56 protein-coding genes and 1 tRNA gene (1 of these 57 cut by a window edge) are annotated in these 55,543 nt (G+C 66.5%); 21 read left to right on the forward strand and 36 right to left on the reverse strand.

Annotated elements, in window-relative coordinates; all coding sequences use genetic code 11:
* Positions 1-296: YMGG-like glycine zipper-containing protein (locus tag F9K34_RS00005; protein WP_366557737.1), on the forward strand; the 296-nt coding region annotated here is incomplete at its 5' end.
* A gap of 50 nt (positions 297-346) precedes the next feature.
* Here F9K34_RS00005 and F9K34_RS00010 read toward each other — a convergent pair.
* Positions 347-1,216, reverse strand: coding sequence for a branched-chain amino acid aminotransferase (locus F9K34_RS00010; protein WP_291334408.1), 870 nt, complete (start codon positions 1,214-1,216; stop codon positions 347-349).
* A gap of 163 nt (positions 1,217-1,379) precedes the next feature.
* On the opposite strand from F9K34_RS00010, the gene F9K34_RS00015 reads away from it, so the two are divergent.
* From F9K34_RS00015 to dxs, 6 genes are all read left to right on the forward strand, one after another.
* Positions 1,380-1,889, forward strand: a complete 510-nt coding sequence (locus tag F9K34_RS00015; RefSeq protein ID WP_291334409.1) for a MarR family winged helix-turn-helix transcriptional regulator — start codon at positions 1,380-1,382, stop codon at positions 1,887-1,889.
* Positions 1,886-2,602, forward strand: coding sequence for a response regulator (locus tag F9K34_RS00020; protein WP_291334410.1), 717 nt, complete (start codon positions 1,886-1,888; stop codon positions 2,600-2,602). Before F9K34_RS00015 ends, F9K34_RS00020 begins: the two co-directional genes overlap by 4 nt.
* Before the next feature lie 131 nt (positions 2,603-2,733).
* Complete coding sequence (locus tag F9K34_RS00025) at positions 2,734-3,669, forward strand: histone deacetylase family protein (RefSeq protein ID WP_291334411.1); 936 nt, start codon at positions 2,734-2,736, stop codon at positions 3,667-3,669.
* Positions 3,666-3,902, forward strand: a complete 237-nt coding sequence (locus tag F9K34_RS00030) for an exodeoxyribonuclease VII small subunit (protein WP_291334412.1) — start codon at positions 3,666-3,668, stop codon at positions 3,900-3,902. Before F9K34_RS00025 ends, F9K34_RS00030 begins: the two co-directional genes overlap by 4 nt.
* The gene (locus F9K34_RS00035; RefSeq protein WP_291334413.1) at positions 3,903-4,769 is read left to right on the forward strand and encodes a polyprenyl synthetase family protein; all 867 of its coding nucleotides are present in this window, start codon (positions 3,903-3,905) and stop codon (positions 4,767-4,769) included.
* 21 nt (positions 4,770-4,790) lie between these two features.
* Positions 4,791-6,707, forward strand: a complete 1,917-nt coding sequence (gene dxs, locus F9K34_RS00040) for a 1-deoxy-D-xylulose-5-phosphate synthase (RefSeq protein ID WP_291334414.1) — start codon at positions 4,791-4,793, stop codon at positions 6,705-6,707.
* A gap of 7 nt (positions 6,708-6,714) precedes the next feature.
* On the opposite strand, the gene F9K34_RS00045 is transcribed toward dxs, so the two are convergent.
* The gene (locus tag F9K34_RS00045) at positions 6,715-7,488 is read right to left on the reverse strand and encodes an ion transporter (RefSeq protein ID WP_291334415.1); all 774 of its coding nucleotides are present in this window, start codon (positions 7,486-7,488) and stop codon (positions 6,715-6,717) included.
* Positions 7,489-7,579: 91 nt separating this feature from the next.
* Between F9K34_RS00045 and F9K34_RS00050 the strand changes: the two genes are divergently transcribed.
* A complete protein-coding gene (locus tag F9K34_RS00050; RefSeq protein WP_291334416.1) occupies positions 7,580-8,251 on the forward strand; it encodes an ankyrin repeat domain-containing protein in 672 nt (223 codons plus the stop codon).
* A 16-nt stretch (positions 8,252-8,267) separates the two neighbouring features.
* On the opposite strand, the gene F9K34_RS00055 is transcribed toward F9K34_RS00050, so the two are convergent.
* From F9K34_RS00055 to F9K34_RS00105, 11 genes are all read right to left on the reverse strand, one after another.
* On the reverse strand, positions 8,268-8,462 hold the full coding sequence (locus F9K34_RS00055) for a hypothetical protein (RefSeq protein ID WP_291334417.1): 195 nt from the start codon (positions 8,460-8,462) through the stop codon (positions 8,268-8,270).
* 104 nt (positions 8,463-8,566) lie between these two features.
* Positions 8,567-9,613, reverse strand: a complete 1,047-nt coding sequence (gene queG, locus F9K34_RS00060) for a tRNA epoxyqueuosine(34) reductase QueG (RefSeq protein WP_291334418.1) — start codon at positions 9,611-9,613, stop codon at positions 8,567-8,569.
* Positions 9,614-9,664: 51 nt separating this feature from the next.
* Positions 9,665-10,330, reverse strand: coding sequence for an FtsZ-binding protein FzlA (gene fzlA, locus F9K34_RS00065; RefSeq protein ID WP_291334419.1), 666 nt, complete (start codon positions 10,328-10,330; stop codon positions 9,665-9,667).
* Positions 10,331-10,385: 55 nt separating this feature from the next.
* A complete protein-coding gene (gene mtgA, locus F9K34_RS00070; RefSeq protein ID WP_291334420.1) occupies positions 10,386-11,120 on the reverse strand; it encodes a monofunctional biosynthetic peptidoglycan transglycosylase in 735 nt (244 codons plus the stop codon).
* A gap of 62 nt (positions 11,121-11,182) precedes the next feature.
* The gene (locus F9K34_RS00075) at positions 11,183-12,100 is read right to left on the reverse strand and encodes a Hint domain-containing protein (protein ID WP_291334421.1); all 918 of its coding nucleotides are present in this window, start codon (positions 12,098-12,100) and stop codon (positions 11,183-11,185) included.
* Positions 12,101-12,287: 187 nt separating this feature from the next.
* Positions 12,288-16,826 (reverse strand): glutamate synthase large subunit, encoded by a 4,539-nt coding sequence (gltB, locus tag F9K34_RS00080; RefSeq protein WP_291334422.1) that lies wholly within the window; start codon positions 16,824-16,826, stop codon positions 12,288-12,290.
* 5 nt (positions 16,827-16,831) lie between these two features.
* The gene (locus F9K34_RS00085; protein WP_291334423.1) at positions 16,832-17,551 is read right to left on the reverse strand and encodes a hypothetical protein; all 720 of its coding nucleotides are present in this window, start codon (positions 17,549-17,551) and stop codon (positions 16,832-16,834) included.
* Positions 17,552-17,704: 153 nt separating this feature from the next.
* Positions 17,705-19,141 (reverse strand): NAD(P)-dependent oxidoreductase, encoded by a 1,437-nt coding sequence (locus F9K34_RS00090; RefSeq protein ID WP_291334424.1) that lies wholly within the window; start codon positions 19,139-19,141, stop codon positions 17,705-17,707.
* Positions 19,142-19,300: 159 nt separating this feature from the next.
* Positions 19,301-20,101 carry an undecaprenyl-diphosphate phosphatase gene (locus tag F9K34_RS00095; protein WP_291334425.1) on the reverse strand — a complete coding sequence of 267 codons (801 nt, stop codon included), beginning with the start codon at positions 20,099-20,101 and terminating at the stop codon, positions 19,301-19,303.
* Between the two features lie 75 nt (positions 20,102-20,176).
* Positions 20,177-21,160, reverse strand: a complete 984-nt coding sequence (locus F9K34_RS00100; protein WP_291334426.1) for a hypothetical protein — start codon at positions 21,158-21,160, stop codon at positions 20,177-20,179.
* A 142-nt stretch (positions 21,161-21,302) separates the two neighbouring features.
* A complete protein-coding gene (locus F9K34_RS00105; RefSeq protein WP_291334427.1) occupies positions 21,303-22,292 on the reverse strand; it encodes a complex I NDUFA9 subunit family protein in 990 nt (329 codons plus the stop codon).
* A 141-nt stretch (positions 22,293-22,433) separates the two neighbouring features.
* On the opposite strand from F9K34_RS00105, the gene F9K34_RS00110 reads away from it, so the two are divergent.
* A tRNA-Leu gene (locus F9K34_RS00110) sits at positions 22,434-22,518 on the forward strand.
* A 402-nt stretch (positions 22,519-22,920) separates the two neighbouring features.
* Positions 22,921-24,066 (forward strand): hypothetical protein, encoded by a 1,146-nt coding sequence (locus F9K34_RS00115; RefSeq protein WP_291334428.1) that lies wholly within the window; start codon positions 22,921-22,923, stop codon positions 24,064-24,066.
* A 73-nt stretch (positions 24,067-24,139) separates the two neighbouring features.
* Here F9K34_RS00115 and F9K34_RS00120 read toward each other — a convergent pair whose 3' ends face one another.
* The 5 genes from F9K34_RS00120 to F9K34_RS00140 all read right to left on the reverse strand — a co-directional run bounded on the left by F9K34_RS00120 (position 24,140) and on the right by F9K34_RS00140 (position 28,041).
* On the reverse strand, positions 24,140-25,459 hold the full coding sequence (locus F9K34_RS00120) for a reverse transcriptase domain-containing protein (protein WP_291334429.1): 1,320 nt from the start codon (positions 25,457-25,459) through the stop codon (positions 24,140-24,142).
* Positions 25,459-25,758, reverse strand: coding sequence for a winged helix domain-containing protein (locus tag F9K34_RS00125; RefSeq protein ID WP_291334430.1), 300 nt, complete (start codon positions 25,756-25,758; stop codon positions 25,459-25,461). Before F9K34_RS00125 ends, F9K34_RS00120 begins: the two co-directional genes overlap by 1 nt.
* Positions 25,751-25,972 carry a helix-turn-helix transcriptional regulator gene (locus F9K34_RS00130; protein WP_291334431.1) on the reverse strand — a complete coding sequence of 74 codons (222 nt, stop codon included), beginning with the start codon at positions 25,970-25,972 and terminating at the stop codon, positions 25,751-25,753. Before F9K34_RS00130 ends, F9K34_RS00125 begins: the two co-directional genes overlap by 8 nt.
* Positions 25,973-26,080: 108 nt before the next feature.
* Entirely contained in the window at positions 26,081-26,839 is a 759-nt protein-coding gene (locus F9K34_RS00135) for a hypothetical protein (protein ID WP_291334432.1), read from the reverse strand.
* Positions 26,839-28,041, reverse strand: coding sequence for a tyrosine-type recombinase/integrase (locus F9K34_RS00140; RefSeq protein ID WP_291334433.1), 1,203 nt, complete (start codon positions 28,039-28,041; stop codon positions 26,839-26,841). The genes F9K34_RS00135 and F9K34_RS00140 overlap by 1 nt, the downstream gene beginning before the upstream one ends.
* 676 nt (positions 28,042-28,717) lie before the next feature.
* Between F9K34_RS00140 and F9K34_RS00145 the strand changes: the two genes are divergently transcribed.
* The 8 genes from F9K34_RS00145 to F9K34_RS00180 all read left to right on the forward strand — a co-directional run bounded on the left by F9K34_RS00145 (position 28,718) and on the right by F9K34_RS00180 (position 34,647).
* The gene (locus F9K34_RS00145) at positions 28,718-29,332 is read left to right on the forward strand and encodes a ribonuclease D (protein ID WP_291334434.1); all 615 of its coding nucleotides are present in this window, start codon (positions 28,718-28,720) and stop codon (positions 29,330-29,332) included.
* A gap of 2 nt (positions 29,333-29,334) precedes the next feature.
* Positions 29,335-30,303, forward strand: coding sequence for a KpsF/GutQ family sugar-phosphate isomerase (locus F9K34_RS00150; RefSeq protein WP_291334435.1), 969 nt, complete (start codon positions 29,335-29,337; stop codon positions 30,301-30,303).
* 10 nt (positions 30,304-30,313) lie between these two features.
* Complete coding sequence (locus tag F9K34_RS00155) at positions 30,314-30,922, forward strand: hypothetical protein (protein ID WP_291334436.1); 609 nt, start codon at positions 30,314-30,316, stop codon at positions 30,920-30,922.
* Positions 30,922-31,422, forward strand: coding sequence for a lipopolysaccharide transport periplasmic protein LptA (lptA, locus tag F9K34_RS00160; protein WP_436405697.1), 501 nt, complete (start codon positions 30,922-30,924; stop codon positions 31,420-31,422). Before F9K34_RS00155 ends, lptA begins: the two co-directional genes overlap by 1 nt.
* Entirely contained in the window at positions 31,422-32,183 is a 762-nt protein-coding gene (gene lptB / locus F9K34_RS00165) for an LPS export ABC transporter ATP-binding protein (protein WP_291334437.1), read from the forward strand. The genes lptA and lptB overlap by 1 nt, the downstream gene beginning before the upstream one ends.
* Positions 32,184-32,194: 11 nt before the next feature.
* The gene (locus tag F9K34_RS00170) at positions 32,195-33,454 is read left to right on the forward strand and encodes an RNA polymerase factor sigma-54 (RefSeq protein WP_291334438.1); all 1,260 of its coding nucleotides are present in this window, start codon (positions 32,195-32,197) and stop codon (positions 33,452-33,454) included.
* A 116-nt stretch (positions 33,455-33,570) separates the two neighbouring features.
* A complete protein-coding gene (gene hpf / locus F9K34_RS00175; protein WP_291334439.1) occupies positions 33,571-34,146 on the forward strand; it encodes a ribosome hibernation-promoting factor, HPF/YfiA family in 576 nt (191 codons plus the stop codon).
* Between the two features lie 36 nt (positions 34,147-34,182).
* Positions 34,183-34,647: a PTS sugar transporter subunit IIA gene (locus F9K34_RS00180; protein WP_291334440.1), complete on the forward strand. Its 465-nt coding sequence runs from the start codon at positions 34,183-34,185 to the stop codon at positions 34,645-34,647.
* Here F9K34_RS00180 and F9K34_RS00185 read toward each other — a convergent pair.
* The 7 genes from F9K34_RS00185 to cysQ all read right to left on the reverse strand — a co-directional run bounded on the left by F9K34_RS00185 (position 34,616) and on the right by cysQ (position 42,734).
* A complete protein-coding gene (locus F9K34_RS00185; RefSeq protein ID WP_291334441.1) occupies positions 34,616-36,064 on the reverse strand; it encodes a nodulation protein NodH in 1,449 nt (482 codons plus the stop codon). The two genes, F9K34_RS00180 and F9K34_RS00185, sit on opposite strands and share 32 nt — an antisense overlap.
* A gap of 11 nt (positions 36,065-36,075) precedes the next feature.
* Entirely contained in the window at positions 36,076-37,779 is a 1,704-nt protein-coding gene (locus F9K34_RS00190) for a DUF5927 domain-containing protein (RefSeq protein WP_291334442.1), read from the reverse strand.
* Positions 37,776-38,786, reverse strand: coding sequence for a glycosyltransferase family 2 protein (locus F9K34_RS00195; RefSeq protein WP_291334443.1), 1,011 nt, complete (start codon positions 38,784-38,786; stop codon positions 37,776-37,778). Before F9K34_RS00195 ends, F9K34_RS00190 begins: the two co-directional genes overlap by 4 nt.
* 192 nt (positions 38,787-38,978) lie before the next feature.
* A complete protein-coding gene (galE, locus tag F9K34_RS00200; protein ID WP_291334444.1) occupies positions 38,979-39,968 on the reverse strand; it encodes a UDP-glucose 4-epimerase GalE in 990 nt (329 codons plus the stop codon).
* 6 nt (positions 39,969-39,974) lie between these two features.
* Positions 39,975-40,868 carry a UTP--glucose-1-phosphate uridylyltransferase GalU gene (galU, locus tag F9K34_RS00205; RefSeq protein ID WP_291334486.1) on the reverse strand — a complete coding sequence of 298 codons (894 nt, stop codon included), beginning with the start codon at positions 40,866-40,868 and terminating at the stop codon, positions 39,975-39,977.
* A 271-nt stretch (positions 40,869-41,139) separates the two neighbouring features.
* Positions 41,140-41,940 (reverse strand): 3-deoxy-manno-octulosonate cytidylyltransferase, encoded by an 801-nt coding sequence (locus F9K34_RS00210; RefSeq protein ID WP_291334445.1) that lies wholly within the window; start codon positions 41,938-41,940, stop codon positions 41,140-41,142.
* A complete protein-coding gene (gene cysQ / locus F9K34_RS00215) occupies positions 41,940-42,734 on the reverse strand; it encodes a 3'(2'),5'-bisphosphate nucleotidase CysQ (RefSeq protein WP_291334446.1) in 795 nt (264 codons plus the stop codon). The genes F9K34_RS00210 and cysQ overlap by 1 nt, the downstream gene beginning before the upstream one ends.
* 141 nt (positions 42,735-42,875) lie before the next feature.
* Between cysQ and F9K34_RS00220 the strand changes: the two genes are divergently transcribed.
* Positions 42,876-43,697, forward strand: coding sequence for an ABC transporter permease (locus F9K34_RS00220; RefSeq protein WP_291334447.1), 822 nt, complete (start codon positions 42,876-42,878; stop codon positions 43,695-43,697).
* Here F9K34_RS00220 and F9K34_RS00225 read toward each other — a convergent pair.
* Positions 43,694-44,344, reverse strand: a complete 651-nt coding sequence (locus F9K34_RS00225) for an alpha-ketoglutarate-dependent dioxygenase AlkB family protein (protein WP_291334448.1) — start codon at positions 44,342-44,344, stop codon at positions 43,694-43,696. The genes F9K34_RS00220 and F9K34_RS00225 overlap by 4 nt on opposite strands.
* A 164-nt stretch (positions 44,345-44,508) precedes the next feature.
* Here F9K34_RS00225 and dnaK point away from each other — a divergent pair, with 164 nt between their 5' ends.
* Both dnaK and dnaJ read left to right on the forward strand, forming a co-directional pair.
* On the forward strand, positions 44,509-46,422 hold the full coding sequence (dnaK, locus tag F9K34_RS00230) for a molecular chaperone DnaK (protein WP_291334449.1): 1,914 nt from the start codon (positions 44,509-44,511) through the stop codon (positions 46,420-46,422).
* Between the two features lie 72 nt (positions 46,423-46,494).
* Positions 46,495-47,652, forward strand: coding sequence for a molecular chaperone DnaJ (dnaJ, locus tag F9K34_RS00235; protein WP_291334450.1), 1,158 nt, complete (start codon positions 46,495-46,497; stop codon positions 47,650-47,652).
* 192 nt (positions 47,653-47,844) lie between these two features.
* Here dnaJ and F9K34_RS00240 read toward each other — a convergent pair whose 3' ends face one another.
* From F9K34_RS00240 to F9K34_RS00285, 10 genes are all read right to left on the reverse strand, one after another.
* Positions 47,845-48,633 (reverse strand): cytochrome c1, encoded by a 789-nt coding sequence (locus F9K34_RS00240; protein ID WP_291334451.1) that lies wholly within the window; start codon positions 48,631-48,633, stop codon positions 47,845-47,847.
* An 18-nt stretch (positions 48,634-48,651) separates the two neighbouring features.
* Positions 48,652-49,974, reverse strand: a complete 1,323-nt coding sequence (petB, locus tag F9K34_RS00245) for a cytochrome b (RefSeq protein ID WP_291334452.1) — start codon at positions 49,972-49,974, stop codon at positions 48,652-48,654.
* A gap of 11 nt (positions 49,975-49,985) precedes the next feature.
* On the reverse strand, positions 49,986-50,549 hold the full coding sequence (petA, locus tag F9K34_RS00250; protein WP_291334453.1) for a ubiquinol-cytochrome c reductase iron-sulfur subunit: 564 nt from the start codon (positions 50,547-50,549) through the stop codon (positions 49,986-49,988).
* A gap of 157 nt (positions 50,550-50,706) precedes the next feature.
* A complete protein-coding gene (locus F9K34_RS00255) occupies positions 50,707-51,345 on the reverse strand; it encodes a LysE family translocator (RefSeq protein ID WP_291334454.1) in 639 nt (212 codons plus the stop codon).
* A 1-nt stretch (position 51,346) separates the two neighbouring features.
* On the reverse strand, positions 51,347-51,955 hold the full coding sequence (locus F9K34_RS00260) for a glutathione S-transferase (protein WP_291334455.1): 609 nt from the start codon (positions 51,953-51,955) through the stop codon (positions 51,347-51,349).
* A 6-nt stretch (positions 51,956-51,961) separates the two neighbouring features.
* Positions 51,962-52,240, reverse strand: coding sequence for a hypothetical protein (locus F9K34_RS00265; RefSeq protein WP_291334456.1), 279 nt, complete (start codon positions 52,238-52,240; stop codon positions 51,962-51,964).
* Positions 52,241-52,336: 96 nt separating this feature from the next.
* Positions 52,337-53,122, reverse strand: coding sequence for a methyltransferase domain-containing protein (locus F9K34_RS00270; protein WP_291334457.1), 786 nt, complete (start codon positions 53,120-53,122; stop codon positions 52,337-52,339).
* Positions 53,123-53,125: 3 nt separating this feature from the next.
* Entirely contained in the window at positions 53,126-53,992 is an 867-nt protein-coding gene (locus tag F9K34_RS00275; RefSeq protein ID WP_291334458.1) for a dimethylsulfonioproprionate lyase family protein, read from the reverse strand.
* A 5-nt stretch (positions 53,993-53,997) separates the two neighbouring features.
* Positions 53,998-54,837, reverse strand: coding sequence for an ABC transporter permease subunit (locus tag F9K34_RS00280; protein ID WP_291334459.1), 840 nt, complete (start codon positions 54,835-54,837; stop codon positions 53,998-54,000).
* Positions 54,837-55,543, reverse strand: partial view of an ABC transporter permease gene (locus tag F9K34_RS00285; RefSeq protein WP_291334460.1) — the 3' portion only. The gene runs 232 nt beyond the window's last position; only the last 707 of its 939 coding nucleotides appear in the window; its start codon lies off the right edge, out of view; the stop codon is at positions 54,837-54,839. Before F9K34_RS00285 ends, F9K34_RS00280 begins: the two co-directional genes overlap by 1 nt.

Here is a 55,543-nt window from a genome sequence, read left to right on the forward strand (position 1 = left end):
GCCGTGGTACGCGACCAACCTGGGAGATCCCTGATGAAGAAGTTCCTGCTCCTCGTGCCGCTCGCGGCGGCCTCGCCGCCTGCCAGAACACCACCGACCAGAACGTCGCCACCGGGGCGCTGACCGGCGCCGCCGTCGGGGCGATCGCCTCCGACGATGGCGACAAGCTCGAAGGCGCGGTGCTCGGCGGCGCGGCCGGCGCGGCGGTGGGCGGCCTCGTCAGCGCCGCCAACCAGCCGCGCCAGTGCACCTATCGCTATCCCAGCGGCTATACCTACGTGGCCGCCTGCCCGTGACCCCCGTTTCGTAACGAGTGACGCCGGCAAGGGTAAAGCTCGTGCGCGCGTCAGGCGCGCACGAGCTTCTCGTACTCGCTCGCCACCCGCTTCGTCAGGTCGCCGACCTCGAAGTTGTAGCTGCCGATCTGGCCCACGGGCGTGACCTCGGCGGCGGTGCCGGTCAGCCAGCACTGTTCGAAGCCCTCCAGCTCCTCGGGCAGGATGTGGCGCTCGTGCACCTTGACCTGCATGTCCTTCAGCATCCCGATCACCGTCTGCCGGGTGATGCCGTTCAGGAAGCAGTCGGCCTTGGGCGTGTGCACCTCGCCCCCCTTGACGAAGAAGATGTTCGCCCCGGTCGCCTCGGCGACATAGCCGCGGTAGTCGAACATCATCGCGTCCGAACAGCCCTTCGCCTCGGCCGCGTGCTTGGACATGGTGCAGATCATGTAAAGCCCCGCGGCCTTGGCTTCCGACGGGATCGTCTCGGGCGAGGGGCGCTTCCATTTCGAGATGTCGAGCTTCGCGCCCTTCAGCTTCGCGTCGCCGTAGTAGTTGCCCCATTCCCAGCCCGCCACGGCGACCCGGATCGGGTTGCGGCGGGCCGAGACGCCCATGTCCTCGCCCGCCCCGCGCCAGGCGATGGCGCGGACATAGGCGTTGGTCCAGCCGTTCGCCTTCAGCATCGCCTCCTTGGCGGCGTCAAGCTCCTCGGCCGAGTAGGGAAGTTCCATGTCCAGGAGGTCCGCCGACCGGCGCAGCCGCAGCGAGTGCTCGTGGCCCTTGAATATCTTGCCGTCATAACAGCGCTCGCCCTCGAAGACCGAGGAGGCGTAGTGCAGCGCATGGGTCAGGATGTGGACCTTGGCATCGCGCCAGTCCACCAGCTTGCCGTCCATCCAGATCTTGCCGTCGCGGTCGTCATAGGCCCCTGCCATCGCATCCTCCTCGGGCGCACCCGTTTTGCATAAGTTGCGCGAACTAGGTCCGCTTCGGACATAATGTTGCGCGAAATCGGAGACTCGCTAGCAGTTGAGTCTTGGAAAGTCAACATCGCTGACATAAAATCGCGCTCAAGGCAGGTGCGGAGGGTTCCGGTTCATGGGTGCGGACAGCAAGGCGGGCCAGGGGGGCGAAAGCCTCCTCTTCCTGACCGATGAACAGCTCCGCAAGGGGATCGAGGCGATGTTCTTCGCCTACCGCGCCTTCACCGCCGACCCCGACCGGATTCTCGAGAACTACGATTACGGCCGCGCCCATCACCGGGCGATCCATTTCATCCACCGCCAGCCGGGCCTGACGGTGAACGCGCTTCTCGGCACGCTCGGGGTGACGAAGCAGTCGCTCAACCGGGTACTCCGGACACTGGTGGACGACGGGCTGGTGGAGGCCCGGGTCGGCCGGCGCGACAAGCGCGAGCGCAACCTCTTCCTGACCGAGAAGGGCGCCCTTCTGGAGCGCGAACTCAGCGACGCCCAGCGGGCACGGATGCGCGCCGCCTACCGCGCGGCGGGGCCGGCGGCGGTGGCCGGGTTCCGCCAGGTGCTGGAGGCGATGATGGACCCGGACATCCGGCGGCAGTACCAGGCCATCAAGGACGGTGCGGCATGACGGCCCAGCCCGACACCCATCTCCTCATCGTCGATGACGACGAGCGCATCCGCTCGCTCCTCCAGAAGTTCCTGATCCGCAACGGTTTCTGGGTCACGACGGCGCGCGACGCCGGCCATGCGCGGCGGCTCCTCGCCGGGCTCGACTTCGACCTGATCGTGATGGACGTGATGATGCCGGGCGAGGACGGGATCAGCCTGACGCGCGAACTCCGCGCCATGATGGCGACGCCGATCCTCCTGCTGACGGCGCGGGGCGAAACCGACGACCGGATCGCGGGACTGGAGGCCGGTGCCGACGACTACCTCTCCAAGCCCTTCGAGCCGAGGGAGCTTCTCCTGCGGATCAACGCCATCCTCAGGCGCACCCCGGCGAAGGTGGAACCCAAGCTCCCCAAGGTCCTGACCATGGGCGAGGTGCGCTATGACGTCGACCGCGGCGAGATGTGGCGCGGTGCCGACCTCATCCGGCTGACCGCCACCGAGGCGGCGCTGATGCGCATCTTCGCCGCGCGTCCCGGCGAACCGGTGAGCCGCACCGCGCTGGTGGAGGACCTGAACCGCGGCGGCGGCCGGGGCGACACCGGGCAGGCGCAGGAACGCGCGGTGGACGTGCAGATCACCCGGCTGCGCCGCAAGTTCGAGACCGATCCGAAGCAGCCCCGCTACCTCCAGACCGTGCGCGGCGCAGGCTACATGCTCGCGCCGGACTAGGGACCTTGGGTGATGCGCGCCGGCGCCCGGCAAGAAGGCGCCCGTGCACGGTTCATGGAATTCGGCCCGGCGTCCGGCAGCCGCGAATCCCGTGGTCTTGCCATTGCCCGCGCCCGCGCTAGGGTCGCGGGATGACCACGCTTTTCCTCACCCACTCCGCCGCCCTGAACCACGTCACGCCCGCCGGCCATCCCGAGCGGGTGGAGAGGCTCCACGCCATCCTCGCGGCCCTTGCGGCTGACCGCTTCGCCGCGCTCGACCGGCGGGAGGCGCCGCTCGCCGATGAGGCGGAGCTCCTGCGCTGTCATGCGGCGTCCTATGTCGCGGAGATCAAGGCGGCGCGCCCCGTAGCGGGCGAGGGCGCGCAGATCGACGCCGATACCTTCATGTCCGAAGGCTCGTGGGAAGCGGCGCTGCGCGCCCTGGGCGGCGCCGAGGCCGCTGTCGATGCCGTCCTCAAGGGCGAGGCGCGAAACGCCTTCGTCGCCATGCGCCCGCCGGGCCACCATGCCGAGACGAGCCGCGCGATGGGCTTCTGCCTTTTCGGCACGGTCGCCATCGCGGCGAAATACGCGCTCGACCGGCATGGGCTCGCCCGCGTCGCCGTGCTCGACTTCGACGTCCACCATGGCAACGGCACGCAGGACCTCCTCTGGGATGAACCGCGCGCGGTCTTCGTCTCGTCGCAACAGTTCCCGCTCTGGCCCGGCACCGGAGGGGCGGAGGAGACGGGCGCGCACGGGCAGGTCATCAACCTGCCGCTGCGCCCCGGCACCGGCGGGGCCGAGATGCGCGCGGCCTGGGAACCGGCGCTCGCCCGCGTCCGGGCGTTCCGGCCCGAGTTGGTCCTCGTCTCCGCCGGGTTCGACGCGCACCGCGACGACCCGCTCGCCAACCTGATGTGGACCGAGGCCGACTACACCTGGATCACCCGCGCGATCCGTGACCTGGCCGAGGAGGTCTGCGCCGGCCGGGTGGTCTCCGCCCTTGAAGGCGGCTATGATCTCGACGCGCTCGCGGCCTCCGTCGCGGCGCATCTGGACGTGCTGATGGAGCGGGGCGCATGAGCGATCTGACCGGGATGAGCTTCGAGGAAGCGATGAAGAAGCTGGAAGCGGTCGTGCGCGATCTCGAATCCGGCAACGTGGAGCTGGAGAAATCCATCGCGCTCTACGAGGAAGGCGCGCGGCTCAAGGCGCATTGCGAAAAGAAGCTGAAGGAGGCGGAGGAGAAGGTGGCGAAGATCACCCTCGGTCCCGACGGCGCGCCCGCCGGAACGGTGCCGGTCGAAGGGCTCTAGGTGTTCGCCCAGCGTTTGCAGGCGGCGCAGGCCGGGGTGCAGGCGGCGCTCGACGCCGCGCTTGCACGGCGGGCCGAGGTGCCGGTCGTCCATGCCATGCGCTACGCGTTGCAGGGGGGCAAGCGGCTGCGCGCCTTCCTCGTGCTGGAAAGCGCGGCGCTCCACGGAATTCCCGCCACCGTCGCCATGCCGGCCGCCGCAGCGGTCGAGGCGCTGCATGCCTATTCGCTGGTCCATGACGACCTGCCCTGCATGGATGACGACGCGCTTCGCCGCGGCCTGCCGACAATCCACGTCAAATGGGACGAGGCCACCGCCGTCCTTGCGGGCGACGGGCTTCAGACGCTCGCGTTCGAGCTTCTCACCGATCCCGCCCTTGGTTCCGCCGAGCGGCGCATCGCGCTCGTCGCCGCCCTCGCCCGCGCCGCCGGCGCCGAGGGCATGGTACTCGGCCAGGCGCTCGACGTCGCCGCCGAAACCGCGCCCCGGCCGCTGACGCTCGACGAGATCACGGCGCTCCAGGCGGGCAAGACCGGCGCGCTCATCGCCTATTCCGCGACAGCCGGCGCGATCCTCGCCGGGGCCGACCCGGCGCCGCTCGCCGCCTATGCCCGCGCCCTCGGCCTCGCGTTCCAGATCGCCGACGACATCATCGACGTGGAGGGCGACCCGGCCAAGGCCGGCAAGGCGCTCGGCAAGGATGCCGCCGCGGGCAAGGCCACGTTCGTCTCGCTTCTCGGCCTCGCGGGCGCGAAAAAACGCGCCCGCGACCTCGTTGCCGAAGCGGAGGCCGCGCTTTTCCCCTATGCTGGCGCAGCCGAAACCTTGAGAGAGGCCGCGCGTTTCGTTATTGCCCGCGAGAACTGAGCGCACGCCCGGGGAGGGCGCATGACCGACCGACCCTTGACCCCCACGCTCGACCGCGTATCGACGCCCGCCGACATGAAGGCGCTGTCGGACCGCGAACTGCGGATGCTTGCCGACGAACTCCGCGCCGAAACGATCAGCGCGGTGTCGGTGACGGGCGGCCACCTCGGCGCCGGGCTCGGGGTTGTGGAACTTACCGTCGCGCTCCACGCCGTCTTCGACGCGCCCCGCGACAAGATCATCTGGGACGTCGGCCACCAGTGCTATCCGCACAAGATCCTGACCGGCCGGCGCGACCGCATCCGCACGCTACGCCAGAAGGGCGGGCTTTCCGGCTTCACCAAGCGCTCGGAATCGCCCTACGACCCCTTCGGCGCGGCGCATTCCTCCACCTCCATCTCCGCCGCCCTCGGCTTCGCCGTGGCGCGCGACCTCGGCGGCAGCCCGGGCGACGCCGTCGCGGTGATCGGCGACGGCGCGATGAGCGCGGGCATGGCCTTCGAGGCGCTGAACAACGCCGGCCACCTTAAGAAGCGGCTCTTCGTCATCCTCAATGACAACGAGATGTCGATCGCGCCCCCGGTCGGCGCGCTCTCGGCCTATCTCTCCCGCCTCTATGCCGAGCCGCCGTTCCAGGAGTTGAAGGCGGCTGCCAAGGGCGCGATCAGCCTCCTGCCAGAGCCCTTCCAGGAAGGCGCCCGCCGCGCCAAGGAGATGCTGAAGGGCATGACCATCGGCGGCACCCTCTTCGAGGAGCTGGGCTTCACCTATGTCGGGCCCATCGACGGCCACGACCTCGACCAGCTGCTTCCCGTCCTGCGCACCGCGAAGGCGCGGGCGACCGGGCCGATCCTGATCCACGTGCTGACGAAGAAGGGCAAGGGGTTTGCGCCCGCCGAACGCGCCGCCGACAAGGGCCATGCGACGGCGAAGTTCGACCCGGTGACGGGCGAGCAGAAGAAGGCACCCTCGAACGCGCCCGCCTATACCAAGGTCTTCGCGCAGAGCCTGATCCGCGCGGCCGAGGCCGACGACCGTATCGTCGCCGTCACCGCCGCGATGCCGGACGGCACGGGCCTCAATCTCTTCGCCGAGCGGTTCCCGCGCCGCACCTTCGACGTCGGCATCGCCGAACAGCACGCCGTGACGTTCTCGGCCGGCCTCGCCGCCGGGGGGCTGAAACCCTTCTGCGCGATCTACTCGACCTTCCTGCAGCGCGGCTATGACCAGGTCGTGCATGACGTCGCGATCCAGCGACTTCCCGTCCGCTTCGCCATCGACCGCGCCGGCCTCGTCGGCGCCGATGGCGCGACCCACGCCGGCAGCTTCGACGTGGCCTTCCTCGCCAACCTGCCCGACTTCGTGGTGATGGCCGCGGCCGACGAGGCCGAGCTTGTCCACATGGTCGCCACCGCCGCCGCGCTCGACGACCGGCCCAGCGCCTTCCGCTACCCGCGCGGCGAGGGCGCCGGGGTGGAGATGCCTGAACGCGGCACGCCGCTCGAGATCGGCAGGGGCCGCATCGTCGCCGACGGCGGCCGGGTTGCGATCCTTTCCTTCGGGACGCGGCTCGCCGAGGTGCTGAAGGCGCGCGAGAACCTCAGCCAGCGCGGGCTTGCCCCGACCGTGGCCGACGCCCGCTTCGCCAAGCCGCTCGACCGCGACCTGATCCTGTCGCTCGCCCGCCACCACGAGGCGCTTGTCACCATCGAGGAGGGCGCCATCGGCGGCTTCGGTAGCCACGTCGCCCAGCTTCTGGCCGAGGAGGGCGTCTTCGACCGCGGCCTGAAGTTCCGCTCCATGGTCCTGCCGGACACCTTCATCGACCAGGCGAGCCCCGACGACATGTATGCCGTGGCCGGCATGAACGCGGCCGAGATCGAGGCGAAGGTGCTGGAGGTGCTCGGCGTGGCCATCGTCGCCGGCAAACGCGCCTGAATAGACCCTATTCTTGCCGATCGAGCCGCGACTCGATGGCCCTAAGCCGCGCCAGCACCTCCTCCCGGTAGGCATCCGTCTGGGCGACCTCCTCGGCGCTGTGCGCCGCCTGCATGGAGTTCACGATGAGGCCGACGACAAGGTTCATCACCGCGAAGGTGGTGAGAAGGATGAAGGGCAGGAAGAAGGCCCAGGCCCAGTCGTGGACCTCCATCACCGGCCGCACGATGCCCATCGACCAGCTTTCCAGCGTCATCACCTGGAAGAGCGTGTAGCCCGACCGGCCGAGCGTGCCGAACCATCCGGGGAAGCTCGCGCCGAAGAGCTTCGTCGCCATCACCGCGCCGACGTAGAAGATGATTCCCATCAGCAGGAAGACCGAACCCATGCCGGGTAGCGCGCTGAGGAGGCCCTCGACCACGCGCCTGAGCCTTGGCGCCGCGGAGATGAGCCGCAGCACCCTGAGGATGCGCAGCACGCGGAGAACCGCGAACCCCTGCCCCGCGGGCACGAGGGCGATGGCGACGATGGTGAAGTCGAAGAGGTTCCAGCCGTCGCGGAAGAATCCCAGCCGGCGGACGAAGATCTTGGCGCCGATCTCGGCCACGAAGATCGCAAGGCAGATCCGGTCCAGCGCCACGAGAAGACCACCGGCCACCGCCATGGCACGCCCCGACGTCTCAAGCCCGAGGATCAGCGCGTTAAGGACGATCACCGCGATGATGCCGTTGCGGACCAGAGGACGTTCCAGAACAGCGGAAAGTCTTTCGCGAAAGTCCATGCTGGCGCCCCACTCCGAATTCCTGTCCCATATGGTCCGCAGGCCTCGCCCCGGCAAGCCTGCCGCCGGTCCGCACATCTGGGAGTTTCCGATGATCCGTCTGCTCGTCGCGCTTGTCCTCCTCGCCGCCGCGCCGGCCTCCGCCCAGGTCGCGCCCTCGTCCGCGGACATCGCCGGCTACCGCAGCCTCCACCGGGCCGCGCTCGACAACGACGCGGCCGCGGTGCGCCGCCTGATGGCCGAGGGCGCCGAGGTGAACGTCCGCGACCGCCGCCGCCGCACGCCGACGATCCTCGCCGCCTTCGCCTCGGCGGACGAGGCATTGCGGGCGCTGGCGGAGGGCGGCGCCGACATGAATGCGCAGGACTGGCAGGGCTACGACGTCGTGACCATCGCCGCCGTCGCGGGCGACGCCGATCTCATGTCGCTCGCCCTCGATCTCGGCAACCGCCCCGATCTCATCCACACCAACTGGGACGGCACCGCGCTCATCGCCGCGTCCGAGCTCGGCCATGCCGAGGTGGTGCGCCGTCTCATTGCAGCGGGCGCGCCGCTCGATCACGTCAACAACCTGGGCTGGACCGCGCTCCTGGAGGCGGTGATTCTCGGGGACGGCGGCCCGGACCACCAGGCGACCGTCCGGGCACTGGTCGCAGCGGGCGCGGATGCGACCGTCGCCGACCGTGACGGCAAGACGCCGCGCGATCACGCAAGCGCGCGCGGCTTCGCGGCGATCCTGGCGATTCTCGAGGGTGACGGCTGAGGCCGCAGGCCCGCCGTCAAGCCGTCCGCCCCCGCTCGATCCGGGCGTATTCCCGCACCTTGGTGCCGTCGTCGCGCTCCGCGGCGCGTTCGTGCAGCGCCCGGGCCGCGGGGTGGCTTCCCTCGGCCCCCTGGGCCTTCTCGATCTCGATGAAGCGCTTCAGACGGCTTCCCTCGGAACTCGTGCGACGGTCAGCAGCAGGCCGGCTCATGGTTTCCTCCTCGGTTCTTCCGCCCGACAGAGCGGGACACCCCAAGGATGCAGCCGAATCGCCGGCGTGGCCACCCCGAATTCGGCGGGCGCCGCCGGCGGTCCCTATTCCGCCAGCCGACCCACCGCCCAGCGCGCCGCATCCGCCACCGCCGGGTCGGCGTCGCCGAGATGCGCGGCAGCCGCCTCGCGGAGCCGCCGGTCGCGGGAATTGCCGATGGCATAAAGGACGTTGCGCAGGAAGCGGTCGCGCCCGATCCGCTTGATCGGGCTTCCCGAAAACCGCTCCCGGAACCCGGCATCGTCGAGCGCCGCCAGCTCCGCCAGGGGCGGCGCGCCGACCCGCGCGGCATAGCCCGTCTCGCGGGCGGCCTGCGCGAACTTGTTCCACGGGCAGACGGCGAGGCAATCGTCGCAGCCATAGACGCGGTTTCCGAGCAGGGGCCGGAGCGCCTCGTCCACCGGGCCCCGGTACTCGATCGTGAGGTAGGATATGCAGCGCCGGGCGTCGAGCTGGCGGGGGGCGGGGAAGGCGCCCGTCGGGCAGATGTCGAGACAGGCCCGGCAGGAACCGCAACGATCCGTCTCGGCCTCGTCCTTCGGCAGGTCGAGCGTGGTGAAGATCGCGCCAAGGAAGAACCAGCTTCCGAGATCGCGGCTGACGAGGTTCGTGTGCTTGCCCTGCCAGCCGAGTCCGGCGGCCTCCGCCAGGGGCTTTTCCATCACCGGCGCGGTATCGACGAAAACCTTGATTTCGGCCGCTTCAGAGCCTTTCGCGGCCTCCTCGATCAGCCAGCGCCCGACCCGCTTCAGCCGCTTCTTCACCAGGTCGTGATAGTCCCTGCCCTGCGCGTAGCAGGACACCGCCGCCCGGTCGCGCGCGGCAAGAACCGCGAGCGGGTCGTAGCCGGGCGCATAGGACTCCGCCAGCATGATCACGGTCCGTGCCTCGGGCCAGAGCGCCGCCGGATCGCCGCGCCAGGACATCCGCTCTGCCATCCAGCCCATCTGCCCGTGCCGCCCGGCGGCGACGAAGGCGGCGAGCCGCCCCGCCGCCTCGGGAATCGCGGAGGGCGCGCAGTAGCCGACCGCCGAAAAGCCCTCTGCCACGGCGCGCGCAGTGATCGCGGCCCTGAACTCCGCTGCGTTCATCTTGCCCCAAATACCTCGGGGGTCCGGGGGCGGCGCCCCCGGCCGCCCGCCTCAGAAATCCAGATCGGCATAATGCGCCGGCGGCGGGAAGCCCGGCACCTGGTCGGCCAGGAGCGACCGGAACGAGGGCCGCGACTTGATCTTGGCATACCAGTCCTTCACGTTCTGGCTGCGGTTCCAGTCCACGTCCGAGATGTAGTCGAGACTCGAGAGATGCGCGGCGGCGGCGAAGTCCGCCAGCGTCATCTCGTTGCCCGCCAGCCAGCGCCGCTGATCGAGAAGCCAGCTCAGGTAGTCGAGGTGGTACTTGATCCGCGCCGAGCCGGACTTGACGTTCTTCGAATCCGGGTAGCCGAGCTTCATGACCTTCTTGTTGACGCGCTCGTAGAGCAGCTTCGAGGTCACTTCCTCGTGGAACTTGTCGTCGAACCAGGCGCAGAGCCGGCGCACCTCGTAGCGCCCCTCCGGATCGCGCGGCATCAGCCGCGGCTCGGGCACCGTCTCGTCGAGGTACTCGCAGATCGCCTGGCTCTCGGACATGGTCCGGCCGTTGAGCTTGATGACCGGGATCTTGCCCGCCGGATTGCGGCGCAGGAATTCCGGCCCCTGTTCCCAGTAGCGCTCCTCCACCAGTTCCACCTCGATCCGCTTCTCGGCAAGCGTCAGCCGCACCTTGCGGCAGAAGGGCGAGAGCGGGACGTGGAAGAGACGGGTCATGCGGAAAGCTCGTGTCGCGGATGCGGCCCCGTGATACCGGCCGCGCCCCTCGCGATCAATCCTCGAAACAGTCGGCGCGGCCGTCGGCGCGGATCGTCGCCGCCCCGTCGGCGATCTCGGCGGCGCGCTTTCGCAGGAATCCCGAGGGCCGGCCGGGGTTGCGGCCCTTCGGATCGGGCAGAGCGGCCGCGATGAGCGCCGACTGCACCGGCGTCAGATCGGCGGCGGGGCGGCCGAAATAGGCCTCGGCCGCGGCCCCGACCCCGAAGAGGCCCTTTCCGGTCTCGGCGACGTTCAGATAGACCTCGATGATCCGCCGCTTCGTCCAGACAAGCTCGACCACCGGCGTCATCAGCGCCTCGAGCGCCTTGCGGGGCCAGCTTCGCCCCTGCCAGAGAAAGACGTTCTTCACCACCTGCTGCGTGATCGTCGAGGCGCCCCGACCGGCGCCCTCGTCCAGCGCGGCGCGGATCGCGCGCATGTCGAAGCCCCAGTGCAGGCAGAAATTCGCGTCCTCCGCCGCCACGACGGACCGCGCCACCTCGGGCGGGATCTCCTCGAGGGCGACCCAGTCCCGGCTGACCCCGCCCTGGCGCCAGCTTTCGGCGATCATGTAGGGGGTGAAGACCGGGTTCACGACGGTGAAGGCGAGGACGAGGAAAAGGAACAGCCCGACAAGGCCCAGGAGTCCGCGTCCGCTCCATCTGACGAGGTCGCGCAGAGTGGCGCCCCTGCGCGCCGGCGCGGGCTTTCGCCGCGATCTCGTTCTCGGTTTGCTGCCCTTCGCCATCGGAGGAGATCAATCATGCGAGGGCCGTCGGGGTCAAGCCGATCACGCCGCCGCGGGCGGATTCAGCCGCCGAGAACGCGGGCCTCTCGCCCGCCCAGGATCGGGCGCGCGGCCGCCAGGCTCGCCGGATCGCGCGCCGCCAGTTCGGGGAAGATCGACACGATCTCGGCGTAAAGCGCCCTGTCTCCCGCCAGCAGGATGCTGCCGGGGTGAAAGCTCTCCGTTGGCGCGCCCTCGGCGAAGATGACCTCGTGATCGTCGAACAGGAGATGGCAATAGTCCACCTCCGGGACCGGTGTGCGTTCGATCCCCGGACGGCCGACGAGGTGGAGGGCAGCGACCAGCACCTCGGGTTCGCCGAAGTGGAGTTCCGCCCGCCAGCCGGTGAGGAGCATCCGGTGCTGCGGCGAGACGACGAGCGCCCGCCGGTTGCCGAGCGCGCCCGCCGCGATCCGCACCGGGGCGAAGTCACCCGTGCCGTCCACCTTCCGCCGGCCGGTCCAGCGCAGCGGCTGCGGACCCCCGTCCAGTGTGTCCACGAGGTCGCCCGGCACCAGCGTCTCCACCGGCGCGTCGCCGGCCGCTGTGCGGATCCGCGTGCCCGGCGTGAAACAGGGCGGTCCGAAGGCGCCGACCGGCAGCCCGCCCTGCGTGTTGACGAAGGTCGAGCTCTGGAAGGTCGCATCGTAGAGCCGCGTCCCGTCCGTCGGCGTGAACAGGACGCGACCGTCGGCGAGGTAGAAGGTCACACCGGTGATCGTGACCGTCTGGCCCCTCATGATCACGGTGATCGTGTCGCCCGGATACATCTGCCGGATGTCGGAGCCGTCGATGCGGTCGCCGTTGTTGTTGTTGGTGTTGATGACGTTGTTGTTCTGCCAGTCGACGAGGTCGAGCTGCTGGACGTCCAGCGAAGTCCCCGACCCGGGCGGGGCCGAGGGGTCGATGGCGAAGAATTGCTCCAGATAGGTCGTCGGCATGGACCCGCTGCCCGGCTGTTCCGGTTGGGCGAAAAGTGGAACCGCCATGGCGGCGCAGGTCAACCTCGACGGCCCCGCTCCCGTCCCGGAGCGGGGCGCTTTTCCCGCGTCTGTTGCCGGATTGTCCCGTGCCGGCCTGCCCCGCTGCGGCGTTCCGCCGCACCGGGGCGCGGGTCGACGTGCCGGCCTATTCCGCCGGAACCGCCTCGGCGTCTGCGCTCAGGGGATGCGCCAGGTGTACCAGCATCTCCTTCGGGCAGACCTGGATGAAGTTCACCCGCTCCGCCGACCAGTGCTGCAGGATGCGCCTGGCCTTCAGGCTGCCGGTCTCGGCCGCGTGCCGTTCGACGAGGCCCCTGAGCTGCGCTTCCCAATGCGGATGGCTGACCGCGCAGGTGACGAGCGTCTCGAGGTTCATCAACTCCTCGGCAGTGCCGTCGGGATCGTGGACATAGGCCATGCCCCCGGTCATGCCGGCACCGAAGTTGGCGCCGATCCGGCCGAGGATGACGGCGACGCCGCCTGTCATGTACTCGCAGCCGTTCGAGCCGCAGCCCTCGACCACCACCCTGGCACCCGAGTTGCGGACGGCGAAGCGCTCGCCCGCCCGGCCGGAGGCAAAGAGATACCCGTCGGTCGCGCCATAGAGCACGGTGTTGCCGATGATCGTGTTCTCCGACGCCTCCAGCGGCGAGGCCATCGGCGGCCGCACGACGATCATGCCGCCCGACAGGCCCTTGCCGACGTAGTCGTTCGCGTCGCCCGACACCTCGAGCTTCAGCCCCGGAGCCGCGAAGGCGCCGAGCGACTGGCCGCAGGACCCGGTCAGCTTCACCGTCAGGTGGTCGGGTTGCAGGCTGTTGCGCATCCCGAACTTCCGGACGATGAGCGAGGAGGCGCGTGTCCCGATCGTCCGGTGGGTGTTCCGCACGGCATAGGAAAGCTGCATCTTCTCGCCGTCCTCGAAGAACCGCGCGCCGTCACGGATGATCTCTGCATCCAGCGTGTCGGGCACGGCGTTCCGCGGCCTCGACCGGTCGTAGACGATACGGTCCGACCCGTCGACGGTGATGAGGAGCGGGTTGAGGTCGAGGTCGTCGAGGTCCGCGTGACCCCGGCTCACCTGCGTCAGGAGATCGGCGCGGCCGATGATCTCATCCATCGTCCGCGCGCCGATCTGGCTAAGGATTTCCCGCACCTCCTGGGCGTACAAGGTGATGAGGTTCACCACCTTGTCGGCCGTGCCGTTGAACACCGCGCGAAGCTTCTCGTCCTGGGTGCAGACGCCCACCGGGCAGGTGTTCGACTGGCACTGGCGCACCATGATGCAGCCCATGGCGATCAGCGCGGCAGTGCCGATGCCGTATTCCTCGGCGCCCATCATCGCCGCCATGACGACGTCGCGCCCGGTCCTGAGCCCGCCATCGGTCCTGAGCGTGATCCGGTCGCGGAGCTTGTTCATCGCAAGCACCTGGTGCGCCTCGGTCAGGCCCATCTCCCAGGGCAGGCCCGCATACTTGATCGAGGTCGCCGGCGAGGCGCCGGTGCCGCCGTTGTGCCCCGAGACGAGGATCACGTCGGCCTTGGCCTTGGCCACGCCCGCGGCGATGGTGCCGACCCCGGACGAGGCGACGAGCTTCACCGTGACCTTGGCGCGCGGGTTGATCTGCTTCAGGTCGTAGATCAGCTGCGCGAGGTCCTCGATCGAGTAGATGTCATGGTGCGGCGGCGGCGAGATCAGCGTCACGCCGGGGGTGGAGTGCCGGAGCCGGGCAATCAGGCTCGTCACCTTCATCCCGGGAAGCTGGCCGCCCTCGCCGGGCTTGGCGCCCTGCGCGACCTTGATCTCAAGCTCCTCGCAGGCGTTCAGGTATTCCGCGGTCACGCCGAACCGGCCGGAAGCCACCTGCTTGATCTTCGCGGAGGGGTTGTCGCCGTTCGGCATCGGCAGGAAATGCGCCGGATCCTCGCCGCCCTCGCCGCTGTCGGACTTCGCGCCGATCCGGTTCATGGCGATGTTCAGCGTCATGTGCGCCTCGGGGGAAAGCGCGCCGAGCGACATCCCCGGCGTGACGAAGCGCTTGCGGATCGAGGTGATGCTCTCGACCTCCTCGATCGGAACCTGCCGGCCGAGCGGCTTGATGTCGAGGAGGTCGCGGATATGGATCGGCGGGTTGGCCCGCATCGCGGCCGAGTACTGCTTCCAGAGGTCATAGCTCGCGCGGTCGCAGGCCGATTGGAGAAGGTGCATCGTCTGCGCCTCCCAGGCATGCTTCTCACCCGACCGCCGCGCCTTGTAGAAGCCGCCGACGGGCATGACATCGGCGCCGCCCTTCCAGCCCTTGGCGTGGATTTCCTCCAGCTTGTGCTGGATGCCCGAAACGCCGATGCCCGAGATGCGGCTCTGCATTCCGGGGAAGTATTCCGCGACCATGGCACGGGAGAGCCCCACCGCCTCGAAGTTCAGGCCGCCGCGGTAGGAGGAGACGACCGAGATCCCCATCTTCGACATGATCTTCAGCAGGCCCGCGTCGATGGCGTCGCGGTAGCGGCGCATCGCCTCCACGAGGCTCCCCTCGATCAGGCCGCGGCGGATGCGGTCGGCGATCGAATCCTGCGACAGATAGGCGTTCACCGTGGTGGCGCCGCAGCCGATCAGCACCGCGAAGTAATGCGGGTCGATGCACTCGGCCGACCGCACGTTCAGCGAACAGAAGGTCCTGAGCCCCTTGCGCGTCAGCCACGAGTGCACCGCCGAGGTGGCGAGGATCATCGGCATCGCCACCCGCGCCTCGGACTGATGCTGATCGGTCAGGACAAGATGCCCCGCGCCCGAGCGCACGGCATCCTCCGCCTCGGCCCGGATGCGTTCCAGCCCGAGCCGCAGCGCGTCCGGCTGGCCGTCGGCGGGGAAGGTGCAGTCGATGAAGGCGACGTTGGCGCCGAACTGGCGCACCATCTCGTCAAACTCGGCATTGGCGATGAACGGGCTCTCCAGCACCAGGATCTCGGTCTGGGAACTGTCCTCGTCGAGCACGTTCTTGAGGTTGCCGAAGCGGGTCTTGAGGCTCATCACCCGCGCCTCCCGCAGGGAGTCGATGGGCGGGTTCGTCACCTGGCTGAAGTTCTGGCGGAAGAAGTGGCTGAGCGGCCGGTACTGCTTCGACAGGACCGCGGCCGGGGTGTCGTCGCCCATGGAGGCGACCATCTCCTTGCCGTCCTCGGCCATCGGGGCCAGGACCTGCTCCAGCTCTTCCAGCGTGTAGCCCGCCGCGATCTGGCGGCGGCGCAGCTCGGCGCCCTCGAAGACGGCCTTCTCCGGCACGTCGCGCATGAGCGAGTTGAGGTCGATCACCTTCGACAGCCAGTCGCCGAAGGGCTGGCTCGCCGCCAGCCGATCCTTGATCTCCCGGTCGTGGAAGAGCTTGCCCTCCTTCATGTCGACGGCGATCATCTGCCCCGGGCCGAGCGCGCCCTTCTCGCGCACCACCGCCTCGTCCACGGGCACCATCCCGACCTCGGACCCGGCGATCAGGAGGCCGTCGCCGGTCACCACAAAGCGCATGGGCCTGAGCCCGTTGCGGTCAAGCCCGCCGCAGACCCAGCGCCCGTCGGTCATGGCCAGCGCCGCCGGCCCGTCCCAGGGCTCCATCACGCTGTTGCAATAGGCATACATGTCGGCCCAGGCCTTCGGCATGTTGGTCGTGGCCTTCGACCAGGCCTCCGGCACCAGCATCGTCTTGGTCATCGGCGCCGATCGGCCCGAGCGGACCATCACCTCGAAGACCGAATCGAGCGCGCCGGAATCCGAGGTGCCGGCCGGGATGATCGGCTTGATGTCCTCGGCCATCTCGCCGAAGGCGGCCGAGGCCATGCGGATCTCGTGGCTCCGCATCCAGTTGACGTTGCCCTTCAGCGTGTTGATCTCGCCGTTGTGGGCGAGCATCCGGAAGGGCTGGGCCAGCGACCATTGCGGGAAGGTGTTGGTGGAATAGCGCTGGTGATAGATGGCGAAGGCGGATTCAAATCGCTCGTCCATCAGGTCGGGGTAGAAGACCGAAACCTGTTCGGCCAGCATCATCCCCTTGTAGATCACCGACCGGCACGAGAGCGAACAGATGTACATGCCGGCGATCTGCGCCGCGATCACCGCCTTCTCGATCCGCCGGCGGATGATGTAGAGCTCGCGCTCGAACTGCTCCTGGTCGATGTCCTTCTCGCAGCGGATCAGGATCTGCTCGATCTCGGGGCGCGTCGCGTTGGCCTTTTCGCCCAGGACGCTCGTGTCCACCGGCACGTGGCGCCAGCCGTAGATGTAGTGGCCCATCCGCAGGACTTCCGTCTCCACGATGGTCCGGCAGCGTTCCTGTGCGCCGAAGTCGGTGCGCGGCAGGAAGACCTGGCCGACGGCGATCAGCTTCTTCGGGTCCGGCTCGTGCCCGGTGCGCCGTACCTGGTCGTAGAAATACTTCACCGGGATCTGCACATGGATGCCCGCGCCGTCGCCGGTCTTGCCGTCGGCATCGACCGCGCCGCGGTGCCAGACCGCCTTCAGCGCCTCGATCCCGTTGGCCACGACCTTGCGGCTGGCCTTGCCGTCGATCGAGACCACGAGCCCGACCCCGCAGGAGGAATGCTCGTCCTCGCTGCGATAGAGGCTGTTTTCGGCCATCCATTTGCGCTTCGCGGCCTCTGCCTCGGCCCAGTGCGTGTCAAACTCGGTCATGGCCGTCATCCTCCGCTTGCGAGGGTTGGAAAGGGTTGCGCCGCCTGGGTCACCAGTTCGTCGCAGTCGTAGATCGGATCGGTCGCGAGGAATCCCTTCTCGCCCGGAAGCGCGAACTGCATCGGCGTGTCTACCAGGCTTTCCCGGTCGCCGAAGCTGTTCTCGAAATCTTCCGTGTCGGCCCAGAAGATCCGCCAGTCACGGTGGACAAGCTGGCGCCCCCTGCGGTGCCAGAGCATCTGGCCCCCGGAATCCCAGGCGGTCAGGTCAAAGCGCGTGCGCTCCAGCGTCACCCCGTCGATGGTGACACGCTCGCCGGTCAGCTCATCATAGCCGGTATAGCGGCGCACCTCGCCCGTTCCGCTCTCCGTGGTGAAATCGTAATCGTCCCGCCCGGTGGAAAGGAGCGTGGTGAAGGACGCCGGGTCGGTCTCGCCCGCCAGCCGGTCCTGCTCGCCCGTGGTCAGGTCGTAGCTTTCCAGCCAGCGGGTCTCGCTGTCGATCTTGCTGAGGTAATAGGGCCCCTGGCCGTCCATGTAGAGCGCCCACTGGTCGCCCGCCGCATCGCCCTGGCAGCGGTAGTGCTGCGAGACCTGGCAGGACCGCATCTGCACGGTCGCAAAGACCTCGCAGCCCTGCGGCGCGGCGAACTTGCCGCCGGCGAGGGCCGGCGGGGCGAGAAGCGCGAGCGCCCCTGTCAACACGATCCTTGCCGCGTTCGCCACGGTCAGGTTTCCTTCACTCTCAAGGTCAGCGTCCCTGACCCGTTAATCTTTGCGGCGCACGCTCTGTCGGGACGGAAAACCGACGCGAACCCGACGCGAACCCGACGCCAGCCCGACGCCGATCCGACGGCCCTTTCCCCGGGCCGCCGTCCCTCATTCCGCCGCCACGGCCTGCGCGCCGGCGAGATAGTCCAGCACGCTGTCCGCCGCCTCGCGCCCGTCGCGGATCGCCCAGACGACAAGCGAGGCGCCGCGAACGATGTCGCCCACGGCAAAGACGCCCGGCAGGCTCGTCGCGTGGCTGCGGAAGTCGGCCTTCACGGTGCCCCAGCGGGTGACCTCCAGGCCCTCGACGCCCCAGAGCTTCGGCAGGTCCTCCGGCTCGAATCCCAGCGCCTTGATCACCAGATCGGCGGGCTCGACATAGTCCGCGCCCTCGATCACCTCCGGCGACTGCCGCCCGGTGACGTCCGGCGCGCCGAGCCGCATCTGCTGGACGAGCACGCCTTCAACGGACTCGCCGGCGGTGAAGCCGCGCGGCGCGGTCAGCCAGACGAAGTCGACGCCCTCCTCCTCGGCGTTGGCGACCTCGCGCTGGCTGCCCGGCATGTTGGCCCGGTCGCGGCGGTAGAGGCACTTGACCGACTGCGCGCCCTGGCGGATCGCGGTGCGCACGCAGTCCATCGCAGTGTCGCCGCCGCCGATGACGACGACGCGCTTGCCCTCCGCGTTCAGTTCGCCGGAATCGAATTCCGGCACGTCGTCGCCGAAGCTCTTGCGGTTCGCGGCGGTCAGGTAGTCGATGGCGCGGACGATGCCGGCGGCACCCGCGTTCGGCCCGCCGAGGTCGCGGCTCTTGTAGACGCCGGTGGCGATGATCACGGCGTCGTGCTTGCCGCGGATCGCGTCGAAGGCGAGGTCCTCGCCGACATTGCAGTTAAGCACGAACTGGACGCCGGCCTGTTCCAGCTGGGCGATCCGCTGCATCACCACGTCCTTCTCCAGCTTGAAGCCGGGGATGCCATAGGTCATGAGTCCACCCGCGCGGTCGTAGCGGTCATAGACCGTGACCTGCATGCCCGTGCGGCGCAGCGCATCGGCCGCCGCCAGCCCGCCCGGCCCCGCGCCGATGATGCCGACGCTTTCGGCGCGCTCCTGCACCGGTTTCACGGGTTTCACCCATCCCATGTCCCAGGCGGTGTCGGTGATGTATTTCTCGATCGCGCCGATGGTGACGGTGCCGTGCCCCGCCTGTTCGATGACGCAGTTGCCTTCGCAGAGCCGGTCCTGCGGGCAGATGCGGCCGCAGATCTCCGGGAAGGTATTGGTGGCCTGCGCAAGCTCGTAGGCTTCCTGCAGCCGGCCCTCGGCGGTCATCCTTAGCCAGTCGGGGATGTTGTTGTGCAGGGGGCAATGGGTCTGGCAATAGGGCACGCCGCACTGGCTGCAGCGGCCGGCCTGCTCGGCCGCCTTCTGGGCGGCGAACTCGCGGTAGATCTCGTTGAAATCCTGCGCGCGGACACTGGCGGCACGTTTCTCCGGCATCTCCCTCGAGACGGTCACGAACTGGAGCATGCGTTGCTTGGCCATGGGCAGGACTTTCCGGCGGAACACAGGGTGCGCATAGCTACCGCCGATCCGGCAAGAATAAAAGTCAGTATGGTTTACCTATTTCACCGTTTTTCGCGGAGCTGCATGCGCCTGGTCGAAAAAAAACGAAAATTTAGGTAACTCGTTCTGACGTATTACTCAGTAACCGAGGCTCAGCGCGGCAAGAACCGTAGCGCCGACGATGATTCGCCACCATCCGAAGAGCGCATAGCCATGCCGGCTGACGTATCCGAGGAGCCAGTTGACGACGAGAACCGCCGTCACCAAGGCCGCCGCAAACCCGACGGCGATCTCGCCCAGCGCGCTCCAGTCGAGAACGTCGCGGTTCTTCCAGAGGTCATAGGTGAAGGCAGCGGCCATCGTCGGCATCGAGAGGAAGAACGAGAACTCCGCCGCCGATCGCTTGTCGGCCCCGAAGGCCAGTGCGCCGACGATGGTGGCGCCGGAGCGGGACACGCCGGGGATCATGGCCAGGCACTGGACGACACCGATGCCGAAGGCCATCCAGAGCGGGAAGCGGTCGGCGTCGTGATAGCGGGGGCTGAGCGGCAGGCGGTCCACCACGAGCAGCACGACACCCCCGGCAATGAGCATCGTGGCGATGAGCCGGGGGCTTTCGAAGAGTACGTCCTTGATGAAGTCATGGGCCAGCACGCCCACCACGACCGCGGGCAGAAAGGCGAGGAGGATTGACCCCGCGAAACGCCGCGCCTCGGGGTCCGAGGGAAGCCCCGCTATGGTGCGCGAGATCTTGGCCGCGTAGACCCCGAGAATGGCAAGCACGGCGCCGAGCTGGATCACCACCTCGAAGGTCTTGCCTGCACTTTCGAAGCCGAGAAAGTGCCCCGCCAGCAGAAGATGCCCGGTGGAGGAGACCGGGATGAACTCGGTCAGCCCTTCGAGAAGCCCCAGAACGAGGGCCGTCAGCGTATCGCTCATCCCGGGGCCTTTCCAATCGCACCGTCGCGCGCCGAGGTGTATTCGCGCGCAGGCGGAGTCACAAGGCCGGTTGGATCAGCGCGCCGCCGCCAGCCGCTTCGCCGCCGAAGTCGCGGCCGCGGGCATCGGCACGGCAACGCCGCCGCCGTATTCCGACAGGTCGAGGTAATGCCCCACGATCTTCGCAAGCTCACGGTTGCTGTCATCGAACCGCCCGCGGAACGTCCTTTCCACAAGGGCTGAGACGGGGTGGTATCCCTTCAGCAGCCACGAGAACGGCGGCCGTCTCAGCACGTAGCCGAAGACGCGGTAGAACCCGTCCGGCGTGGTTCCGATGCGGATTGTGGGCGCCGGAACGAGCACGCTCTTTTGCAGCTTGTTGATGCGGCGCAGAAGCGGCACGGCATATTCCGGGTAGCTCGGCGCATAGGCCGACCTGTGCGACGCAAGGACCCCGTCGAAGGATCCGTTGCCGGCGAACTCCGCGAGCCGGCTCGTCGCGCCGTCCATGTCCGTCTTTAGGCTCTCCTGCGTGATCACGTGGACGTTCTCGGCGCCGAAGAGTTCCTGATAGAGCTTCACCAGACGGTGATACTCGAAATGCTCCGGCCGGAACCCGTAGAAGCCAAGCTCCGGATCCCCTGCGAAGAAGAGTTCGGGGCTCATCGTGCCGCCGCGCAGCAGATACTGCATGTAGACCGACGTCAGGATACGCATCTGCGAACGGATGGAGATCAGGATCCTCGCATCTGGAGCGATGGCCTTGAGCCGCCGCGCAAAGTCGTCGCTGCCCATGCCGCCGAAGAAAGGATGGCCCGAGAGAATTTCGGACGAGATCACCGGGACCTTGCCGGCCGGCACGGCGCGCATGCCCTCCGCGATGACCGCGCGCATCGCTTCGGGGTCGAAGAGAAGCCCATGCGGAGCGACGATATTCTCCCAGACCTCCCGGTGGCGGGCGATCTGGTGATAGCCGTGCTCATGAACGAAGAGACGTTGCTGCATCCAAGACGTGGCCGTCTTGTGGTAGCCTATATGCAGCAAAAGACGAGCCGTCATTCGACGCCCTTCCCACGATCAATCAAAACCACTCCCGCCCGACACTGTCCCCCGTGAGGGCGGCGAGGTCAAACGATTCCGGAAAAACGATTGAAAAAGAAACAATTCCGGCCCGGCAGGGCCGCCGTTCCCACCCAGGCGATCAGCCGTGGCCGCGGAGGTTCTTCGCGGAGGCCTTGATCGCCTCGTATTGGCCCGACGGGCGGAAGCGCCACAGATAGTCGGGCAGAACCGCCTCGGCCGGCGTTGGCGTGATCCCGAGATCGGCAAATCCCTTCGCTCCCGGTGCCACGACGTTGTCGCGGCGGAGCATCTTCACCTGGTCCCCGGTCAGCATCCGGTTGGCGAGGAGCCGCCCGGTCGCAAGGGAACCGAAGTCGAGCAGAGCGGCCATGATCCGCGCGATCCAGAACGGCAGATTAATCACGAGCCGACGCCGCCCGATGATGCGGAGCATCCTGCTCATCAAGCCTCGGAACGTCTCGACGTCCGGACCGCCGAGCTCGTAAGTCCCTGCGGGCACTTCACCGTTCACGGCCTTGACCGCAGCGCGTGCGACGTCGTCCACATAGACCGGCTGGAATTTCGTGCCTGCGCCGACGACGGGGAGGATCGGACCCAGCCGCGTCATGCCGGCGAAGCGGTTGAAGAACTGGTCCTCGGGCCCGAACATCACTGACGGGCGCAGGATCACGGAAGACCGGAACGCGGCCTTCACCGCCGCCGCGCCCGCAGCCTTTGTGCGGGCATAGGCGCTGTCCGACTCCGGATCGGCGCCGATGGCCGAAACATGGACGAGACGCGCAACGCCGCTCTCGGCCGCGATCCGGGCGATCCGCGCGGCGCCTTCCGCCTGCACGGCCCCGAAATTGTTGCGGCCGCCCTTGTCGAAGGTGCCGACGCAGTTGACCACCGCATCGGCACCGGCCATGGCGGCCCGGACGGAGGCGTCGTCGCGGATGTTGCAGAGCACCGGCTCGACCTGGCCCACCGCACCGTAGGGGCGCACGAACAGCGCCTCGTTCGGCCGCCGCACGGCGACACGGATGCGCCAACCCTCCTTGGCGAGCCGCCGGGCAATGTAACGGCCGAGGAATCCCGAACCGCCGTAGATCGTGACGAGCTTGGACATGGGCAGGCGCCTCCGCAGATTTCCGGCCCTGATTAGCGCCCCGCGGCACGGCGAACAAGGCGCGAATGCGCGCGGGGGCAATCCGGCGGCGCCCCGTTGACAGGCCCCGGCAGCCGCTATACATCGCCCGTCACGACACCTGCCCAGGTGGCGGAATTGGTAGACGCGCTGGTTTCAGGTACCAGTGCCGCAAGGCGTGGAGGTTCGAGTCCTCTTCTGGGCACCATTACTACCAGAAAAGTCCTGCAATCCTAATGGGTTGCAGGACTTTTGGTTTTTCGATCCACCTTTCCATCCACCCTTGGGCGCTCGTGAAGGTGGATAGAGGCGTTCCTCCCGCCCCGAGCTACGAGTCCTAGCCCCGGATGTATGGACGGCGGCTTTCGCCCAGCATCGCCTTAGACCGCGTGCAGTGACTCACCCAGGCAGAACTTGTCAGAAGCCTTGCCTTGGAACATGCGCCCGTGTCCCATCGTAGAGAGGAGGTAGGCCTGAAGAGGGAACGAAGTCTAACGCCCCAAAGCCTAGTGGCATTCGCGCCCTCCAAGTCTGGCGCGCAGTGAAAATCGACTTGCCTTGTCCACTTCGCCGCTGCACTTCTGGGTTGAGGTGTTCGCGGGAGGTTGCTTTGTTGGTTCTTCTGGCAGTTGTTTCAATGGCCGCTCTGCTTTGGGCTGGGGTCTCGTTGCTTGGGGTTCTTTATCCCTTCAAGCCATTCCACACGCGCAAACGAGCATTGCGGTCCTTGGGTGGTTCGCTTGCGATATCTATCGCATCTTTGCTTTTTGTCGGTTTCAACGCCGAGTCAAAGCCCAAAGCGGCAAGTGAAGTTGCTGCAACACGGTCGGCTTCCTCTGCCGAAGTCGCAGTTGAAGAGGATAGGACTGCCGACGCGCCCGTAGAACCCACCGCTTCCCCAGAGCTTGACCAAGCCTCCACCGAGGCGGAGACATCTGTGCAAATGTCCGCGAATGCTTGCAGTGGCGGCACAGCCTCGCCGGGCGATGTCGTCGCAGTGTCCGGGGAATATGCGCTATATGTAGAGCCAGACGAAAGCTCCGCTCGGATCAAGAATGAAAAAGCTTCAAAGATACTTGGCGAGGCGCACTATCACCAGATCGACAAGTCAACGACTGTTCGCCGCCTTTGCGTGAAGGGGGATTGGACAGAGGTTCAGATCGTCACCCCCGAATGGCTGACCTTTGTAAAAGGCTGGGTGCCAAATGCGGCCCTAAGGGGGATAGAGCACTCGGGAGACGGCGCGCGGGTCTTTGTCGAGGACCACTTTTATTGGGATGACAGCACTTCAAAGTTTAAGGCGGAGATTGTGGCGGTCGTTAACAAGATTGCCCGTGAGAACGCAAACTGCCCCAACCCCGACCCCGGCACAGTTTCCAAATCCGCCGACCGAAGTAAGCCAAATGATCCGGTATTTTTCGTCATGTGCGGGGAAGGGACCGACGTGTTCAATGTGTGGTTCAAGCCGGGCGACGCTTCGGGGGACACAACATTTGAAGCAGTCCTTCCCCTTTCACAAACCGCTGCTGTCGATGCCTGCGAAGTAGTGGCGAAAAGCGCGGCAACGCACCCATCCACCGTTGATTTTTCGCGCTTCGTGGACCTGTCATACTTCGCGCACAAGAACGGAAATGTGCGGGTCACTTCGACATTTACCGCAAAGAACGCGCTGAACCTCGAACTGAAGTATGACATCTACTGCTTCTTCGAGGGCAACAAGTTGGTCGAGCATTCCATCGCCGAAGCGTTGCAGTAGGACGCAGGTGCCACACGGTTTTGGCTTGGCGACTTGATCCAGCGCCGCTTGCGTATGCAGCGCAGTGCGCTTTTTAGGAGCAGCTAGGGCCTTGGTGCAAGCGAAACCCTTGCAACAGGCGGGCTATCACCGCGCCTTCGGTCGTGGTTGGCGGATCGAAGACATGGGCGTGCAGGTCGGACAGGAAAGCGTTCTGCCTGCCGTCGAGCCAGAAGCCTGTCAATTCGGCACAGCGGTCAAGGTGGGCGTCCACGTCCCCCGCCGCGCTGAACCCGTTGCGAAAGGTCCGCAACGCCTGCCAGATGGCCAAGGCGAAGGTCAGGTCGCCCAGCGTGTCGTCGTCTTCCAGATCGGCCAGCCGCTTTTCCAGCTTGGACAGGGCAGCTTCGGCAACGCTGATTTCAGGGCTGTCAGGGTCAAAGGCGTAGGACAGAAAGTCCAGAGGTTCCGTTCCCGGCCCCGCATAAACGGCGGGGCACAGGTTCAGCGGGCCTGCGGGGCAATCGCGCTGGAAATACGCGACCAAGGATTCAATCACCGCTTGCCTTGTGGTAGGGTCTGCGGCGGCAACGGCGATGTTGTCGGTGCAGATCAGAACCATCGCACCCTCGGGCATGGACATGTCGTTCAACAGCCATGCGAGGATGAGATTGGAAGCTGGCGAGCCTTGCAGCAGGCCCCGTGGCCCGCTTTCACTGTGAGAGTGCATAGGAATACCAGAGAGGCGTCGATTGGCCGTCGTCCCTTTCTGGGGTTCCCATTCTTCAAACGTCATGTTGCGCGTATCGAGCGCGCGGCGGATCACCTCCTTTGGCAGTGGCAGTTGATAAAGGCTGTCGGGGTTGATGCTCTGGAAGCAGTCCACGATGTCGAGCTTCGCAAGATAGGTCTGCCCCGCGTTCTGGGCTTCCTTGAGACGGCGGGCGGCTTCATCGCGGCCCCGACCCGTCACCCCGTAAATATGGTTGTTCGGCACAAACGCCGCCTTGAGCGCCCCGGCAATCACGTAGTGCACGGCTTTCAAGTCGGGCGGCAGCGCACAGATCGGGCGATAGCCGCCGCTTTTCTTAGAGTGCTTGTGCCACCGGATGGGCCGGTAGCCCTCGCGCCAAGGGTTTACAGTGGCGGCAAGGGCTTCGGCGGTCTGTCGGTCCGGTTCACCGCGCAATGCCGCCAGCGCCCCGCAGAAGCGCGCGGCAGCGGCGGAAAGATACTGTCTGATGTAAGGCTGCACCCGCTCCCCGCGCGCCTGCTTTTCACGCAGCCCGTTGGCCAACTTGGTGCGCGCGGCATGGGCAAGGCCCACCTCGCGCTTCCATTGCTTGGCAGAGGTGGATTTTGCACCCCGTTGCACGGGGCGGAGATTCGGGGCGGGACGGGGCGTGCCAGTCATCAGAAAGAACCCCCTGCGACCTTCTCCACCTTCGACAGCAGGACGTAGCGGGCATGGGTGCCGGGATAGGCCCCGCCGTGCTTCTCCCGCTCGGTCTTGATGATCAGGCCACGGCAGCGCAGCTTGAAAATGTTGCCTGCCCAGCGCGGCGCGGGGTCATCGTAGAACGTGCAACCCGTTGCACCGCCCCGGATCAGGGCATCCAGCGTGTCACGTTCCCGACCGTGGCGCAGGGAAATAATGAAAGACTGTCCGTCTTGATCGGACACCCGATATTCTAAGCGCCCCTGATCACGCATGGCGGGCCTTCAGGTCGGCAAGGTGGGCTTGAAGCATGGAACCAACCCAGTAGGTGCGCCGCCCGATCCGAAGCGGGCTGGGCATCAAACCCCCCTTGACCCAGCGCCAGATCGTGGAGTGGCTGACGCCGTAGAGGAAGCAGACCTCCTTGGTGCTGATCAGCTTTTCAACCGGGTATTTTCCGCCTTCGTTCGGCAGCTTCTGGACTGCCAAGATGGCAGGCTGCGTTTCAGGGATGATAGAAAGTGACATTTCCTGCGACCTCTTGATTCGCGTTGAGATGTCATTTGATGCCGCCACATGCTGCGGCCAGCATTGGCGCTATTCCTTTAGGAATGGGTGCAATGCTTCGCCGTCGGCCCCGCTTTGCACCTCGTTGCACAGACGGTGAAACCATTGGCTGCGCTCGGCGCGGGCTTTCTGCATCGCCGCGACGAAACTGCGCTTGTGCCATACATTCATCGCGGTGTTCTGTTCGAGCGTTACGCCCCGTTCATCGACGGCAGGAATGCCCGCCTGTTTGAAAACCTTCTCAATGAGCGCGGATGCGCTCCACCTTAGGTCTTGCCTTGCTGGGGCGTCCGCATCCGTCGGAATGCCGAAGGTCGGGTTCAGGCCGAACTCGTCAACCAGTTCGTGCGTGAGATGGAAAAGCATGAAATTGCGTTTCCAACTCTTGGTGGCTGCCTTGGATTTTCGCTTGGGCCGCTTAACCGTTCCATCAAGCACGCCCGATACAAGGTTCCGAAATCCTCGGGGCACCGAGCCTTCTAGGCGAACGGATGAGGCGCAGATGTCCATGACCAAATCGAAAACATCCGTGTCGTGCGCCGCCGCAGAGGCCATTTCGGGAACGAATTGCGGCACAAGCCTGTAACGACGAACTTCAGACCCATCTTCTGTGGTCACATGGTCCAAAGTAAACGCAACTTCGTAGTAAACCTCCGCCACAGGCCCCCACCAGTCTGGAAAATACTGCGACATGAACAGCCGTGCGCGGTCCCAGACCAATTCCTCCGCCCTCGGGTCGGGTCCGGGTTTGAAAAACCCCTCTGTCTCTCTCTGCTTGATCTTTGCCATCACTGCCCGACGACCAGCTTGACGACCTCGCCCGAGGACTTCCCGGTGACGAAATCGGCCCAACGGTTCGTCAGGGCACGGCGCTGTTCCAAGAAGTCGGTTCGCAGGTAAGCCTTCACGACTGCGCTTCCAATCGAATGGGCGATGATAGTCTCCGCCACCTGATGCGGGGCGTCAGTGCAATCCGCCAGCCAGACACGCAGGCTGCTCCGAAAACCGTGCGGCACGGCGTCAAGGCCGCGCGACTTCATCACCTTCCGCATTGTATTGTCGGAAATAACGGCTGATTTCTTCCCCGAACTCGGAAAAAGGTAGCCGTTCCGCTCAAATGCTCGGGCCTGTTCGATGACGCGAAGGGCTTCCGGCGAGAGCGGCACGCGAAACTCGCGTGTTGTATCCAACCTTCCCTTCACCCCGTCTTCTGGAATGGTCCACACATCGCCGCTGATCTGGTCTTCTCTGATGAACCGGATCGGCTCGGACCTCATCCCGGTCAAGATCAACAGGCGAAGCGCCAAGTGCGATATGCTTCCATCGTTCAAGCTCTGATAAAAGTCTGGAACCTCTTGCCACGACATGGCGGGGATGTGCTGCGCCTTGTGACGCCGCTTGCCCAGCAAAGCCTTCGCCTTGTCTGTCGCGTCGAGGTTCACATTCAGGTTCAACGCAGCGGCGTGCTTCAAGCAGATGCCGATGCGGTCCATCGCCTTGCGGGCTGTCTCCGCCTTCGTGTGCCAGATCGGGGCGAGGGTGTCGCGAATATCCATCTGGTCGATTTCAGAAACTGGCGTTTTACCCAGCTTCGGCAGCACATGAAGCTCAAGAGGGCTGAACCACCGCCTCGCTTTGCCATCCCGTTTCAGTTCGGCCTTGCGGCTTTCGAATGCATCGCGGGCAACATCCTCGAACAGGTGCAGGTTTCGAACGGCCTCCTTCCTCTGGCGTTCCCGGTCTTTGATCGGGTCAACGTTTTCGCGGCCCTTAGCGTTGGCCTCCTCTGCCTTCCGCCGCGCGTCCGCCAGTGAGACGCCGGGGTAAGGACCAAGACCCATTTCCCTCCGTCGCCCGTGAATGGTGAATCGCAGAACCCACTGACCGCCGCCGTCAGGACGCTTCACAAACCACAACCCGCCGCCGTCGCAATACTTGCCGGGCGCTGCCGCCGCGATACCCTTTGCCGTCAGCCTGTTCTTGGTTCGCATATCGCTTCTCAATCCACCCTTCTATCCACCTTTTACGATACGCTCTTATGAAACCTTTTGAAACACAAAAACATCATATGAAACATGAAGATGCTTGTTTTCTTGGGGACTTGAAACCCTATGAAACCTAATGAAATTCGGTGCATTTTCGGTGCCCTGCCTCTCCTGGGCACCACAGGGCCGCCGGCATCCCGAGTGATGCGGCGGCCCTTGTCGTTACAGGGTCCGGCCCACAGATGCCTCTGCCGCAACAATCTGGCCGAAAACACCCGCTTCGTTGCCAAAACCCACCGAGGGACTAGCCGAAAAAGACAAGTTCCAGAATCGCCGTCCGTTATGGTTCTCTACACGTGTAAGTGGTGGTCATTGTTAAGAATTCTACGTAAAGTATTTCCAGCGGATAGCATTTGTTTCCGGACTGACCCCCAATCGTCTCGGGTGGGCGATTGGGGGCAAGTCCGCGAAAGTCGCGCGGGCTGGGGGGCCCCGAGACCAGGAATGTTGAATCAGAGCGTGGTGGCAAGGTGCCGACGGCCGTCCGATGACCCGGGCGGCCGTTGCGCCTTTGCGCCGCCGGTCGTCGCCGTTCCGGCGTCGGCATTGAGCCCGGGCGGCAATTGGCCTAACTAGCAGGAAACCCGCGCGGGCAGCTGCCCGCCCGCCCCGCAGAGGCCCCATGACGATACATCTTCACCAGCACGACCTGCCCGAGGGGCTCGATCTCGGCTCCGTTGTCGCAATCGACACGGAGACGATGGGACTCGATCCGCGGCGCGACCGGCTCTGCGTCGTGCAGCTTTCCGCGGGCGACGGGGATGCGCACCTTGTGCAGATTGCCAGAGGTCAGGCGAAGGCGCCCAACCTGACGCGGATGCTGGCGGACCCGCAGGTCCTGAAGCTCTTCCACTTCGGCCGCTTCGACATCGCTGCGCTCAGGGCTGCGTTCGGTGTGACCACGGCCCCGGTCTACTGCACCAAGATCGCCTCGAAGATGGTGCGCACCTTCACCGACCGGCACGGCCTCAAGTACCTCCTGCAGGAACTCCTGGGCGTCGATGTCTCGAAGCAGCAACAGACTTCCGACTGGGGCGCCGAGGCGTTGACCGAGGCGCAGCTCGACTACGCCGCCTCCGACGTGCTCTACCTTCACCGGCTCAAGGCCGAACTGGACGCCCGGCTGGAGCGCGAGGGACGCACGGGCCTCGCGCAGGCCTGCTTCGACTTCCTGCCCGCGCGCGCCGAGCTCGACCTCATGGGGTGGGGCGACACGGCCGACATCTTTACCCATTGACCATGCCGGATCGCGCGACCCTCCTCGCCACCGCGCGCCGCGTCATCGCCACAGAGGCGCGTGGCCTCGCGGCACTTTCCGAAACGCTCGGCCCGAGCTTTGCCGAGGCGGTCGAAGTCATCCTGAAGGCCAAGGGCCGCGTCATCGTGTCGGGCATGGGCAAGTCCGGCCATGTCGGCCGCAAGATCGCCGCCACGCTCGCGTCCACGGGGACGCCGGCGCAGTTCGTTCATCCGGCCGAAGCGAGCCACGGCGACCTCGGCATGGTGACCGAGGCGGACGTGGCCCTGGTGCTGTCCAACTCGGGCGAGACGCCCGAGCTTTCGGACATCCTCGCCCATACCCGCCGCTTCGCCATCCCGCTGATCGGCGTGGCCAGCCGGGCGGAGTCGACGCTGCTCAGGCAATCGGACGTGGCGATCCTGCTGCCGGAGGCGGAGGAAGCCTGCGGGATCGGCATAGTCCCGACCACCTCCACCACGATGACGCTGGCGCTGGGCGATGCGCTGGCCGTGGCGCTGATGGAACACCGCCACTTCACGCCGGACCATTTCCGCACCTTCCATCCGGGCGGCAAGCTCGGGGCGAAGCTCCTCAAGGTCGCCGATCTCATGCACGGGGGCGAGGCGCTGCCGCTGGTGGTCGAGGGAACGCCGATGGGTGAGGCGCTGGTCGAGATGAGCCGCAAGGGCTTCGGCGTGGTGGGTGTCACCGACGCGGCGGGCCGGCTGGTCGGCATCGTCACCGACGGCGACCTGCGCCGCCATCTGGCGGGCCTTCTCGACCGGACGGCGGGCGAGGTGATGACGAAGGGTCCGCGCACCATCGCGCCCGACCAGGTCGCCGAAAGCGCCGTCGCGGTCATGCGGGACCGCAAGATCACCTGCCTCTTCGTCGTCGAACCCGCCGGCGACGGTCGCGCGGCCGGTATCCTTAACATCCACGACTGCCTGCGCGCAGGCGTCGTCTGAGGGCGCGAGGGTGCGCGACAACATCCACTCGCGGGTGGTCTTCTGGCTGAAGATCATCCTGCCGCTGGTCGCGCTGGCGCTCCTCTCCACGCTCTTTCTCTTCTCGCGCCGGATCGACACCGAGGCCGCCCTTCCCTACGCCGAGGTGGATGTGGAGGACCTCGCCCGCAACCAGCGCCTAGCGGCCCCGGAATATGCCGGTGTGACCGAGGACGGCGCCGCCGTGACGGTCCGCGCCGCCGTGGCGAGGCCGGCGAGCGAGGGAGGTGCCGCAGTCGCCGACACGATCACCGCGCGCTATGAAACGCCGGACGGAATGGTGATCACGCTCTCCGCCGACGAAGGGTCGCTCGACGATGCTGCCGGGCGGCTGGTCCTTGCCGGCGCCGTGAAGATCGCGACCTCGACGGGCTATCACGTGACCGCGATGCGGCTTGACAGTGCCCTGGACCAGACAGAGCTTCATTCGGAAGGATCGGTGCGCGTCCTGGCGCCCTACGGAACGATTGACGCCGGACAGTTGGATATCCGCCATGAGGATGCCGAAGTCCCGGGCTACGTGATGGTTTTCACCGGCGGCGTGAAGCTGGTATATGAGCCTGCGAAGAAGGACCCGTGATGACCCTTTCCCTCCCTGCCCTCGGTGTCGCGCTGGTTGTGGCCATGGCCGCGCCCGGGCTCGCCCGCGCGCAGGGAGCCGAGGTCGCCTTCGGCGGACTCAAGGCCGATACGTCGCTGCCCGTCGAGGTGACGGCAGATGTCCTCAGCGTCAACCAGACCGACGGGACTGCGATCTTCAGCGGCAACGTGCTGGTGATCCAGGGCGAGATGCGGCTTTCGGCGGACCGCGTGGAGGTCATCTACGGCAATGCCGAGCGGAGCCGCATCGAGCGGCTTCATGCCAGCGGCGAGGTGACGCTCGTCAGCGGCATGGATGCGGCCGCGGCGGCCGACGCGGTCTATACCATCGAGTCGGGCGCCGTGGAGATGACAGGCGACGTGCTTCTGACGCAGGGCGCCAACACCATCGCCGGCGAGAAGCTCGTGGTCGATCTGACCAGCGGCACCGGCAAGATGGAAGGTCGCGTGAAGACCATCCTCCAGCCCGGGGGCAACTGATGGCACGCGCGCATGGACTGACGGTGGCCGAGGGCGGCGCGGGCCTGAAGGTCCTGCACCTGCGCAAGAGCTATCGGCGCCGGCCGGTGATCCGCGACGTCTCGCTGGAACTCGCGCGGGGCGAGGTGGTGGCGCTCCTCGGGCCGAACGGCTCGGGCAAGACCACCTGTTTCTACAACATCGCCGGCCTCATCGCGCCGGACGCGGGCCAGGTTCTGATCGACGGGCGCGACGTGACGGGCCTGCCGATGTACCGCCGTGCACGTCTCGGCATCGGCTACCTGCCGCAAGAGGTATCCATCTTCCGCGGGCTTTCCGCCGAGGACAACATCCTCGCCGTGCTGGAGATCACCGAGCCGGATGTGCACAAGCGGCGCGAGCGGCTCGAGGAACTGCTGTCCGACTTCTCGATCACGCACCTGCGCCGCGCGCCGGCCCTGGCGCTCTCCGGCGGCGAGCGGCGCCGGGTGGAGATTGCGCGCTGTCTGGCGGCTAACCCGAAGTACCTCCTGCTCGACGAGCCCTTCGCGGGGGTGGACCCGATCTCCGTCGGGGATATCCGCACGCTTGTCCACGATCTCAAGACGCGAGGAATCGGCGTTCTGATCACCGATCACAATGTCCGCGAGACGCTGGAGATCGTGGATCGCGCCTATATCCTGCACGACGGCGTCGTTCTGATGAGCGGGACGGCCGAGGAGGTCGTGCGCGACGAGAACGTGCGGCGGGTCTATCTCGGCCAGAACTTCCGCATCCTCTGAGGGGACGGGCGGTGGCGCCGAAATCCGGTCTCGGACTCGTCCAGCGCCAGGGGATCTCACTGTCCGCGGGGATGCGGCAATCGCTTGCGCTTCTCAGGATGCCGACGCAGGCCGCAGCCGAGGCGATCACGCGGGAGGCCGAGGAAAACCCCTTCCTGGTGGTCGAGGCCGGCAGCGGCGGCAGCGGCAGCGCTTATGACTATGCGCTGAGCGTCACCGCCGCGCACGAGAGCCTTGGCGAAAGCCTGAGCCGGCAGATCGCCATGCAGCGGCTCGATCCGGCCACGGCGGCCGCGGCCAACTATCTGGTCACTGAACTGCGCGAGGACGGCTATCTCGACGTGTCGCTTTCGGAACTTGTCGCCGGTACCGGCGCGCCGCTTGGCGTTCTGGAGGCGGGGTTGCGGGCGCTGCAGGCCTGCGAACCGGCGGGTGTCGGTGCGCGCGACCTGGCCGAATGCCTGGAACTGAAGCTCGTCGATGCCGGCATCGACCGGACACTCGCCCATGCGGCCACGCGGAGGCTCGACGATTTCGCCGAGGGCAGATGGGCGCGGCTTGCCCGCGACCTTGGCCAGCCGCAGCCGGCCCTGGAACGGATCGCCCTGCTGCTACGCAGCTTCGGCTCCGCCCCGGTACACGAGGAAGACGCCTGGGTGGACGTCCTCATCCCCGAGCTGGCGGTGGAGGTCGGGCCCCACGGCGGGATCACGGTCTCGCTCCTGCCGGGCGCGCTGCCCGCGGTTTCGGTGATGCCGGTGGCACGGGGGTCGCTCGACGGCGAAACGCTGCGGTCGTTTCACGAACGCGCCCGGCGGATGGCCGCTGCCGTGACCGCCCGGCGTGACACGCTCCTGATGATCGGGCGGCACATCGCCGAGGTCCAGTCCGCCTTCTTCCTCGGCGGGCAGGAGACGATCCACCCCGTCACGCGGGCCGAGGCGGCCGCATCGCTTGCCATGCATCCCTCGACCTTCGGCCGCGCAATCGCCGCCAAGGCGCTTCTTTGCGGCACCAAGGTCCACCCGCTCTCGCTCTTCTTCTCGCGGGCGCTGGCCGGGCGGGCGGGTGCAGTGTCGCCGTTCGATGTGCAGCGCCGCATCCGCGAGATGATTGATCAGGAATCTGCGGACGCCCCCCTTGCCGACGAAGGCCTTTGCGCCCAGCTCAACAAGGAGGGCGTTGACATCGCGCGCCGAACTGTCGCCAAATACCGCAAATGCATGCGCATACCGTCATCGTTCGGGCGAAAGCGCCGGAGGGCCACCTGAGGGTCCTTTCCGCCTTGCGATTTCGGGCCCGAGAGCAATCCCCGCAGCCGGACCCAGAGGCGAGCCGCCACGTGCGGCGCAAGGGCTGAAGCCGGCTTTCAACCTATGGAGGTGTCATGCGTTACAAGATCAGTGGCCGGCAGATCGATGTGGGCGACGCCTTGCAGACTCATGTCAAGGCCGAGCTCGGGCAGACGGTCGAGAAGTATTCGCAGCGTCCCACCGACGCCACCGTCGTCTTTTCCCGCAACGCCTACGAATTCCTTTGCGAAGCGACGGTGCATCTGTCCACCGGCCTTACCGCCTCGGCGAAGGGCGGGGCGACGGAGATCTATGCGGCCTTCGAAGCCTGCCGCGAAAAGATGGACAAGCAGTTACGCCGCTACAAGCGGCGGCTGAAGGACCATCACCGCGAACGCAGCGAACCAGTTGAATTCGCGGGGGCACCCATGTATGTGCTCGCCGCGAACGAAGGACCTGAGGAATCGGAGCCCGAGAGCCTGCAGCCGATCATCATTGCCGAGATGGAGACGAAGATTCCCTCGCTCTCGGTCGGTGAGGCGGTGATGCAGATGGAGCTTGCCGGCGCGCCCCTGCTCGTCTTTCGCAACGAGAAGAACGGCGGTGTGAACGTGGTTCACCGCCGGGACGATGGGAACGTGGGCTGGATCGATCCGTCGGCCAGCAGCTAGGACGCCGGGACGACCGGCGCGGGAAAAAGTAGCGATATGGACCTCACAACTCTGCTCAAGCCGGCGGCTGTCCGGGTGCTCGGACATGCCACCAGCAAGAAGAGGCTTTTCCAGGATCTTGCCGAGATCGCGCATTCCGTCTACGGGCTGAATGCGACCGAGACGATCGACGCGCTGCAGGAACGCGAAAGCCTTGGGCCGACCGGTGTCGGACACGGGGTCGCGCTGCCGCACGCCCGGATGCATGGTCTCGACCATGTCGCGGGCGTGTTCCTGCGGCTGGAAAAGCCGCTCGACTTCGACGCGGTGGACCGGCAGCCGGTGGACCTGGTCTTTGCGCTCTTCGCGCCCAAGGATTCCGGCGTCGACCACCTTAAGGCGCTGGCGCTGGTGTCGAGGACCCTGCGCGACCCGGGAACCTGCGCGAAGCTCAGGGCGAACACCGACCCGGCGGCGCTGCACGCCGTGCTTACCGAGGCGCGGTCGAGTCAGGCCGCCTGACGCGCTTCGGCGCCTTCCAGGCGCCAAAGCCGAAGCTCAAGAAATCCCGTCGGTAGATGTCCCGCACGAGGGCATCTAGGTCGCGGTCGTGGATCGCATCGAGCGGCACCGGCGCAGGGTCGGCGGGTGCGGCAGGCGGTGGCAGGGCCGCGATGCCGACGGTGTCGGCGAGGTAGCCCAGGTCCTCCGCAAGGCGGTCCTCGCGCACCAGGAGGTCGGGCGCGACGAACCCGGCGAGCCCGGCGACGAGCGACCACTGGGTGCCCCAGATCGCCTCCTGCCGGAGCCCGGTCTGGCCGGCGAGGTTGACCTTCACGAAGCCGAGGAAAGCCGCGAAGGCGGCCCGCCACTCCGCGGGCGTCATGCCGTCCGCCCCGCCGTCGGCCGGGATCGGAACGGCGTAGTGCGCCCTCAGCCGACGGCGCAGGTCTGCGTGCTCCTCCGTCATCAGCACCGCCGCGAAGGCGTCGTGCACCCGCAGCAGCGGATGCCGCAGGACGGTGAAGCTGCGGTGACCGGTCGCGCCCCGTTTCCACTGGCGCAGCGTCTTCTGGGTGAAGCCCTCCTCCAGCCAGCCGGTGCCGAGTGCGGCAAGCCAGGCGCGTACATGCGCGTCGCGGAAGGGCGGCAGCGGCAGGTAGATCAGGGGCGCCCCCTTCGCCGCCACCGCGCGCGGAATGCCGGGGGCCCGGCGTGGCTCGAAATTCGGGGTGCGGGCAAGGCTCGCCCAGTCGATCCGCGCCAGCGCGTCCTCCATCTCGGGGAAGTTGCGCACCTTGTCGGCCATCTCCTCGGGGTTCTGGCGGACAAGGTCGGCCGAGATCGCTTCCACCCGGTCGTCGAGCCCGAGGTGGGCCAGCAGGCCGTTCACCACATCGACCCGCAGGGAATCCTCGTAGTCGAGATAGAAGGCCGTCTGCCCGCTGACCTGAAGCGCGTTGAGGAGCCGGACCTGGAACGCCTGTCGTTCGGCGAGGAAGGCCTCGAACTCCGCGGGCTTGAAGGGCGGCTTCCAGACGATCCTGTCGATCACGTCGGTCAGCCGCCAGCGCTTGGTGTTATAGGCGATCTTGAGGCTGATGTAGCAATCGACCGGGTTGCGGGTCAGCACGATCTTGGCGCAGCGCGGATCGGTCAGGATCGCGTCGAGAACCCGGGGCTCGTGGTCGAAGAAGAACCGGAAGCCGTTCAGCCCGGGCGCGGTCCGCACCCGGTCCAGCAGTACGGACGGATTGGCGATGCGGTCGGCCATCGTCACGCCGAGCACCTCTGCCACGGCCGGGCCGCCGAGGTGGTCGGGGTTGAAGATCTCGCCATGGCAGGCGATGCCCGGAACCTGCGCCAGCGTCGCCTCCAGAAGGTTCGACCCGGTGCGCATCTCGGCGAAGATCACGAAGCTGTCGAAGCGACGGTCCACGCGCCGGCCTCCTAGCGCACGAGGTAGGGCCGACCACGGTCGCGGGCCGGCGGCTGCGGCTCATCCGTCATGGCGAAATCGCCCATCAGGGTCGGCATCATCCCCTGGTTCTTGAGGTTCTGCAGGAACTGACCGAAACCCGTGAGGTCCACGAGCTTCGGCGCCTCGGTCACGGGTCGCACGGAGCGCGGGCTGATCTCGTCCAGGATGGCCTGCAGCGGTTCCATCGGGTTCTCGATGAACTCCGCCATCGTCCAGATGCGGACGCGCGCCTTTACGTACATGGTGCGCAGGATCTTCAGGTGCTCCGTCTCGATGCGTTGCAGCCGCGCTGCTTCCCTCCGGATGTCTGAGAAATTCCGGTTGGCACGCGACAGCGGCACCGCCCAGGTGCCGGAGACGACCGATATCTGGGCGTTGGAGTCGGTGGCCATGAACCAGTTGCAGTCCTGGTTGTCGCGCGGGCTGAATTGAAAGCACTGACGTTCGCCGCGGGTATTCCAGATGAGGTTGGTCAGGAAAGCCTTCGGATTGTAGTCCCTGAGCGCCGCGCTGTCGGATAGCGCGCCGTTGAACACCGTCTCGCCGCCGGCGAACTCGGCCCTTCCGGGGGCGAAGAGATGGCCATGGACGCGGCCGCCGACGGACTTCGACAGCCAGATGTCGAAATTCTCGAAAAGATCGGAAAAGCCGTGGAACACGGAATAGGGCGCGCCGGTCTTGCCGTTCTCGTGGTTCTGCACCGGAAACCGGCTTTGCATGTAGAGGCCCGCGCGTCCGCGCGTCCTCCGCTCGACCGCCTTGGCGAAGAGCCGGTCGATCTTGCCGGGATTGGGTTCGGCCCGGGGCCCGCCCGGAGCCTGCGGGGCGAGGAAGGTGCGGTAGAGCCGATCCGCCTGCGGCCAGGCCTTGCGGGCGACGAAGCAGTCAGACCGGCGCAGAAGCTGGAGGTGGTCGTCGTAGAACGTGTGGGGCTTGCCCTGCACGTCGAACTTCGCCAGCGTAAGCGACCGGCTCTCGATCCGGGTGGAGTAGAGCCTTGCAAGGGTCTGGAAATAGCTTTCGTCGGGGATCCAGACGCGGCGGAAATAGGCGTCGTGCTCGGCCCTGTCGGGGTCCTCGAGGATGGCGGACAGGGTCCTGCGGGTCAGGCACCACCACTGGCTGCCGAGATGGGGCACAAGGCCCTTCGGGACCGAGCGGCGGAACCCGATGCGGCGTTGCGCGCGTACGTAGAGGTCGAAAAGCCGGCGTTGCTTGCGCCACGAAAAGGGGAAGCGAAGCGTGAAGCGTTCCTCGGCCAGGCCGCCGACGGTCCAGGTGACATCGGCGGTGGTGACGCTTTCGATGAAGTCGGTCTGGGGTCGCGCATCGAGGTAGTCGATGAGTTCCTCCACCGGGCGGAGCGGCAGGCACGCGCCCGAGGCGAGGAAGACGTGGCGGACGTCCGGATGGCCGGCCAGGAGCCGGGTTGCGGCCGCCTGCGTCGCGGCGACGAGAGACCAGGTGCCCCAGTCGCAGGCATAGCGGCTGGAAAAGCTGATGATATCTATGTCGGCCAGGTCCTCGACAAGCCGGCGGTAATCCACCGCCGCGGTCCGACGGTCCACATGGATCACGACCGGGCAACCGGCCGCAGCCCAGAACCGCGCGACCTCCGCCGCCCGGTTGAGCGCCGTATGGCAGAGCATCACGAAACCGAGAGGCGCGGTCATGCCCAGTTCCCCTTTGACATGAGGCCGAGAATCTCGAGTTGCCGCCAGTTGATGTATTTTTCCGACCACTTGCACCAGAGGTCGCCGTTGTCCTTCAGCGTCTCGGCATAGGCGATGTACTCCCGGCTCTGGGCGAAATGCTCGCGCCGCTCCAGTTCCTCCGCGACCTTGGCGGTGAAGGGCGACAGGAACTTGGCGTGAAGCAGGCATCCCGATGCCCGCTCACCGCCCCATTCGTCGTAGACGAGATTCAATCCCCGCGGCAGGAGCATGTGGGTCGAGCTGACGAAGCAGTAGGACCAGTGCCATTTCACCAGCGGTATCTTGTTCAGGGAAGGCGCCTCGCGCGGGCGGTCGGCGAACATGGTCCGCGCCCGGGGCCCGCCCTGGATCCACAGGTTGCCGAAGGTCGGGTTGCGCGAGATCATGTAGTTGCCGCTGTCGAACCAGTTCGCGACCTCGAACGGGTTCGCGCCTTCACGATAGGGCTCGGCGTCGATGGGGCCTTTGGGATACATGTCCACGACCATTGCCGGGAAGCTGCGCCGGGTCGAGATATCGAGCCAGTCGGTCAGGGCGCGGATCGGCCGGGTGTCGCAGAAGGGATAGATGAAGAACTCGTCCACGTCGACGGCAAGGATCCAGTGGCCGCGCCCGTGGCGCATCAGGAGCCAGTTCATCCAGTCCGCGCCATAGCGCGACCCGCGATAGCTTGCCCGCGTCGTCCAGAGCGACACGTCAGCCTCCGCGGCCAGATGCTCGCGCGATCCGTCGTCCGACCCGTTGTCGACCACGAGGAAGTGGCTGATCCCGAGATTGCGGTAGTAGCGCAGGAAGAAGGGCAGACGAACCCGCTCGTTGCGCAGGACGGTGACCAGAAGGATCGCGTCCCGACCGATTGTGGCAGTGCGGTCGGCGGCGGGCGTCAGTTCACGCCGCTTGCGGAATGCACGAAACCGAAGCCGCTTGCGCCGAAGTCTCAGCCGGTAGCGTTCCCAAAGGCGCATACGGTCCTTTCGCACTCCCTGTCCGGGTCGCCGGACAGGCCATCATCACGATCCTAACACAGCCTAGAGGCACAGGAACTGGCCCGCGGTCAAGGTTCTTGATGTTGCGGCCTTCCCCGCGTTCGAAAACCGCAACCCGGGGCGCAGGATTGACACTTTTCGCGCCATGGGCACGCCCCTCGCCGCGGCGGTTCAAGCCTCGTAGCGGCCCGTCTGGTGCCAGCGCCATGCGTCGGCAATCATCGTCGCCAGGGTGGAGCGCCCGGGCTTCCAGCCGAGCTCGCTCCGCGCACGTTCGCTGCCGCAGACGAGAGATACCGCGTCGCCGGGACGACGGTCGCCCCATACGACGGGCACTTCGCGGTTGGTCACGATCCGCGATTGCGCGATCACCTCGCGGACGGTGAAGCCCGTGCCGGTGCCAAGGCAGAAGACGCGGTTCCCGCGCCCGGATTCCAGCCACCGCAGGCCCGCGACATGGGCATCGACGAGATCGGCGACATGCACATAATCGCGCACGCAGGTCCCGTCCCTGGTGGGATAATCCGTGCCGAAGACCGTCAGTGCCGGCCGCTTGCCGTCGATCGCGTCGAGCATCAGCGGGATCAGGTGCGTTTCCGGCCGGTGGAATTCACCGACCTCGCCCTCGGGGTCGGCCCCGGCGACGTTGAAGTAACGGAAGATGACGGAGTTGAGCCCATGGCTGGCGGAGAAATCGCCGAGCATCTGCTCGATCGCCATTTTCGACTTGCCATAGGCATTGAGCGGCGACTGCGCGGTGTCCTCGTCGAGCACCACGCCATCCCGGTCGCCGTAGGTGGCGCAGGTTGACGAGAAGACGAAATCCCGGCAGCCGGCGGCCAGCGCGGCCTCGATAAGGTTCAGCGCGCCGGTCACGTTCACGCGCCAGTAGATGCCCGGATCGCGCATGGCGTCGCCCACGAGGCTGATCGCGGCGAAGTGCATCACCGCTGCCGGCTGCCATTGTGCAAAGACCTCGGCAAGTCTTGCCGGATCGGCGAGATCGCCATGCTCGAAGGGCCCGAACCGCACCGCATCGCGCCATCCGGTGGAAAGATTGTCGAACGTCACGGGAAGGTAGCCCGCAGCTTTCAGCGCCTTGCACGCGTGCGAGCCGATGTAACCCGCCCCCCCGGTGACGAGAACGGTGCGGTCGGTCATCTTGCGCTATTCGGCTGCTTTGCGGACCGAAACCATCTCGTGCAGGAAGGCCGCAAACTCATCGTGAAGATCGTCGCGGGCGAGCCCGAAGGCGACGGTCGCCTGAAGGAAGCCGGCCTTCGATCCGCAGTCGAACCGCTGGCCACGGAAGCGGAAGCCATAGACGTTGTTGGCTGCGGCGATCTCGGCCGCGATGGCGTCGGTCAGCTGGATCTCGCCCGCGGCACCGGACTTCTTCCTGTTGAGGTTGTCCATGATCTTCGGCGTCAGGATGTAGCGCCCGATCACGGCGAGATTCGACGGCGCCTCGTGGGGCTTGGGCTTTTCGATCATGCCGCTGACGGCAACCAGCGCACCCATGTCTTCGCGGATGTCGAGGACACCGTAGGACGAAGCCTTTTCGGCCGGCACTTCCATGGCTGCCACCATGTTGCCGCCCGTCTCGGCGTAGGCCTCCATCATCTGCTGCAGGCAGGGCTTTTCTGCGGCGATCACGTCGTCGGGCAGGATCACGGCGAAGGGCTCGTCCGCGATGAGCCGGCGCGCGCACCAGACGGCGTGGCCGAGGCCGAGCGCCTTCTGCTGGCGGATATAGGCGATCGCGCCCGATTCCATGTTGGTCATCTTGAGGAGCTCGAGGAGGTCCTTCTTGCCCTTGCGGCGAAGCTCGGCTTCCACCACGGGGGCGGCGTCGAAATAGTCCTCCAGCGCAGACTTGCCGCGCGAGGTCACGAAGATGAATTCCTTAATGCCGGCCGCACGGGCCTCGTCGATCGCGTACTGGATGAGCGGACGGTCGACGAGCGTCATGATCTCTTTCGGGATCGACTTTGTTGCAGGCAGAAAGCGCGTCCCCAGTCCTGCCACCGGGAAAATGGCCTTCGTCACCTTGCGCTTCATGATCTCACCATCCGTTTCGGTCGTCATGCGACCGTGTAACCCGACCTGATGCCACATCCTAGGTGGCGGCCCTCGCCTAGCACAAACATAAGACGAATTAATGTTTGAACAGGGGGGAAAACGCCGAAATTTGAATCGCTTCGGCAACGGTATGCCTAACTCGCACCACATTGTAGTCTGGATTACCGGAACAGACCGTAATCTGAGCGCGAATCTCCCTAAAGTCGCCGCCGAGGCGAAAGCGGGACAGAGAGCGCCGGCGGGTTTCCCGTCAGTTCATTCCCATCGCGGCGAGCATGGCCTCGATTCGCGGCACGTCCTCCGGGTTGTTCAACTCCCAGAACTGCCGGCCGCGGGCGGCGACCTCGACGCAGAGAACCGGGCGGCCCTGTTCGAGGAACCGGAGCTGTTCGAGCCCCTCGAGCGTCTCGAGCGGCCCAATGTCCCAGCCCGGATAGGCGGCAAGCGCCGCAGGGCGGTAGGCGTAGACCCCGACATGGTGGAACACGGGGGTGTCCGCGTCATCGGCATAGCTCATACCGGTGTAGGGGATGACCTCCTTGGAGAAGTAGAGCGCGTGCCGGCCGGCACCGAAGACGGCGGTCGTGCCGCCAACACGGCCGGCGCGGCGGTCCGCAAGCAGCCCGTTCAGCGCATGCCCGTCACAGCGCAGGACCGGCGTCGCGATCTCGGCCTGCGGGTCGGCACGAAGGGCGGCGACAAGCTCCTCCACGAACCAGTGCGGGGTCAAGGGCGCATCGCCCTGCAGGTTCACGACGATCTCGTAGTGGCCGCCGACCGCCACGTGCGCCTCTGCGCAGCGCTCGGTTCCGTTACGGCAGGTGGTCGACGTCATGACGACCTCCGCCCCGAAGCCTTCGGCCTCGGTCCTGATACGGTCGTCGTCCGTCGCGACGACAACGCGGTCCACGCCAGTCACGGCCGTTGCGGCCTCCCAGCTTCGCCGGATCAGGCTGCGCGCCTGCCCATCCGCGCCGCGAAGCGCGACGAGCGGTTTTCCCGGGTAGCGGGTAGAGGCATAGCGGGCGGGAACGACGACAAGAACAGACACTATTTCACCAGAAGTACGCCCGGAGCATAGGCGATGAAGAAGGGGTTTTCAAACCCAGCCTTGCCGTAGGTGAGGGTGACATGGTCGTCAAACCGCACCACTTCGCCGCCTGCTCCGCGCAGGACCGCGTCACCGGCGGCAGTGTCCCATTCCATCGTCCGGCCGAGACGCGGATAGAGGTCGGCCTCGCCCGTGGCCACGAGACAGAACTTCAGGCTCGATCCCGCGCTCGTCATGTCGCGCACGGCGTAGCGTGCGATGTAGTCGTCCGTTGCCTGGTCGCGGTGCGATTTCGACGCGACGACCATCAGCGCGCGGTTGTCGGGCACCGAGACGCCGACCGGACGCTGCACGCCCGGGGCGTCCTTGTCGAAGGGCCCGTCCTCCTCCACAGAGCGGCCGTCGGGGAGCGTATAGAAGAGCCGTCCCTTGGCGGGGGCAAACACGACGCCGCGCAGCGGAACGCCGTCCTCGACATAGGCGATATTGACGGTGAAGTCTCCGCGCCGCTGGACGAATTCCTTGGTGCCATCGAGGGGATCCACGATCAGGAAGGTGGTGACCGCTTGCGCGTGCGTGGCCGCCTGTTCCTCGGTCACGAGCGGGATCTGCGGAAACGCTTCGGCGAGGCCCTCCGAGATCAACGCATCCGCCGCCTCGTCAGCTTCGGTGACCGGGCTCGCGTCCGACTTCGCGCGCACCTCGAAATCGGGCGCGTCGTAGATCTGCATGATCCTCTCGCCGGCGTCGAGGGCGAGACGGCGCATCACGTGGGTCAGATGGTCGAAGTCCAAGTCAGGCTCCTCCTCGCGCGGGCGCCGCTGGCGGCGTTGATCGGCGGAACGCATCTCCTTATGATCGCGGGGTAAAGGAACGGCAAGGTTTGCCTGCGAAAAATCGGGCGGCGCGAGCGGGATCGGCGGACGGCACGGGCGATGTTCAGAGTCGAGACACGGAAATCCGGGCTGAACTCGGCGCTTGCGATCCTTGACCTCATCTTCCATTCGACAGTCCGCGCGATCCGCCGGGGACATCGTCACGCATTGCTTGGGCTTCTCAGCAACGTCCTCCAGACGCTCATCTTCATCGGAGTCTTCTACGCGATGATGACGCTCTTGGGGATGCGGTCGGCGGCGATCCGCGGCGATTTCGTCCTCTATCTGATGTCCGGCATCTTCCTCTTCATGACCAACGTGAAGGCGATGGGCGCGGTCGCCGGGTCCGAGGGCCCGACCTCGGCGATGATGCTCCACGCTCCGATGAACACCGCCATTGCGATGAGTTCGGCGGCGCTCGCGGCGCTTTACATCCAGGTACTGTCGATCATCGTCGTGCTTGGCGGCTACCACATCGCGGTGACGCCGGTGCACATCCACGATCCGGTGGGCGCCATGGGGATGGTGCTTCTGGCCTGGGCCAACGGATTTGCCACCGGGATGGTCGTTCTGGCCGTGAAGCCCTGGTGGCCGGCAGGTGCCGGTGTTGCCCAGACCGTCTACAGCCGCGCCAACATGATCGCGTCCGGAAAGATGTTCGTGGCCAACACGCTCAGCTACACGATGTTGAAGGTCTTCGACTGGAACCCCTTGTTCCATATCATCGACCAGGCGCGCGGCTTCGCGTTCATCAATTACAACCCGCACAATTCATCGATGATGTACCCGGTCTACGTGACGCTCGTCCTCTTTGCGATCGGGCTCATCGGCGAATACCACACCCGCAAGCATGCCTCGGTGAGCTGGGGGGCAGGGCGCTAGTCGACGACCCGGAGGGTGAGGTTGATCCGCCCGCCCTTGGGCAGGAGCGTCGAGGTGCCGGCGCCGACCCTGTCGACCCCGTGGTATGCGAGCCGCGCGGCACCGCCGAGAACCAGCACGTCGCCTGACCGCAGCCAGACGGTTTCGGTCGGCGCGCTTCGCTCGGTCCCGCCGATACGGAAGCGTGCGTCGTCGCCGAGGCTGATGGAGAGGACCGGCCAGCGGAAGTCGGCCTCGTCCCGGTCCTGGTGCAGGCCCATCCTCGCACCATCGCGGTAGAAGTTCACGAGGCAGCAGTCCGGCATTCGCTCGGCGTCCACGATCGCACGCCAGATCGCCAGGACCCGGTCCGGGATTGGCGGCCATGACGTGCCGGAGGGGTGGCGATCGACGTAGCGGTAGCCCCTGCGGTCCGAATACCAGCCATACCTGCCCGCCGAGGTCATCCGGACGGACATGGGCTTGCCCCAGGGGGTGAGCGGCGAGAAGAGCGGGGCCGCCTCCACGACCTCGCGGATGTCGGCGACGATCGCGGCCTGCGCATCCGGGCCGAGCCAGCCGGCATGGAGCGACGCCCCCCGCACCTCGGCCGTGGGCCGGGGTGCAACGGCCCCGGTGGCCTGCGTCCAATCCTTCGGATTTTCCATGGGTTTGCCCCGACTTTTGCCCGCTCCCGACGCTTGCAGCGTCCCTGACCCCTCCTTATATACCCGACGAACCGGCCGGACGACCCGGCCAGTGTCAAGGGATCGGGGCCAGGGGCCGCAATCGGACCTGACCCCAGCACATCGCCGAAGGAAAGGTTACACATATGGCCAAAGTCATCGGGATCGACCTCGGGACCACGAACTCCTGCGTCGCCATCATGGATGGGGCGCAACCGCGCGTGATCGAGAACTCGGAAGGCGCGCGTACCACGCCCTCCGTCGTCGGCTTCACCGACAGCGAACGCCTCGTCGGCCAGCCGGCTAAGCGCCAGGCGGTCACCAACCCGACGAACACCATCTTTGCCGTGAAGCGCCTGATCGGCCGCCGCATGGGCGACGCCGAGGTCGAAAAGGACAAGAAACTCGTCCCCTACGCCATCGTCAACGGTGGCAACGGCGACGCCTGGGTCGAGGTGAAGGGCGAGAAGTATTCGCCCGCGCAGATCTCCGCCGTGATCCTTCAGAAGATGAAGGAAACCGCCGAGTCCTACCTTGGCGAGAAGGTGACGCAGGCCGTCATCACAGTGCCTGCCTATTTCAACGACGCACAGCGTCAGGCGACGAAGGACGCAGGCAAGATCGCCGGGCTCGACGTGCTGCGGATCATCAACGAACCGACGGCTGCGGCGCTTGCCTACGGCCTCGACAAGAAGGATTCCAAGACTATCGCCGTCTATGACCTTGGCGGCGGCACCTTCGACATCACGATCCTGGAGATCGACGATGGCCTCTTCGAGGTGAAGTCGACGAACGGCGACACCTTCCTCGGCGGCGAGGACTTCGACATGCGCATCGTGAACTACCTCGCCGAGGAGTTCAAAAAGGAGCATGGCGTCGACCTGACCGGCGACAAGATGGCGCTCCAGCGCCTGAAGGAAGCGGCGGAGAAGGCGAAGATCGAGTTGTCGTCCAGCCAGCAGACCGAGATCAACCAGCCGTTCATCTCGATGGACAAGAACACCGGCACGCCGCTGCACCTGGTGATGAAACTCACCCGGGCGAAGCTGGAAAGCCTGGTCGGCGACCTCATCAAGAAGTCGATGAAACCCTGCGCCGACGCGCTGAAGGATGCGGGCCTCTCGAAGGGCGACATCGACGAGGTCGTGCTCGTCGGCGGCATGACGCGGATGCCGAAGGTGATCGAGGAAGTGACGAACTTCTTCGGCAAGGAGCCGCACAAGGGCGTGAACCCGGACGAGGTCGTGGCGCTCGGCGCGGCGATCCAGGCCGGCGTGCTGCAGGGCGACGTGAAGGATGTGGTCCTTCTCGACGTGACGCCCTTGTCGCTCGGCATCGAGACGCTGGGCGGGGTCTTCACCCGGCTCATCGACCGCAACACCACGATCCCGACGAAGAAGAGCCAGATCTTCTCGACCGCCGAGGACAACCAGAACGCCGTGACGATCCGGGTCTTCCAGGGCGAGCGCGAGATGGCTGCGGACAACAAGCTTCTCGGCCAGTTCAACCTGGAAGAGATCCCGCCCGCACCACGCGGCATGCCGCAGATCGAGGTGACCTTCGACATCGACGCCAACGGCATCGTCAGCGTCCATGCCAAGGACAAGGGCACCGGCCGGGCGCAGCAGATCACGATCCAGGCTTCGGGTGGCCTGTCGGACGAGGACATCGAGAAGATGATCCGCGATGCCGAGGCCAATGCCGAAAGCGACAAGAAGCGCAAGGAACTCGTGGAGGCGCGGAACCAGGCGGAAAGCCTCATCCATTCCACGAGGAAGGCGATCGAGGAGCATGGCGACAAGGTCGACGGATCGACGGTCGAGGCCATCGAACTGGCCGTCGGCGCGCTGGAAGAGGCCCTGAAGTCCGAGGATGCCGGCAAGATCAAGGGCGGTATCCAGAACCTCACCGATGCGTCGATGAAGCTGGGCGAGGCGATCTACAAGGCCGAACAGGCGAAGTCGAGCGCGCCCGACGAGGATGAAGGCCCGCGCGGCGTCGATGACGACATCGTGGATGCAGACTTCGAGGACCTCGGCGAGGACAAGAAGCGCAAGTAACGCGACCGGAACCAAGGGGCCGGCCTGACCTTGGGTCGGGCCGGCCCGCGCGTTCCCCCCAAGGGGCAGCAGATGGCGAAACGCGACTTTTATGAGGTTCTGGGCGTCTCCCGCGGGGCTTCCGCCGACGAGATCAAGAAGGCCTATCGCGGCAAGGCCAAGGAACTCCACCCCGACCGCAACAAGGACAATCCCGAGGCCGAGGCCCAGTTCAAGGAAGTGAACGAGGCCTATGAATGCCTGAAGGACGAGCAGAAGAAGGCGGCCTACGATCGCTTCGGCCACGCGGCCTTCGAGGGCGGCATGGGCGGTGGGCCGCGTGGCGGCGCCCGGGGTGGCTACGGCCAGGGCGATTTCGCGAGCGCGTTCTCGGACGTGTTCGAGGACCTTTTCGGAGATTTCATGGGCGGCCGCCCCGGTGGGGGTGGCGGGCGGTCGCGCGCGCAGCGTGGATCGGACCTGCGCTACAACCTTCGCGTGACGCTGGAAGAGGCCTACAAGGGCGTCCAGAAGTCGATCAACGTGCCAACATCGGTCGCCTGCACGGCCTGCAACGGCACGGGCGCGGAAGGCGGCGCGGAACCGCAGACCTGTCCGACCTGTTCCGGCATGGGAAAGGTCAGGGCCAGCCAGGGCTTCTTCACGGTGGAACGCACCTGCCCGACCTGCGGCGGCGCCGGCCAGACGATCAAGAATCCCTGCAAGTCCTGCCACGGTGCCGGCCGGCTGGAGAAGGAGCGCCAACTCGCCGTGAACATCCCGGCGGGCGTGGAGACCGGCACCCGCATCCGGCTTGCCGGCGAGGGTGAGGCGGGGCTGCGTGGCGGGCCGGCGGGCGATCTCTACATCTTCATCGAGGTCCGCGAGCATGCGCTCTTCCAGCGCGACGGGGTGCACCTGTTCTGCCGCGTGCCTGTCGCGATGACGGTGGCCGCAATGGGCGGCGAGGTGGAGGTGCCGACGATTGACGGCGGCCGCAGCCGTGTGAAGGTGCCGGCGGGCACCCAGACCGGCAAGCAGATGCGGCTCAGGGGCAAGGGGATGCCCGCGCTCAGGGGCGGCGGGATCGGCGACATGCTGATCGAGGTCGCGGTGGAGACGCCGGTGAACCTGACGTCCAAGCAGCGGGAACTCCTCAAGGAGTTCGAGCGGCTGAGCGAGGACAACAACCCCGAAGGCTCCACCTTCTTCTCCAAGGTCCGCAACTTCTGGGACGGCATGAAGGGCTGAGGGACGATCAGGCCGGCATGCCCGATCCGTCGCTCCGGTGGATCGATGGAGGTCCCGAACGCCCGAAGCGCAAGCGGCCTTGCGGGCCGGGGACGGTTGCGCCCGTCGGCGGCATCCTGCGCGACAACGGTCTGCGAAAGAAAACGCGCCCCTGTGGGGCGCGTCCTGCAGTCTCGGCCGAGACCCTCGGTGTCAGGCGGTTTCCTTGCCCTTGATCGGCGCCCAGAGCCGCTTGTTGGTGAGGTAGAGAAGCACCGTCAGCAGACCGAGGAACAGCACCGCGACGAAGCCCGCGCGCTTGCGGTCCATCATCTTCGGTTCCGCCGCCCACATGAGGAAGGCGCTGACATCCTCGGCCATCTGGTCCACCGTCGCCGGCGTGCCGTCCGCGTAGGTCACGAGATCGTCGCTGAGCGGCGGGGGCATGGAGATCCAGCCGGTCGAGAAGGCGTGGTTCTCGTAGAAGGTCGCGCCCGCCTCGTCCTTGGTTTCCTCGGTGTAGCCGGTCAAGATTGCATGGATGTATTCCGGCCCGCCGATGCCGCGGAAGAACTGGTTGATGCCAAGCCCGTAGGGCCCGTGGAATCCCGCCCTAGCCTTCGCCATCAGCGAGAGGTCCGGAGCGCCGGCATCGACGTTGTGCGGGAAGTTGTCGGTTTCCTTGCCTTCGCGGTCCTCGCCCGTCTCCTTGTCAGTGATGGTGAACTGCTTGGCATAGGCGCGGACCTGGTCTTCCGGCAGGTTCGGCCCGCCTTCGTCGGCGAGCGTCCGGATCGGGACATAGCGCAGCCCGTGGCAGGCCATGCAGACCTCGGTGTAGACCTGCAGGCCCCGCTGGAGCTGATGCTCGTCATAGGTGCCGAACGGCCCCTCGAACGAGAAGGCGATGTCCTCGATATGGGGCGCCTCCGTTCCCGCGGCGAAGGCCGTACCCGTCAGCGCGAGGACGGAAGCGGCCGTGATTGCGATTCTCTTCAGCATCTCGATCGGTCCTTTCCGTTACTCGGCCGGATGGGTCTTGGCGCCGTAGTGGGCGTTGAAGTCGTCCTCGATCGTCGCGGGCGGCGTCGTCGGCTTCTCGATGACGCCAAGGATCGGCAGGATCACCAGGAAGTAGGCGAACCAGTAGGCTGCACCGATCAGCGAGATGATCGAGTAGGGCGGCTCGGCCGGCATGGCGCCGCACCACATCAGGACAACGAAGTCGATGATGAGGAGGTAGAACCACCAGCGGAACATCGGCCGGTACTTGCCCGAACGGACGTTCGACGTGTCGAGCCAGGGCACCAGCGCCATGACGATGATCGCGCCGAACATCGCGATGACGCCGAAGAACTTGGCGTCCACGATGCCGAAGGTGACCCAGTTCGCCAGCATGACGATCCAGACGTCGGAGGTGAAGGCGCGCAGGATCGCGTAGAAGGGCAGGAAGTACCATTCCGGCACAATATGCGCGGGCGTCACCAGGGGGTTCGCCTCGGTATAGTTGTCGGGGTGGCCGAGGTAGTTCGGCATGAAGCCCACGATCGCGAAGAAGACGACGAGAACGACGCCGAGCGCGAAGAGGTCCTTGATCACGAAGTAGGGCCAGAACGGCAGGGTGTCGCGCTCCGCCTCGGTCTTCGAGCCGCGGCGCACTTCAACACCCGTCGGGTTATTGTTGCCGGTGGTGTGGAAGGCCCAGATGTGCACAGCCACCAGCGCGGCGATCACGAAGGGCAGGAGGTAGTGCAGCGAGAAGAAGCGGTTCAGCGTGGGGTTGTCCACCGCCGGCCCGCCCAGCAGCCAGGTCTGGATCGGCTCGCCGATGCCGGGGATCGCGCCGAAGAGGCCGGTGATCACGGTGGCGCCCCAAAACGACATCTGGCCCCAGGGCAGGACATAGCCCATGAAGGCCGTGCCCATCATCGCCACGAAGATCACGATGCCGATGAGCCAGGTCACCTCGCGCGGGGACTTGTAGGAGCCGTAGAAGAGGCCGCGGAACATGTGGATGTAGACGGCAAGGAAGAAGAGCGACGCTCCGTTCGCGTGGAGGTAGCGCAGAAGGTGGCCGCCGTTCACGTCACGCATGATGTGCTCGACCGAGGCGAAGGCCATGTCGACATGCGGCGTATAGTGCATCGCCAGAACGATGCCCGTTGCGAGCTGAAGCACGAGGCAGAAGGCGAGGACGATACCCCAGATCCACCACCAGTTGAGGTTCTTCGGCGTCGGGATCATCAGCGTGTCATAGGCGAGCGAGACGATCGGCAGGCGGCGGTGAAGCCACTGTTCGAAGCCCGACTTCGGCTCGTAATGGTCGTGCGGAATACCAGCCATGGTCAGTCCCCTCAGCCCAGCTTGATCGTGGTTTCGTCGGTGAAGGCCGCCACCGGAATGTCGAGGTTCCGCGGTGCGGGACCTTTGCGGATACGGCCGGAAGTATCGTAGTGGGACCCGTGGCAGGGGCAGAACCAGCCGCCGAAGTCGCCTGCGCCGTCGCCGAGGGGCACGCAGCCGAGATGGGTGCAGACGCCCATCATCACCAGCCATTCCCCGGCCTCGTCGAGCGTGCGGTTCGTGTCCGAGGCGTCGGCGTCCGCGGCGATGTTGGCGTTCTCGGCCAGGGGGTCGACCAACTCGGAGATCTGCACGGCGCGCGCGGCGTCGATCTCCTCCTGGCTGCGGCGGCGGATGAACACCGGCTTGCCGCGCCATTTCACGGTGAGCTGCGTTCCCACCTCGACGCCCGAGACATCGACGAAGATCGACGACAGCGCCTGAACGTCGGCCGAGGGGTTCATTTGGTCGACCAGAGTCCAGACGGCGGCCCCGGTGGCAACGGTGCCGGCCCCGGCCGTCGCGTAGTAGAGGAAATCCCTCCGGCTGCCTGCGTGATCTTCTGCGTGGGACACGTACCTTTCTCCCTTTCTCTGGCCGAAGGACGGCCTGCGAAAACGGGGCCGCGGTCGCCCGCAGCCTTCAGACGCGGTTATTAGCCGCCAATGGCGGGGTCGTCCAGCGGGCAAACGGGCGCATCGGGGCTTGGCCGGGTACTGTGTCGTCGCCGCGTCAGGCGGCGAGGCCGCCTGCGAGCTTTGCCGCGAAGGCGATGAAGAAGAGGCCCACCGCCGCCGAGATCGCGGGGGCGAGGCGTGCCCAGAGGCGGGCGGCAGGGGCGGTCGAAAAGGCGAGCGCGTAGACCGCGTGGATCGAGAAGGCGAGCGTGGCCGCGCCGAGGCCGAGAAGGGCGATGTCGCCGGCGCGGGCTTCTGCCACCGGGAACAGCGACAGGATCACGACCCAGGTCGTCAGTGCCTTGGGGTTCGTCGCGTTGACCGCGAGCGAGCGGAGGAAGGACGCCCGCGCGGCTAGTCCCGCACGCGCGTTCACGCGATCCGCTCCATGGCGCCAGCCGGCCCAGGCCGTGCGCAGGTACCGGCTCGCGAACCACAGGAGGAGGCCGATGGCGAGGACCGTCAGCGCGGTCCGCGCGACGGGGAGGGTCTGAAACAGAGCAGCCAGGCCCAGCGTCATCGCAAGGCACCACATCCCGATGCCCAGCGCCACGCCGGCCGCGGAGGCAAGTCCGGCGCGGCGGCCCGACCCCATGGCCGAAGCGATCGTGTTGAGCACGTTCGGCCCCGGTGAGGCGATGTTCATGGCGAGGAACGCCCAGACGGTGAGGAAGGGCGCGAGCGTCAGCGTCATTTCATCCCTGCGGCACGGTCGCCGCCATGCTCTCGCGTGCGGCAATCCGCTCGTGCCAGGCGGCGAGGCGGGGACGGCCCTGGCGCCAGTCGCGCGCGGCGTGGCGGAAGTCGAGATAGGAAAGCGCGCAGCCGAGTGCGATCTGGCCCATGTCGAGTGGTCCGGAGAGGTGGTCCTGCCACCGTGTCTCCAGCAGGTCGAGTGCACGGGCAATCTTGGCCCACTGGCCTTCCACCCAAGGGGCGAAGCGGATCTCCGCGGGTCTGAGGCGCCCCTCGTAGACCATCAGGAGGGCCGCTTCGAGGATGCCGTCCGCCGTCGCCTCCAGCGTCAGGGTGCGCCAGAGGCGGGGCGCTTCCGGATAGAGACCCGCCCGGGCGCGGTCGTCGAGGTAGCGGCAGATGACCCGGCTGTCGTAAAGCGCACTGCCATCGTCAAGCACCAGCGCCGGGATCTTTCCCAGCGGGTTCACCTCGAGCGGCTGGGTGCCTGGGTCGAGCGGCGTACCGGAGGCGGGGACCACCTCCACCTCGCCGACCTGCCCGGTCTCGAGGAGCAGGACCATCACCTTGCGCCCGTAGGGCGTCGTCGGGGAGTGATAGAGCCGCATCGGCCGTCAAACCTTGCGGATGCGCAGGCGGCCGAGGGCGGCGACGTCGATCTCGATTGCGGTCTCGCCGAAGCGGAACACCCGGCGGAACCGGGCGGCCGTGCTGGTCTGGCCGCGATCTGGCGGACGATGAACGGCGAGTCCCTCGTCCACGTCATCGAGCGCATCCTCGGCCCGCTGGTCGATGCGGCCGGGGCGCAGGGCGCGTTTCACCCCGTAGGCCACGAGAGCGACCGCGCCGTAGCGGATGGCGACGCCGGCAAGCGGGGCGAGGGGAAGCGGCATGGAACCCTCCAGTGCGAAGACGCGACGGATGCTAGGCGCGGGGCGGAAGCCTGTCCATTCAAGTTTCGTCATGGCGCGCGGACCGCCCACACCGGCTCAGTCGGGCTTCCGGCCCTTGAGATGCGTCGGGCAGTGTTCACCCGAATCGAGCACCGGGATCATCCGGCTCCAGATGCCGATATTCTCCTCCACGAAGGCCTGGCCGACGATCTTCGCCGCCGCCGCGCCGACCGGGCCCTTCAGCCGATCGAGTTCGGTGCGGGCCTGCTGCCGGTACCAGGCGTTGCGGCTGACGACCTCGATCTCCTCGAACCCCGCCAGCTTCATCGCCGCGCGGTAGCGGCCGGGGGAAGCCATGCCGAAGTCGAGCCCCTCGGCCGCGATATAGGCGGCCATCTCAGGCGAGGGCGGGCCGTCCACGCCGATGAGCCAGTCGGAGGCGACGAAGCGGCCGCCCGGTTTCAGGACGCGGAAGACCTCGGCCATCAGGGCGGCCTTGTCCGGGATGTGGACGATGGAGTCCTTTGAAAAGACGATGTCGAAGCTCGCGGGCGGGAACGGCAGCGGACCCGGCGCGACCTTGAGGCAGCCGATCCGTTGCCCGAGCCCCTCGCGCGCGATCAGCGCCCGGGCGTGGGAGAGCACGGTATCTTCCACGTCGATGCCGCAGACGTAGCCGGCACCGTGGTTCTTCACGAGCGCAAGGTCGATCCCGCCCGCGCCGCAGCCGATGTCCAGCACGGACTTGCCCGCGAAGTCGGTGCCGGCGACGAGACGGGCGACTTCTTCCGGCCCTCCGGGCGAAAGGAAGCCTTCGCCCCAGATCGCCTCCAGCATCCCGATCATCTGCTTATGGTAGTGCTCGCCGGCGACTGGTTCCATCGTTCAACCTTCGATCCGCAAGGCTTCGAGTTTCGCCCAGTCACCGGCCGGGATCACATGAGCGGGCTGTCTGGTATCCCTCGTCCAGCCGAAGACGCAGAGGAAGGGGGTGGGACCCACCTTTGTCAGATGCGGCGCTTCGGGAAGGTTCCATACCGGCTCGTGCGGCCCCTTCACGATCAGCGGGGAGCCGGGGCCGAAACGCCAGCCGTGCGGGCCGGTCAGCGGGGCGTAGAGTTCCGGCGCCGGGTGGGCATGGTCGCGGTAGAGCACATGCGGCGCAATGAGGAAGAGGCCAAGGTCGAAGTCCTCGGCCGGGATAGCCGCGCCCTCGCCGACGAGCGAGGCGAAGGCATGCCCTTGCCGGAAGGATGGCCCGATCTGCTCGGGCGGGTAGGAGTCGTATGTGACCCAAGGGAGATACGGCGCGCCGGCACGGATCGCGGCCGCCAGTGCCGGGTGGGTCTGCGCGAGGGCGGCCAGTGCCGGGGGAAGGTGTTCGCCGACGACCACATTTGCCGCCGACGCTGGGGTGACAGGCCCGTCACGCCAACGCGCAATCAGGCTCCGCACCTCGGCCACGCCGGGGCCGGGCAGGGTGGCGAGGTAACGGTCGATTTCCTCGACGAGAAGCCGGATCGCGAGATCCGGGGTGTCGGGCGGCGGCAGGTCCAGGGTGAGACCCCTTGCGGCGAGGAGACCGGCCGGATCCTCCCAGTCCTGCGGCGAGCAGGTGCGGTAGACCTCCAGCACTTCGGGCGCGATCAGTCCCTTGCGGTGGAAATGCATCGCGGCCGCGTAGCGCAGCCGCCCGGAGCCCGGCTGGCCGAGGGCCGCATGAAGGTCTGCCCTCGCGCGGAGATCGTCCACCCTGGTCATTGGTTGGCCTGATAGGCCATCCGGGCATCGCGGTCGCGCCGCTTCTCGGCCCGGTTCAGGATGACGCCGGCGATGGCCACGCCGGTGCCGACGATGCAGACGGTGATCGTCGCCAGCGCGTTGATGTCGGGCGTGACACCAAGCTTCACCTTCGACCAGATCAGGATGGGCAGCGTCGTGGTGCCGGGGCCGGTGGTGAAGTTGGTGATCACCACGTCATCAAGCGAGATCGTGAAGGCCAGGAGCCAGCCCGAAACGATGGCGGGCGAGATGATCGGCAGGGTGATGTCCTTCATCACTTGCCAGGGGCGCGACCCGAGGTCCATCGCCGCCTCCTCCACCGCCGCATCGGCTTCGGAGAGGCGCGAATGGACGATGGTGGTGACGAAGACCATCGAGAAGGTGATGTGGGCAAGCGTGACGGTGGTGAAGCCCCGGCTCGCCGGCCAGCCGATCCATTCCGCCATCAGGATGAAGAGCATCAGCGAGGCGATGCCGGTGATCACCTCCGGCATGACGAGGGGGGCGGTGACGAGGCCGGAGAAGAGCGTCCGGCCCCGGAACCGCTTGAACCGGGCGAGCGCGATCCCCGCCATCGTGCCGAGGATCGTCGCCATCGTCGCGCTGAGAAGCGCGATCTTCAGCGACAGGAGCGCGGCGTTCAGGATCTGCCGGTTCGAGAGGAGCGAGACATACCACTTGGTCGAGAAGCCGCCCCAGACGGTGGCGAGCCGCGAGCCGTTGAAGGAATAGACCATCATCGACAGGATCGGCACGTAGAAGAAGGCGAAGCCGAAGCAGAGCATGGTCACGAGGAAGGTGGAGCGGCGGCGCATCAGGCCCCCTCCTTCCGTTTTTCGTGCGATTTCCCTTCGAAGTGCGTGTAGAGCATGATCGGCACCACGAGCAGCATGAGAAGCGCAACCGAGACCGCCGAGGCCATCGGCCAGTCGCGGGCCGAGGCGAATTCGTCCGAGATCACCCGCCCGATCATCGGCTGGCCCGCATTGCCGACGAGCGAGGGGATGATGAGTTCCCCCGAGGCGGGAATGAAGACGAGAAGCCCGCCCGCAATGATGCCCGGCACCGAGAGCGGCAGGGTGATGTCAAGGAAGACCCGGAAGGGCCGCGAGCCGAGGTCCATCGAGGCCTCGTCCAGCGTCCGGTCGAGCTTTTCGAGGTTGGCATAGAGCGGCAGGATCATGAAGGGCAGATAGGAATAGACCATGACGAGCACGACGGCGAAGTTCGTGTTCATCATCGGGATCGACCTCAGCGCCCAGTCGGTCGGAACCAGCCAGTTCCACGAGGCCGTCAGGAGCTTGTTGAACCAGCTGTTCGTTCCCATCAGCCCGATCCAGGCGTAGACGCGCAGGAGGAACGAGGTCCAGAACGGCAGGATCACGAGCATCAGCAGGATGTTTCGCCAGGCGGGCGAGACACGCGTCAGGCCGAGCGCCATCGGATAGCCGATGAGCAGGCACAGCAAGGTGGCAAGGCCCGCGTTCGCAATCGAGGTCAGGTAGGCGCGAATATAGAGGT

This window comes from Albidovulum sp. (assembly GCF_008933605.1).
In the GTDB taxonomy this organism is placed as follows: Bacteria; Pseudomonadota; Alphaproteobacteria; order Rhodobacterales; family Rhodobacteraceae; genus Albidovulum.

What these genes read in the sequence shown, in the direction of transcription:
- F9K34_RS00010 (WP_291334408.1), bottom strand. Translation starts at nt 1,216, where the DNA reads ATGGCAGGGGCCTATGACGACCGCGACGGCAAGATCTGGATGGACGGC.
- F9K34_RS00015 (WP_291334409.1), top strand. Translation starts at nt 1,380, where the DNA reads ATGGGTGCGGACAGCAAGGCGGGCCAGGGGGGCGAAAGCCTCCTCTTC.
- F9K34_RS00020 (WP_291334410.1), top strand. Translation starts at nt 1,886, where the DNA reads ATGACGGCCCAGCCCGACACCCATCTCCTCATCGTCGATGACGACGAG.
- F9K34_RS00025 (WP_291334411.1), top strand. Translation starts at nt 2,734, where the DNA reads ATGACCACGCTTTTCCTCACCCACTCCGCCGCCCTGAACCACGTCACG.
- F9K34_RS00030 (WP_291334412.1), top strand. Translation starts at nt 3,666, where the DNA reads ATGAGCGATCTGACCGGGATGAGCTTCGAGGAAGCGATGAAGAAGCTG.
- dxs (WP_291334414.1), top strand. Translation starts at nt 4,791, where the DNA reads ATGACCGACCGACCCTTGACCCCCACGCTCGACCGCGTATCGACGCCC.
- F9K34_RS00045 (WP_291334415.1), bottom strand. Translation starts at nt 7,488, where the DNA reads ATGGACTTTCGCGAAAGACTTTCCGCTGTTCTGGAACGTCCTCTGGTC.
- F9K34_RS00050 (WP_291334416.1), top strand. Translation starts at nt 7,580, where the DNA reads ATGATCCGTCTGCTCGTCGCGCTTGTCCTCCTCGCCGCCGCGCCGGCC.
- F9K34_RS00055 (WP_291334417.1), bottom strand. Translation starts at nt 8,462, where the DNA reads ATGAGCCGGCCTGCTGCTGACCGTCGCACGAGTTCCGAGGGAAGCCGT.
- queG (WP_291334418.1), bottom strand. Translation starts at nt 9,613, where the DNA reads ATGAACGCAGCGGAGTTCAGGGCCGCGATCACTGCGCGCGCCGTGGCA.
- fzlA (WP_291334419.1), bottom strand. Translation starts at nt 10,330, where the DNA reads ATGACCCGTCTCTTCCACGTCCCGCTCTCGCCCTTCTGCCGCAAGGTG.
- mtgA (WP_291334420.1), bottom strand. Translation starts at nt 11,120, where the DNA reads ATGGCGAAGGGCAGCAAACCGAGAACGAGATCGCGGCGAAAGCCCGCG.
- F9K34_RS00075 (WP_291334421.1), bottom strand. Translation starts at nt 12,100, where the DNA reads ATGCCGACGACCTATCTGGAGCAATTCTTCGCCATCGACCCCTCGGCC.
- gltB (WP_291334422.1), bottom strand. Translation starts at nt 16,826, where the DNA reads ATGACCGAGTTTGACACGCACTGGGCCGAGGCAGAGGCCGCGAAGCGC.
- F9K34_RS00090 (WP_291334424.1), bottom strand. Translation starts at nt 19,141, where the DNA reads ATGGCCAAGCAACGCATGCTCCAGTTCGTGACCGTCTCGAGGGAGATG.
- F9K34_RS00095 (WP_291334425.1), bottom strand. Translation starts at nt 20,101, where the DNA reads ATGAGCGATACGCTGACGGCCCTCGTTCTGGGGCTTCTCGAAGGGCTG.
- F9K34_RS00100 (WP_291334426.1), bottom strand. Translation starts at nt 21,160, where the DNA reads ATGACGGCTCGTCTTTTGCTGCATATAGGCTACCACAAGACGGCCACG.
- F9K34_RS00105 (WP_291334427.1), bottom strand. Translation starts at nt 22,292, where the DNA reads ATGTCCAAGCTCGTCACGATCTACGGCGGTTCGGGATTCCTCGGCCGT.
- F9K34_RS00120 (WP_291334429.1), bottom strand. Translation starts at nt 25,459, where the DNA reads ATGACTGGCACGCCCCGTCCCGCCCCGAATCTCCGCCCCGTGCAACGG.
- F9K34_RS00125 (WP_291334430.1), bottom strand. Translation starts at nt 25,758, where the DNA reads ATGCGTGATCAGGGGCGCTTAGAATATCGGGTGTCCGATCAAGACGGA.
- F9K34_RS00135 (WP_291334432.1), bottom strand. Translation starts at nt 26,839, where the DNA reads ATGGCAAAGATCAAGCAGAGAGAGACAGAGGGGTTTTTCAAACCCGGA.
- F9K34_RS00140 (WP_291334433.1), bottom strand. Translation starts at nt 28,041, where the DNA reads ATGCGAACCAAGAACAGGCTGACGGCAAAGGGTATCGCGGCGGCAGCG.
- F9K34_RS00145 (WP_291334434.1), top strand. Translation starts at nt 28,718, where the DNA reads ATGACGATACATCTTCACCAGCACGACCTGCCCGAGGGGCTCGATCTC.
- F9K34_RS00150 (WP_291334435.1), top strand. Translation starts at nt 29,335, where the DNA reads ATGCCGGATCGCGCGACCCTCCTCGCCACCGCGCGCCGCGTCATCGCC.
- lptA (WP_436405697.1), top strand. Translation starts at nt 30,922, where the DNA reads ATGACCCTTTCCCTCCCTGCCCTCGGTGTCGCGCTGGTTGTGGCCATG.
- lptB (WP_291334437.1), top strand. Translation starts at nt 31,422, where the DNA reads ATGGCACGCGCGCATGGACTGACGGTGGCCGAGGGCGGCGCGGGCCTG.
- hpf (WP_291334439.1), top strand. Translation starts at nt 33,571, where the DNA reads ATGCGTTACAAGATCAGTGGCCGGCAGATCGATGTGGGCGACGCCTTG.
- F9K34_RS00180 (WP_291334440.1), top strand. Translation starts at nt 34,183, where the DNA reads ATGGACCTCACAACTCTGCTCAAGCCGGCGGCTGTCCGGGTGCTCGGA.
- F9K34_RS00190 (WP_291334442.1), bottom strand. Translation starts at nt 37,779, where the DNA reads ATGACCGCGCCTCTCGGTTTCGTGATGCTCTGCCATACGGCGCTCAAC.
- F9K34_RS00195 (WP_291334443.1), bottom strand. Translation starts at nt 38,786, where the DNA reads ATGCGCCTTTGGGAACGCTACCGGCTGAGACTTCGGCGCAAGCGGCTT.
- galE (WP_291334444.1), bottom strand. Translation starts at nt 39,968, where the DNA reads ATGACCGACCGCACCGTTCTCGTCACCGGGGGGGCGGGTTACATCGGC.
- galU (WP_291334486.1), bottom strand. Translation starts at nt 40,868, where the DNA reads ATGAAGCGCAAGGTGACGAAGGCCATTTTCCCGGTGGCAGGACTGGGG.
- F9K34_RS00220 (WP_291334447.1), top strand. Translation starts at nt 42,876, where the DNA reads ATGTTCAGAGTCGAGACACGGAAATCCGGGCTGAACTCGGCGCTTGCG.
- F9K34_RS00225 (WP_291334448.1), bottom strand. Translation starts at nt 44,344, where the DNA reads ATGGAAAATCCGAAGGATTGGACGCAGGCCACCGGGGCCGTTGCACCC.
- dnaK (WP_291334449.1), top strand. Translation starts at nt 44,509, where the DNA reads ATGGCCAAAGTCATCGGGATCGACCTCGGGACCACGAACTCCTGCGTC.
- dnaJ (WP_291334450.1), top strand. Translation starts at nt 46,495, where the DNA reads ATGGCGAAACGCGACTTTTATGAGGTTCTGGGCGTCTCCCGCGGGGCT.
- F9K34_RS00240 (WP_291334451.1), bottom strand. Translation starts at nt 48,633, where the DNA reads ATGCTGAAGAGAATCGCAATCACGGCCGCTTCCGTCCTCGCGCTGACG.
- petB (WP_291334452.1), bottom strand. Translation starts at nt 49,974, where the DNA reads ATGGCTGGTATTCCGCACGACCATTACGAGCCGAAGTCGGGCTTCGAA.
- F9K34_RS00255 (WP_291334454.1), bottom strand. Translation starts at nt 51,345, where the DNA reads ATGACGCTGACGCTCGCGCCCTTCCTCACCGTCTGGGCGTTCCTCGCC.
- F9K34_RS00260 (WP_291334455.1), bottom strand. Translation starts at nt 51,955, where the DNA reads ATGCGGCTCTATCACTCCCCGACGACGCCCTACGGGCGCAAGGTGATG.
- F9K34_RS00265 (WP_291334456.1), bottom strand. Translation starts at nt 52,240, where the DNA reads ATGCCGCTTCCCCTCGCCCCGCTTGCCGGCGTCGCCATCCGCTACGGC.
- F9K34_RS00270 (WP_291334457.1), bottom strand. Translation starts at nt 53,122, where the DNA reads ATGGAACCAGTCGCCGGCGAGCACTACCATAAGCAGATGATCGGGATG.
- F9K34_RS00280 (WP_291334459.1), bottom strand. Translation starts at nt 54,837, where the DNA reads ATGCGCCGCCGCTCCACCTTCCTCGTGACCATGCTCTGCTTCGGCTTC.